Genomic DNA, 52,259 nt, shown 5'->3' with positions numbered 1-52,259 from the left:
GCTTCCCATGTCTGCACCTCCAGCATGACCGCCTCCGGCTCCGGCCATCTCCTGGGCAGGACAACAGGTCTTGCCTCGCCTAATTACGCAGGAACTGCCAAGGTAGTGCTAGACAGTGTCGCCGAAGGGCAGGTGCGGGCGTGCTGATCGCCTCCGGGTCGGATGACGAACAGGACCATGCTCGCCAGACCCATGCGGCGTCGGCTTTTGCCGCTGCTGCCAGCTCAGGAGCCCAGCGCCCGACCGGCGGGGACAACCCGCCCGCCCTGCGCCCGCCGCGTCAACCTTGGCCCGGATCGCGGCTCCACCGCCCATTGGGGGGCACGACGCCGCGCGCCAGGCGGTACTTCGCCAGGGGTGCCGCAATATCCGCGATGCGGCGCCACCTTCCCGCGCCGAGGGCGTTAACCTTGTCCAGGAAACGCAGAGCATGGATGCCTTCTGCGATGACGAGAGCGGACTGTTTCCAAGCGCCCGCCACAGGGCGCCCGGCCGGAACCGGCCGGCTTTCCAGCAGCGACGCCACACCGCCCTGATCGTGGTGCTGCGGCCCTGAGCCGCTTCGCGCCGGAGGTCAGCCGGGCCCCCGCGCGGAGATCAGATCCGCCGTCACGGGACAGGAGGGCGCCATGACGCCGACCAGCACGACTTCGAGCCGAATTGACTGGATGGATGCCCTGCGCGGCATCGCCATCACCATGGTTGTCCTCGAGCATGCGATCCGCTTCACCCGGCGGATCGGGTTCGAGGTCCCCGTCTGGGTCGATATTATCTCGGATGCCCTGAGCCCGGTGCGCATGCCCGCCATGGCGTTCCTGTCAGGCCTGCTGCTGCAGCACGCCCTCGCCAAGGGCGCGGCTGTGTATCTCGGCGGCAAGACACGGAACATCCTGTGGCCGTTCCTGGTCTGGTCGGTGATCTACACGGTGATGCTGGTGGCCGTCGGCGGCACCTCGGGCCTGCAGCACGGCTGGGACCTGTTCCTCGAGATCGCGACGAAACCGCCGGGACACATGTGGTTCCTGCGGGATCTCTTCCTGTTCTTCGTGCTGATGCTCGTCCTCAGGCGTGCGCCGCGCCTGCCCGTCGTCGCGGTGGCGCTCGGCCTGTCCGGCTTCTTCATGGCCATCTCGACGGTGGACAACAACAATCAGCACATTCCGCGCTTCCTGTTCCTCTTCGCGTTCTTCGTGCTCGGCGACTGGGCCGCCCGGCGCAGGGAGCAATGGCCGAGCGTGCTCGACCGGCCGGTGCCCGTGGCGCTCGCCGTCGCGGTCATGACCGCCTCGCTTCCGGCCGCCGTGGCCTTCGGCAACATGCGGTACGAGCTGGTGAGCCTGCCTTTCGTGCTGGCCGGGATCGTCTGCCTGATGCTGCTGGCGCGGGTAGCCTGCCGCACGCCGCTTTCGGGGACGCTGCGGTTCTTTGGCCGGGATTCGCTCGTGGTCTACGTGGTCCACTGGCTGCTGCTGGCGATTGTCGTGACCCTCTTCGACAAGCTGGCCCCGGAGACTCCGGGCGGCGTTGTCCTGGCCACAAGCCTCGCCGTCGCCATGGCGCTTTCGGCACTGGCGATCGCGGTGCACCGGCCGTTGGGGCTGAGATGGATGTTCGCCTTCCCGGTGTCGCAGCGGCGCCTGCAGGCGCCGAAGGCCCTGGCGGCGGGAAATCCGCGCTGAGCCGCGGCGCGGCGGGAAATCCGCGCTGGGCCGCGGCGCGGCGGGTTCAGAAGCGGCCGATGACGCCCGCGCCGATCCCTGCGCCATAGGGGCCGGAGATCAGAAGCCGCGCCGCGCCGGCATAGGCCGCCGAGGCGGTCGCGAAACGGGACGTGTCCGGCCGTGCGGTCGGGTCTCCAGCAGAGACGGAGCCGGGGTCCGCGGCGACGCCCGTCACGTCCCCCGACTGCGCGCCGGGGATTGTGCCGGGGCCCACGTTTCCGTCCTGTTCGGCGATCACGGCCTTCTGCCGGTTCAACTCGCGCTCGGCGTCCTGGCGGATCCTGTCGGCGCTGGCGGCGACCTTGACATCCGCGGACGAAGGCTCGGCCGGCGCCAGGGCTGCGCGCTTGACGACCTCCATCTTGCGGATCGTCGCCTCGGGGTCCGCCTCGGGGCTGGTATCGATCTGCACCTCGCCGCCGACCGCATAGCGCCGCCCGTCGGGCCCGGCCTGATAGCTGTACGAGGGGGATCCGGCATGCTGCCCCCCCACCGAAGCATGGGCCTGCTCGTGGGCACGGACCTCCTGGTCCCGCGCCTTCAGCTCCCGGACTGCCTTCTGCTCATCCTCCGAAAGCTCGGTCTTCCCGGCCGCGCCGTCGCTGGAAGCGGAAACGCTCAGCTTCATCACCACGGCGGGTCCGAAGCCGCGCGCGCCTCCGGCGGCCGCGTCGTCCGCCGCCCGCCCGCCCGCAGCAGGCACGCGGGGCGCCAGCGCGACCGGCCGGGTGTCGCTGGGGAGCTGGACGGCTGATCCTGCGCCAAACATGGTGAAGGGGCAGCGGAGCGGTTGATCTCGGCGGAATAATGCCGCAGCGGAGCGGAAGGATCACCCCTTTCTTTCGTAGGAACGTCCGGACCCGGACATCTGCCGGCCCTGGACAGGACGGCCGCGCCGCGCCATCACTGGCCCATGCCCGCGCTTCCCATCCTGGAGATCGAGGCGGCGGTGGTCGGCGGCGGCCCCGCCGGCCTCTTCGCAGCCGAGACGCTCGCTGAACGCGGGGCGTCCGTCGTGGTGTTTGAGGCCATGCCGTCCCCTGCGCGCAAGTTCCTGATGGCTGGGCGCGGCGGCCTGAACCTGACCCATTCCGAGCCCGCAGCCGACTTCCTCGCACGCTACGGGGCGCGCCAGGGCACGCTGGCGGAGATTCTCGCGGCCTTCGATGCCTCTGCGCTGCGCGCCTGGGCCGACGGGCTTGGGGCAGACACCTTTGTGGGCACCAGCGGCCGGGTCTTCCCCCGCGCCATGAAGGCCTCGCCCCTGCTGCGCGCCTGGCTTCGCCGGCTGGACGGCCTGGGCGTGCGGATCCGGGCGCGGAACCGCTGGACGGGTTTCGCCCCGGACGGCACGCTGAGCTTCGATACGCCCGACGGCCCTCTCGTCGTCCGGGCGCGCGCAACACTGCTGGCGCTCGGCGGGGCGAGCTGGCCGCGCCTCGGCTCCGACGGGGCCTGGGTGCCGGTCCTGCACGGGCGCGGCGTCCCCATAACCCCGCTCAGGCCGGCCAATATGGGGTTCGAGGCCGTCTGGTCGCCGGGGTTCCTCGCGCGCATGGAGGGGCGGCCACTCAAGAACCTCGCGCTGTCCTTCGGCGGGCGGCGGGTGCGCGGCGAGCTGGTCGTCACGCGGGCGGGGATCGAGGGGGGCGCCGTCTACGCCCTGTCGGGGCCGTTGCGCGAGGCGATCCTGACCGAGGGGTCGGCGACTCTTCTGATCGACCTGCGCCCGCAGGAGGACGAGGCGGCCTTGCGCCGCAGGCTCGCCCGCCCGCGGGGTGGCGGCAGCCTTTCGACCTGGTTTCGCAAGGCGCTGGGCGACGGCCCCTTCCATCCGCTGCTGCGCGAGCTGGTGCCCGAAGCGCTGGACGATGCCGGCCGGCTCGCGGCGGCGCTCAAGGCGCTGCCGCTGCGGCTGACCGGCCTCCGCCCCATCGAGCGCGCGATCTCCTCGGCAGGCGGCGTGCCGTTCGAGGAGCTCGACCGCGCGCTCATGATCCGGCGCCTTCCCGGAATCTTCGTCGCCGGCGAGATGCTGGACTGGGAGGCGCCCACCGGCGGCTACCTGCTGCAGGCCTGCTTCGCCACCGGCACCTGGGCCGCCCGGGGCATGCTGGCGCGCCTCGGGCGCTGACCGGCTGCGCCCTCAGCCCGCCGGGCGCGGCTGCTGCCCCGCTGCGGGCATGGCCGCGCGCAGCCGCTCCAGCAGCGACGCGGTCGGGAAGGCGTCGGCCGGCACGCCGGTCTCCTGCTGCCAACGCCGGAACGCGTTGCGCGTGTTGGCGCCGATGATGCCGTCGATCTCGCCGACGGCGTAGCCGCGCTGGGCAAGGAGCTGCTGCAGCTCCATGCGCTCGTCCCGGCTCAGCGGGCGCTCGTGCCGCGGCCACGCGGCCCTGATCGGGCCGGCCCCGTCGAAACGATCGGAGAGATGGCCGACCGCCAGCGCGTAGCTCGTCGCGTTGTTGTACTGCAGGATCGCACGGTAGTTGCGCGTCACGACGAAGGCGGGCCCCTGGGCGCCGGCCGGCACCAGGACGGAGACCGGCTCCGTGCCGGCAATGGCGACGCCCCGCGGCACCAAGACACCGGTCGCGCGCCACTCGTCGAGCGGGCGGACCATCGAAAGGTCGGCCAGCGTGTAGTCGAAGCCCTGCGGAAGCGTCACCTCCACACCCCAGGGCAGGCCCCTGCGCCAGCCTGCCTCCGCCAGATGGTTGGCGGTCGATGCGAAGACGTCCGGCAGGCTGCTCCAGAGGTCGCGGCGGCCGTCGCCGTCCATGTCGACCGCGAAGCGCTGGAAGGTCGTCGGGATGAACTGGGTCTGCCCCATGGCGCCGGCCCAGGAGCCCACCATCCGCTCGGGCGTGATGTCGCCGCGGTCGAGGATGGCCAGCGCGGCCAGCAGTTCCCTGCGGCCGAACTGCGTGCGCCGCCCGCTGTAGCCCAGCGTCGCGAGCGCCGGCACGATGGGAATGTCGCCCATCACGGCGCCGAAATTGCTTTCGATGGCCCAGATCGCCGCAACCACCTCCGCGGGAACGCCCCAACGCGCCTCGACGGGCGAGAAAAGCGCGGCATGGGTGCGAAGCAGTTCGCGTCCGCGGGTGATCCGGGCCTGGCTGACGGCGCTGTCGAGATAGCTCCAGATCGGCCGGGTGAACTCCGGCTGGTTGGCGTCGGCGGCCAGCACGGAGGGCACGGGACCGATCCCCGTGAGGGCGCGGTCGAGCGTGCGGGGGGAGATGCCGGCGGCGCTCGCTTCCTCGCGGAAGCGGACGAGCCAAGCCTCGAATTCCTGCTGCGAAATCGCGGGTTCGGCGGGGACCGCCGGTAGGGTTCCGGGCTGGGATGCCGCCGTGGCCTGCGGCGTTGCCCCTGCGGCCGCCGAAGGAGCCACCTGTCCGGAAGCAGCCTGTCCGCCGGCCGCGCAGCCGCCGAGCCAGACAAGGCCCGCCACGCAGAGGGCGCGCCGCATCGCAAGGTTCCTCATGGATGGGCCCTTCCCTGGTCCCGTGGTCAACGGCTTTCGGGGGTAAGGCGGTCGCGCCGCTCCGCCTGCGGCACTCCGGACGTGCCGCGGGCCGGGGCGGAGAGCACCGTCGAAAGCTGCGCCTCGTTCAGAACCGCCACGCCCGGCCCCGATCCGATCAGCTCGCGGATCCTGGGGTCGGGCTGACCAGCCAGCCGCAGCAGCGCATCCTGCCCGTCGGCCACCGGCGCGGCCGCCGCGGGTTCGGCCACGGCCTGACGACGCCCGGCCTCGGCGGTCATGCCGGGGCGGATGCCGTAGACCGGCGGAACGCTGAGCGGGCGACGGAACGCGTCGTCCGACGCCTGGGCGGTCGGCCGCTCCAGCGGCAGGACCGAGGCGTCGCCACCGCCGCATCCGGCAAGGGTCAGGAAACCCGCGCAGGCAAGAAGCGCTCGGGCGGCGGGCCTGCGGGCAAGCACGGAGATCAAGGCGTGTCCCTGGAGTCCAGTGGAGGCGAACGGCGCGACGATAGGCTGTCGTCCGCCGGGCTTCAAGCGGAAGCGCGCCGGCCGGCCGGAACCGTGCCGCCCGCACCCTGTTGGACCGGGTCGACATTGCCGCGCCGGACCCGAGGCCGCAGACCCGAGGACCGCCGAAGGGCCGGCGCTCAGGATCCGACGCCAGGGAGAACCCATGTTCAGCCGCGCCGACATCGACCAGCTTCTCGCCCACGAGCAGGCGCCCGCGATCTCCTTCTACCTGCCCACGCATGGCGCGGGTCTGGAGGTCCGGCAGGATCCCGTCCGCCTGAGGAACCTGCGGACGCGCGCCATCGAACGCCTGACGGCGTCCGGCATGCGCGCCCCGGATGCCGACGCGCTGATCGCGCCTGTCACGCGCCTGATCGAGGACGAGGTCTTCTGGCGCCAGCAGGACAAGGGTCTCGCCGTCTTCCTCAGCCCCGGCTTTTTCCAGGCCTTCACCCTGTGCCACACCATGCCGGAGCGCGTCGTGGTCGGGGATGGCTTCGACCTGATGCCGCTGATCCCCCTGCTGAGCTCGCACCGGCAGTTCCTCGTCCTCGCGATGTCCGCGGAGGAGACGCGGCTGTATCAGGCCGGGACGCACGGCATGGTGCGCGTCCACGGCGTGGACATTCCCATGGGGGTCGATGTCCTGGACGCCGAGACGGAGGCGCAGGAGGGACGAAAGGTGGCCTCCTCCGGAGGTCCACGGGGCCGGGCGCGCGGCGAGCGCGGCATACCGGCCGACCGCAACTACGGCGACACGCCAGAGGAGCTGCGGCAGGCGCGCTTCGTAGAGTACCTGCACAAGGTCGCGAACGCCGTCGACTCCTGGATCGGCAACCGCAACCCGCCCATGGTGCTGGCGGCGCAGTCCGAGCTCCGCGGCAACTTCCTGGCGGTCGGACGCTTCGGGTCGGATACGGCGGAGCTGGTCGAGGTCGACGTCAATCCCTTCGGCCTCTCGGAGGATGACCTGCACGCCAGGGCCCTGGCCGCGATCGGACCCGTCCTGAAGGCCGAGACGCTGCGCGAGATCGACCGCTTCTACAGCCTCTACAACGACGGCAGCGCGCGTTCGACGGACCGTCCGGAAGGCTTCGTGCGGGCCGCCCGCTTCCAGGCGGTGGACGTGCTTCTTGTTCCCGACGACCAGGGCCCGGTCTGGGGCCGCTACGACGAGGCGGAGGATACCGTCCACGTGAACGAGGAAAAGCAGGAGGGGGATGAGGATCTGATCGCCCGGGCGGCAATGGACACGCTCCGCGGCGGCGGCCGCGTGCTGTGCGTGTCGCGCGACGAGCTTCGGGCCGGCAGCCGCAGCATGCCCGCGGGCGCCATCCTGCGCTTCGAGATGACGCCCTCGCCGCGTGGCGAGGCCTGAGCAGACAGAGCTGCGGAAACCAGTCCGGTGCAGGCCGCGTTCAGCCGCGGCTGCGGTCGGCGGCGTAGCGCCGGACGCGATCCCGCGGCAGGTCGAGCACGTAGCCGACGCTCCGGACCGTCCGCAGCAGGACGGGATTCCGGACGTCGGGCTCGATCTTCTGGCGCAGGTGGTTCACGAAGACGTCCACCGACCGGTCGAGCGGAGAGGCTGCAGGCCTGCCCATACGGTCGAGCAGGCTCTGCCGCTCGATGGAGCGTCCCGGCTGCTCCAGGAACGCGTTCAGCAGCCGCGCCTCGGAATAGGTGAGCTGGCGCTCCAGCCCGCTGCCGTCGGTGGCGGTCAGCAGGCGGCGCTCGACGTCGTAGCGCCAGTGGGCGAACTCGACGATGTCCTGACCGTCCTCGGCAGCCTCGCTGTCGAGCCGCCAGCGGCGACGCCTGAGCTGCGCGGCTATGGCGCCCAGCAGCTCGGGAATCTCGAACGGCTTGGTGATGTAGTCGTCGGCGCCGAGCTCCATGGACCGGCGGTGCGTCGGCCGATCGGGCACGGCGGTCAACATGATCACCGGGATCAGGCGCGTGTCGGGATTCTCGCGCAGGGCCTCAACCAGCTCGACGCCCCCCATCACCGGCATGCGGATGTCAGTCACGATCACGTCGGGAAGTTGCTCGGCAACCGCGGCCAGCGCCTCACGCCCGTCCTTCGCACCGTCGCATTCGAACCCTTCGAAACGCAGCGAGCGCACCAGCGTCGCGCGCAGCGGCGCCTCGTCCTCGACGACGAGGATGCGGACCAGGCGCGCGGGGGCTTCCAGGGACGTCGGCTCGGACATGGCAAACCTGCTGAATCGACCTATGCTTGCCGCCGGTTCCGTTAAGACTTTGCAAATCGCGGCCATGCATCGTCGAACCCGACATTCTTGATCACCGCTTCGAGGACCACGGCCGTGCGCCGAGCCTACCCGACCGCCGCCCCGCCGCGCCGCACGACCCTGGCCCTGGCCCTGGCCCTGGGGCTCGGGGCCTGCGCCGCGGACGGCGCGGCGCCCTCCGCAGGATCGGCCACGACCGAGGCGCGTCCGGCCGCCTCGCGCTCGGCCGGCCCGGAATCGGTGATGCGTATGGCCGCTGCGGCCGAGACCGCAGGCGATCTCCCGGGTGCCGCGGCGCTCTACCAGCGCGCCCACGCCCTCGAGCCCGCCGCCCTGCCCCCGCTGCTGGCCCTGGGCCGAACGCTGGCGGCCATGGAGGACGGGCGCGGCGCCGCCGACGCCTATTCCCGGGCGCTGCGTCTCGCGCCCGACAACGCCGAGGCGCGGCGCGGGCACGGCTTCGCGCTGATCGCGCTGGACCAACCGGGCATGGCAGCCGACGAGTTCCGGACCGTCGCCGCCGCCGACCCGACGGATGCCCGCGCGCTCGGCGGGCTCGGCATCGCGCTCGACCTCCAGGGCCGGCACAAGGAGGCGCAGGAGCAGTACCGCGCCGCCCTCAGGCTCAAGCCCGGCGACGCGTCGCTGACCAACAACCTAGGCCTGTCCCTGGCGCTCGCCGGCGAGTACGAGGAGGCGACGGTGCTGCTGAACCAGCTCGTCCGCTCCCCGCTCGCGACGGCGCGGGCACGCCAGAACCTAGCCCTGGTGCATGGCCTGGCGGGACGCACGGAGGCCGCCGCCGAGATCGGGCGCCGCGACCTGCAGCCGGCGGAGGTCCAGCGCAACCTCGCCTTCTACGAGCAGCTCCGCCGCATGACCGGCCCCGACCGCGCGGCGGCGGTCCTGCGGCAGGCTCGCCCGGCCTCCTGAGCCGCGGCCGCCGGCCGGCTCAGAAGTTCGTGTTCGTGAACTGGTCGATGGCGCGGATGATCGCGGGGCCGATCAGCACCACGAACAGCGCCGGCATCACGAAGCAGATCAGCGGGACGGTCAGCGTCGCGGGCAGGCGCGCCGCCTTCGCCTCGGCCTTCAGCATGCGCTCGTTGCGGTACTCGTTGGCGAGCACGCGCAGGCTCTGCCCCAGGGGCGTGCCGTACTTCTCGGCCTGCTGAAGGGTCGCAACGACGCTGCGCAGCGCCGGAAGGCCGGTCCTGCGCACGAGGTTCTCCAGCGCCATGCGCCGGTCCGGGAGAAAGCCGAGCTCCGCCGCCGTCGTGCCGAGCTCCTGGCCGAGCTCGGGATAGCTGGCGCCGATCTCGCGCGCGACGCGCTGGATCGCGGCATCGAGACTGCTGCCGGCCTCGGCGCAGATCACCATGAGGTCGAGAGCGTCGGGCACGCCCTTCTGCAGCGCGTCGCGCCGCTTGATCGCCCCGTTCGCGAGATAGATGTCCGGCCCGTAGAAGCCGGCCATGACACCGAGCAGCGCCACCAGCAGGTCCGGCACGAAGCCCTTGCCGGATAGGCCGAGCGCCGGGGCGCAGAGCATCATCAGGCCGCCACCCGCGAGCGGCGCCGCGACCTTCGCGAGGATATAGGCATTCGCCGCCTCGGCCCCGCGCAGGCCCGCCTGGTCCAGCCGCTCCCGCAGCCGGGCGTCCAGCGCGCCCTTCAGCGCCGACCAGCCGGACAGCCCCCGCCAGAAGCGGCGGGCCAGGGCCGCCCGTTCCCCCCGCCCGGCCGGGGCGCCCCCGCGCGCTTCGACGACGCGGCGCATGCGCGCCCTTGGCGTCCGGCCAAGGAGCAGGCTGCCGAGGACCATGGTGACGAGCGCCGCGGAGACCGCGGCCAGCGCGGACAGGATCTCGATGGCGTCGAAGCCGAGGAGTTCGATGCCGCTCATATCTCGAACCGGATCATTCTGGTCATCACGAAGACGCCGAAGGCCTGGAGCGACATTCCGGCGACCGCCAAGGCCTGCCCGCGCGGGTCCTCGAACAGCATGCGGGCATAGTCGTAGTTCAGGACGAGCAGCAGCAGGAACACCAGGAAGGGCAGCGCGCCCAGGATCAGGGCGCTTGCCGTCGCCTCGGAGGCCAGCGCCTTGATCTTCAGCCGCATCTGCTTGCGGCGGCGCAGGATGTCCGAGAGGTTGCCGAGCGTCTCGGCGAGGTTGCCGCCGGTCTCGCGCTGGACCGCGAGGCTGACCACGAAGAACTTGAAGTCGGGGATCGCGATCCGCTCGGCGGTCTCCCAGAGCGCGGCCTCGAGCGTCTGGCCGAACTTCACGGCATGGGCCATGCGCCGGAACTCCAGCCCAACGGGATCTGCCATCTCCGATCCGACGACGGCGAGCTGCTCGCCGACCGGCAGGCCCGACCGCAGCCCGCGCACGATCAGGTCGATGGCGTCGGGGAAGAGCGTCAGGAAGCGCTTGGCGTAGCGCGCGATCATGAAATCGCAGACGAGCTTGGGAAGCCACAGCGCGCCGATTGCGGCGGCGACGGCCACCGGCACGCCGCGCAGCCCTGCCGCCATGGCAACGCCTGCCGCGGCGGCGCCCGCGAGCGCGCAGCCAAGCAGATAGAGGCCCAGGGGGATGCGCCGGCCGGTCCGCGCCAGCCGCGCGCGCAGCGCCTGAGGCTGCGGCAGCAGGCGCTGTGCCAGCCGGTCCGCCCAGCCCCAGCGCCCGCCCCCCTGGGCGATGCGGATGCTGGCCTCCGGCCGCGCTGCGGCGGCGGTCCCGGCCGCCCGCCCGAGCCTGCGGCGGAAACGCCGGTCGCCCTGCTCGCGCGCGGCGAAGGCGAGGCACAGGGCCGCGACGAAGGCGCCGGCGAAGACCGTCAGCGTCGGCACCAGGAGCGAGAGGGCCTGCGGGCTCATTCCTTCATCGCCTCCGCCAGGGCGCGGCCAAGGCCGTAATACTCGGCGCGCTCCATCAGCACGGGGCGCAGCCCCGAGCTCCGGAAGCTGCCGAGCAGCTTCCCGTCCGCCCCCTCGCCCGCGTACTCGTACCAGAACAGGTCCTGCGTGGTGATCACTTCGCCCTCGCGCCCGACGACCTCGGTGATCCGCGTGATGCGGCGCACGCCGTCGCGCATGCGGCTGACCTGGACGATCATGTGGACGGCGGCCGCGATCTGGGCGCGCACCGCCTCCGAGGGCAGCTTCACGCCGGTCATGGCCACCATGTTCTCGAGCCGGGTCAGCGCCTCGCGCGGGTTGTTGGCGTGGATCGTGCCCATGGACCCGTCATGGCCGGTGTTCATGGCCTGGAGCATGTCCATGGCCTCGCCGCCGCGGATCTCGCCGAGGATGATGCGGTCCGGGCGCATGCGCAGCGCGTTCTTCACGAGCTCGCGCTGGGTGATCTCGCCTTCCCCTTCGAGGTTGGGCGGCCTGGTCTCCAGGCGCACCACATGCGGCTGCTGGAGCTGCAGCTCGGCCGCGTCCTCGATGGTGACCACCCGCTCGCCGGTGTCGATCATGCGCGAGAGCGCGTTCAGCAGCGTCGTCTTGCCCGATCCGGTTCCGCCGGAGACCAGGATGTTCATGCGCGCGCGGGACGCGATCCGGAGCACGTCGGCCATGGCGGGCGACAGGTTGGCCTGCCGCTCCATCACCTCCAGCGTGATCTTCTTCTTGGAGAACTTCCGGATCGAGATCGAGGGCCCGTCGATGGCGAGCGGCGGGATGATGATGTTCACGCGGCTGCCGTCGGGCAGGCGCGCATCGCACAGGGGGACGGATTCATCGACCCTGCGCCCGACGCGCGAGACGATGCGCGTGCAGACGTTCATCAGGTGGGCGTCGTCCCGGAAGGCGACGCCGGTCAGCTCCAGCTTGCCTTTCCGCTCGACATAGACCTGGCGCGGTCCGTTCACCATGATGTCGGTGATGGTCTCGTCGGCCAGGAGCGGCTCCAGCGGACCAAGCCCGAGCATCTCGTCCAGCAGCAGCGTGACGAGCGCACCCTGCTCGGCATGGTTGAGCTGCAGCTTCTCCTCGGCGACGATTTCGGACACGACGTCCGCGACCTGGCGCGCGAGCTCCTCGCGCGGGAGCTCGACCGCGACGGCCAGGTTCATGCGCTTGATCAGCAGCGGCTGGACGCGCTCCTTGGCCGATGCCACCGGCGAGGGTGGCTCGGGCTGGTCGGCGGCCTCGGGCGCGTGCTCGATGGCGTGGTTGACGAGGCGGGTGACCAGGTCACGCTGGCCCATCGCCCCCAGCTCCCGCCAAGCCTCGCCCAGCAGATCGGCGGCGATCTCGCCGCAGGCCGAGGCGAGGCGCGCGCGCGGCGTGCCGCGGGCGCCCGCCGAGAGCCGCGCCTCGACGACCGGCGCCGCCTGCCGGAAGGCAGCCTCGGCATCCGTCGCGGCCGCCCCCTGCGGCGCGGCCGCGATCGCGAGCGGACTGGTGCGGCGCCCGAACATGCCTCACCGCCCCCGCGCGAGAACGCGCCGCCAGAGCGGGACCGGCGGCGCCGTCCCGGGGAAGAGCAGCGCACCGAGCCGCCGGACCGCCGCCGCGGTACCGGAGCGCGGCCCCGCGGCGAAGGCCGGCCTGCCGTTTCGCCCAGCGGCGGTGAAGAGCTTGGGATCGAACGGCATCTCGACCGAAACCGGGACGCCGACAGCCTTCTCGACATCGGCGCGGGCGACCTCGGTGCGCGCGGGGTCGCCGACCGGCGACGCGACGACCAGGATTTGCGGCGCCGAAGCCAAGCCGCGGAAATGCCGTGCGAGGCGCACGCAGTCGCGCAGGCCCCGGAGCGTGTAGTCCGTCACGAGCACGACCTGGTCCCGCGCGTCCAGGGGCGGCAGATCGGCGACGGTCCAGCGCGGCAGGTCGAGGATCAGCGTCTCGAAGCCGGCGCGCAGCCGCTCCATCACCAGGGCCGTGCCTTCCTGGCGCGCGGGAAGCCGGCGCTCCGGCCCCTCCTCGGCGCACAGGATGCTGAGCCCGTCGGGGAGCTTAACCGCGGCGCGCTGGAGGAACAGCTCGTCGACCCGCTCCGGGTTCGCCAGCGCCTCCAGCAGACCGCGCCCGGGCTCCACGTCAAAGGCGAGGGCCGCGGCGCCGAACTGGAGATCGAGATCCACAAGGACCGTGGGCCGCCCTTCGCCCGCCCGCAAGGCGGCGAGGCTGGCGGCCAGGCTGCTGGCGCCGACGCCGCCGCGCACCCCGACGACCACGACCGCCCGTCCCGCCGCGTCGGCAGCCGGCACGGGCGCCGCCGCGGGCGCCGGGCGCTCGGAAGCGCGCCGAAGCGCCTCGGCGAGCGCGGGCTCGGCCAGCGGCTTGGTGAGGTAGTCGTCGATGCCCGCCGCCAGGAGGCTGCGGAACAGGGCGACGTCGTTGGCCGAGCCGACCGCGATCACGCGCGTTCCCGGCTCGCAGAGGTCGGCGAGCCGCTCCAGCGCGGCCAGCGGCTCCGCGACGCCGTCGAGATCGAGCAGCAGGACCGCAGGCGTCCTGCCGGAGGAAAGCGCCGTGGCGGCGGCATCGAGGCCCCCCTCAGCCGCCGCCACGGGCCATCCGCGCGCGGCCATGGCCCGTCCGGCCACGGCCGCGCTGGCGGATTCCGAAAGAAAGGCGGCGCAGGGCAGACGCTCCCCGCGCCCGAGATCGAGCGACGTGGCGCGAAGGTCCATGATGCCATCCATCGCCGCCTCCCCTACTTGCTCTTGTCGCCGGCCTGGGCGGCGACGGCGCGCGCTGCGCTCGGCAGCGGCTTGGTCTTGTCCGCGCGGTAGTCGGCGACGGCCTTGGCGGCCAGCGTGCCGTCGGCCGGCGCCAGCGCCCCCCCGACGACGAGGTCGCGCGGATCGACGACCTGGAGCGCGAGGTTGCGCGCCGTGGCGCAGCCGAAATCCTCGTGCGGCAGGTTGGCGCCGGAGTCCACGCGGCTCGACGGGAAGAGCCCGCATCGCGGCAGCTCCACCGAGGCACGCTCCACCACCACGGCCACCTGGGCGGGCGAAACCGCGAGGCCGAAGTCCCGGCGCGCCGGCTCGGCAGCGAGTCCGAGCGCGCGGAGCTGCCGCTCCAGCGCCGCTTTGCGCCGTCCGGCAAGTCCATCGTCGCTTCCCTGCACGAGGTGGACATGGTCTCCCGGCGCCAGGGCGATCCCGTCGAGGAAGGCGTCCAGTCGCGCGACCTCGGCCGGCGTCGGCCGGTCGGAGCCGGCCGGGAAGGACACGGAATGCGCGACCGCCACCAGCCGTGCGTCGGGGTGGCCAGCGAGATATTCGGGCGCCGGGGGCCGGCGCTCGCCGGCGCAGCCCGGCAGCACTGCGCAGGACAGCACCAGGACCATGCCGAGCAGCGGGGTCTTGAGCGGCGTCATGGGTCCCTCCCTACCGGAGCTCGAAGCCGACGGGGCCGGCAAGACCGCGCAGACCGGCACGGCGCGGGTTCTGGTCCCGCCACTGCGCGCCGAAGAGCAGCCGCTCGACGTCGTGCGGCGGCAGGACACCGTCGGTGGGCGCGGCGAGGCGCCCGGAGACCGGCGCGACGGCATAGGGCGTCACGATGATCACCAGCTCGGTCTCGTTGCGCTGGAATTGGCTGGACCGGAACAGTGCGCCGAGGACCGGCAGGTCTCCGAGGCCCGGGAACTTGGCGACGTTCTGGTCTGAGTCAGAGCGCAGGAGCCCCGCGATCGCGAAGCTCTGCCCGCTTGCGACCTCCACCGTCGTCTCGGCCCGCCGCGAGGTCAGCGCCGGGATCGAGAAGCCGCTGACCTCGACCGCGCCGCGCTGGCTGAGCTCGCTGACCTCGGGCCGGACATGCAGGTTGATGCGGCCGTCCGAGAGGACCGTCGGCGTGAAGGCCAGAGAAACGCCGAACTCCTTGAACTCGATCGCGACACGGTCGCGGTCGACGGGAAAGGCGATCGGGAACTCGCCGCCGGCAAGGAAGCTCGCGGTCTGGCCAGACATGGCGGTCAGGTTCGGCTCGGCCAGCAGCTTGACGAGCTGGTCCTGCTCCAGCGCGTCGATGATGCCGTTCAGGTCGAAGCCCCCACGGAACGCCGCGCCGACGGAGCCGAGCGCCGTCCCGGAGAACGGGTTCGCCGTCGCGAAGGCGAGCCCCAGGTTGTCGCCGAGGCTGCCGCTGCCGGCGAGCCGGAAGCCAAGCTCCTTGGTGACGTTCCGGCTCATCTCGGCGACCCGGACGCGCAGGTTCACTTGGGTGGGCGCCGTGATGCGGACGCGGTTCAGGACCTGGGTGTCGTTTCCGGCGACGCTGCTGACGAGCTTGCGCAGGTCCTCGGCCTCGGTGGGCGACGTGACGGCTCCCTCGACCAGGATCGCCCCGCCCTCGGAGGAGACGCGGATGTCGCGTTCGGGCAGGAGACGGCGCACCGACGCGTCCAGCCGGGCGAGGTCGTGGCTGACGTCGACCGCGGCCTCCAGGAGGATCCCGTCGGCCTCGTCGGCGGCGATCAGCGTCGTCTGGCCGACGCTCTTGCCGAAGACGTAGATCAGGCCGGGGCTCTTGACCTGGACGTCCGCGATGGCGGGCTCTGCCACGAAGACGGTCGCTGCCGGCCGAGAAAGCCGGATCACCTGGCCCTTGCCGACTTGAAGCGATACAGGGGCCGCCTCGGCCACTGGCGCGGCGCCGGCGAGCGCCAACAGCACCATGAGGCCGGCGGCGAGGATGCGGGACGGGCGCATCGGAACTCCTTGCCCCATGCGGGGGCTTTCAGAACTGGACCTCGGACGCCTGCGCGCCGCGGAGGATCGTGACGGCCGGCCGGCGGGGAGGCTCGGCCTCGCCGGCGGGCGCAGCGGGCGGCCCCGCGACCAGGAGTGGCCCGTACAGGTCGCGCTCGATGATCGGGACCGGCCCGTTCGGCGGAGCGACCGGCGCGCCTTCGGTGCCGGTTTCCGCGCCGAGGCCCCGCAGGCTCAGGGACAGGTTCCCGACGGCAAGGGCCAGGGACACCGTCTCGGCCATCCTGGCCGTGACCTCGAGCGTCGCCGTGCGTCCGACGGTCGGGTCGCCGCCCTGGGCGGCAAGGCGCTGGTCGATGGCCAGGACGCGCACGCTTTCGAGGACGGTCGCCGCGAACTGCGGCCCCTGCCCGTCGCTACTGGTCATGCGGCCGGTCAGGACCAGGTCCACGCGATCCCCGGGGAAGACGAAGCCGGCATTGCCCGAGGTCGCCGTGATCGGGACGGTGACCGCCCGCATCTCGGGGCCCAGGACCGCCGCCAGGAAGCCGCGGTCGCCGGGCTTCACGAAGCGCGCCTCCGAGACGGGCTCGCCGGCATAGACGGGGGTGCGGGCGACGGCGCCGACGAAATCCGCCTCCGAGCGCTTGCCCTGGACCGCGTAGGCGGCGGTGACCGCATCCGTCGGCCAAGCCTGCCAGCGGAGCTGCTCGGCCCGGACGAACTGGCCGGGCTTCAGGTCCTGCCTTGCAACGAGGACCATAACGGTCTGCGCCTCGACGCGCGCCGGCTGGCGGACGGCGGCGATGGCGGCGCGCTGCTGCTCGGCAAGCCAGTCGCGGGCCAGCATGGCGGTTCCGGCCGCGACGCCCGCCGCAGCCAGCACGAGGACGAGGTTCCGCATGGCGGCCTCACCCGGGCAGGCGCGGCGCCAGGGCCGCGAAGGCGCCGGCGGCGATGGCTACGCCGTAGGGGAGATCGCGCGCGATCAGGCCGTCATGCAGCCGGCTGACGCCGACGGACAGCGCGACCCGGGCGAGCGGGAAACGGTACGGTCCGGCGAAGAGCACCGAGAGGGCGCCGCCCGCCAGTGCGGTCACGACCAGGAAGGCCGCCGTGTCGGCCGCACCGATCCAGAGCACCGCCGCGGCGGCGAGCTTCACGTCGCCGGCTCCCATCTTGCCCCAGGCGAAAAGCCCGAAACCCGCGGCCAGAACGGCCAGCGCGGCGACGGGCGCGCCCCAGGACGGAGCGCCGGCACCGAGAGCGAGATGGAAGGGGTAGAGAGCCACGATGCCCGCGACCAGGCGGTTCGGGATCGTGTAGGAGGTGAGATCGGAAAGCGCCGCGCCGGCCAGAAGGCCGAGGCACAGCAGCATCGGCGCGTGTCCGATGAGATCGGTCGTCATGGGTGCGTCCCTCCAAACGGGGGGCTGGTTCGCGAGGACCACCCTCAGGGGCGTGACGGGCCGGCCGTGGCCGGCCCGTCTTCGGCAGGCGGGGGCGAGCGCCCTGGGTTATTAGCCGCCGGTGCCGCCGGTGCCGCCGGTGCCACCCGTCCCACCGGTCCCGGCGCCAGACGACGCCCCTGTCAGCTTGGTTGAGACCGTGCCGAAGATGCCGCTGAGGCTGGTGCCCATGGTCTGCATCGCAAGAATTGCAGCAACCGAGATGAGGGCCGCGATCAGGCCGTATTCGATGGCGGTTGCGCCGGACTCGTCGGCGACGAAGGACTTCATCTTGGCGATCATGCTCTTCTCCATTTGTACCGGTCGGCGCTATTTCTTCTGCGCCTGCACCTTCAACCTAGAACTACCTCCTCAGAGAGTCTGTAAAGACGTTGTTGTGACAAAAATAGGCTTTGGCGAAAATTGATTCTAATCGGCGCGCCGCGGGCCGCTTCCGGGCAGTGGCCGCCGGCAGTGGCACATCCTCCGGCGGCGGCGGCGCTACTGGATGAAGTCGACCGTCCCGAAACGCGGCCTGTAGACCGCAGAATGCGACACCGTCGTGGTCCCGAGCACGCCCATCAGCGGCTCGAACCGGGCCACGACACGCGCGCTCACGAGCATGTCCTCGTCGGGAGCGGGCCTGGGCACCTGGTAGGTCGGCGCCTGGGCGGGTGACCAGCTCGCCTTCCAGGCGAGTTCCGGCGCGCCGTCCTGCTGGTCGACGAGTCCCGACACCTCGGCCGAGACGGTGGACAGGATGTCGAAGGGGGCCATCTCGACCGGAAGCGTCCGGAAGACCGCGTCCATCTCGGACCGGGAGACCGCCTCGTCGCGCGAGCCGAGATCCGCCAGATAATTGGCGGCATGGTAGACGCGCTGGTGGAAAAGCACGTAGCGCGCCAGGTCCACCGCGCCGGCGATCAGCCCGGCGAGCACGACGGCCGAGATCGCGAACTCGGCGGTCGCCGAGCCCGTGCCTTCCCGGGCGAAGCGCGCCAGGAGCCCGTTGCGGTGCTCAGAACGGCTCGTTCTCGACCGCGACCTGAACTCTCGTGATTTCATGATTTGCGATCCGCTGCATGACCGGCGTCAGGAAGCCCCATTCGTAGGTGACCTCGTAGACCACTAGGTTCCGGCCCTTCCCCGGGCCGGGCACGCTCAGGTCGGCGTCCCACACGCCGTTCCGGTTCTCGTCGTTGAAGGCTTCGCCGGCGTCGAAGGCGCCATTGCCGTTCCCGTCGGTGAAATCCTCGCTGCGGGCGTAGTCCTGCACGCGCGAGTAGGAGCGCATGGCGACCTCGATCTTCTCGCGCGGGATCAGGCCGAAGGTGCCGGCGACCACGGTGTCGGTGATCACGGTGGTGCGGTCGCCCTGGTTCTCGGCGCCGGTGCTGCCGAACCGCGAGGCATCCATTACGGCGTATTCGATCGCGGCGTTCAGGAAGAGCGAGACGCCGAACTCGATCGCTGCCGCGATCAGCGTCACCAGGGGCGGCAGGACCGAGGCGAACTCGACGGCCGTAACGCCATCCCTGCGCTTCAGGAATGCGCGGATCATCGGACGATCCTCAGATTGCTCATGATCTGCCCGACACGCCGGAAGGCCTGGGCGAGGCCGAGGCGGTCCGGCGCATGGAAATAGAAGGACGGCGTGGTCGCGCAGGCCCGGTAGAGCTCCTGCGTGTCATGATCCGGCACGTCGCCGAAGGTGATCGTGTAGATCTGGATCCCCTGCTGCTTCGCTGCGCCGCAGGTGCGCAGCATCCGGCGGTCGATCTCACGCCGGGCGGCATCGAGATTGCTGTAGCCGAAATCCTCGAGCCGCCCGTAGGCCGTGTAATCGGAGCCGCGCGGCCCCACCCCCTTGTTGGGGCCATGGTCGGTCCAGTCGAAGAACTGGTTCGTCCCGTCGGTCAGCAGGACGATCACCTTGTCCATCTGCGGCGTATGGTAGGCCAGCGGCATGGTCGCGGGCGTGCTGCCACCCCAGAGCCCCTGCCATCGCGGCGAGATCGTGCGCCAGCCCCAGGACAGGCCGAGATTGCCCGTCGTCCCGCCGCGATGCCAGGGCTGCATCTCGTCGATGGCCGCGATCAGCCGTGCCTTCTCGTTGGTGAGCGGCGTGATCGCCGGACCGCAGCCGAGATTGGGCCCGCGCCCGTTGTTCTGCGCGCTGTTGCGCTCGTCGATGCTGGGCCAGGCATTGTCGACGGCCGAGGCGTAATAGTAGCTCGTGAAGAGGCCGGACGAGGGCGGCGCGTCCGTCTCGTCGAGGCCGTTCTTGCGCGCCTCGACGCAGCCCTTCCAGCGCGAGGTCCCCCAGGCCGAGGCGGTGAACGCCCGGTCGCCGGGCTTCAGCCAGCCCGTCCGGGCCGGCCCGATGTTCACCGAGGCGACATAGGGGACGACGCTGACCCAGAGATGGTCCAGGGTGGCATTGCTGCCGTAGAGCACGTCGACGAGTTCGCGGGCGGAGGCCTTCATGGCGTCCATCTTCCCGTCGGAGCGCATGGAGCCCGTGTTGTCCATCACCAGCGCGATCTCGGCCCCGCGGGTCGAGCGCTGCACGGTGCTCTCGGCGCCGATGGTCAGATTGTCGTAGCCGAAGACCGACATGATCCGGGTCGGCATCTCGACGGTCGCGGCGACCGTCACCGTCTCCTCCATCAGGTCGGGGACGGCGTTGAACGCCGCGACCCGGGTGCCCAGGAAGCCCTCGGGATAGTTCTCGGCGAAGAGCCGGGATGCCTCGGTCTCCGCGGACCCGGTGGTCATGACCTGCGCGGCCGCCAGCCCCGCGGCGTCCACAGACTTCAGCAGGCGCGCCTTGACGGCATAGGCGCTGCCGAGATCGACCGCGAGGCCGAGGGCGGCCAGCACGGGGACGATCGCGAGCGCGGTGACGCTGGCGGCGCTTCCATCCTCGGCCCGCAGCAGCGCCTTGAGCGTGCGCAAGGCGCCGGCGCGGTCGCTGCTGGGGCTGGATGCGGTCCGGGTCGGTCGGTTCATGGTTCCTCTCCGCGCCACGGGGATGCGGGTCGAGGAAACGCTATGCCCGGAGGGACCGGTGATCAGTTCCCGCTTTGTAAAGGAATGTCTATAATTTTATGCGAATGAGCCGGACTCAGCGGCGGCGCCGCAGCCCGGCGATCTCCTGGCGCGAGACGAGGCCGAGCCCGAAGGCGAGCCCGCCATAGGACAACGCGCCGGTTGCCAGCAGGACCGAGAGCGAGACCAGACCCTGGAGGTCGCCGCGGGCCCCGAAGGGCGCGAGGAGGCGGTCGGCCACGACCAGGGCGACGGCCGTCCCCGCCGCCGCCGCCAGCATGCGAGGCAGGCGCCGGCGCAACCGCGCGTCGAGCACGAGATGCCCGCGGCGGTGCAGGACGAAGGCCAGCAGGCCGCAATTGACCCAGGCCCCGACCGAGGTGCCGAGGGCGAGCCCCACCGGGCCGAGCGGGCCCATCAGGGCGATCTTCAGCAGCAGGTTCACCGCGACGGCCGCCACCGCGACCTTCACGGGGGTCGCCGTGTCCTGGCGGGCGTAGAAGCCGGACACCAGCGACTTCAGCAGCACGAAGGCGGGAAGGCCCAGCGCATAGGCCCGCAGCACCGCGGCCGTCGCCTCGGCATCGGCCGCGGTGAAGGCGCCGCGGCGGAAGAGGCCGTCGATCAGGGGGAAGGAGACCGCCAGGAATCCCGCCAGCGCGGGTAGCGTCAGGACCAGCGTGTACTCGATCGCACGGTTCTGGCTGTCGGCTGCCCCCGCGGCGTCCCCGGACTTGAGCTGGCGGGAGAGCTGCGGCAGCAGCACGGTCCCGACGGCGACGCCGATCACGCCGAGGGGGAGCTGGTTCAGCCGGTCCGCATAGTAGAGGTAGGAGACCGCGCCCGTGGGCAGCCAGGATGCGATCAGCGTGTCGAAGAACAGGCTGATCTGGGTGACGCCCGCGCCAAGCGCCGCCGGCCCGAGCACCGCCAAGAAGCGGCGCACCTCGGGCGTCACCCGTGGCATCCGAAGCCGCGGGGCCATGCCGGCCCGCCCGGCATCCCAGGCGAGATACAGGAACTGCACGACGCCCGCGGCCAGCACGCCCCAGGCCAGGGCGTGGCCCGCATCGGGCACGAAGGGACGCAGCCCGACGAGGCCCAGGATCAGGCACAGGTTCAGCAGGATCGGCGCCGCGGCGGCGGCGGCGAAGCGGCCCAGCGCGTTCATCATGGCGCCGAGCTGCGACATCAGGGTGATGAACAGCAGGTACGGAAAGGTGATGGAGGTCAGCACGACCGCAAGCTGGAACTTCTCCGGCTCGTCCACGAAGCCCGGCGCGAAGACCCGCATGAACCAAGGCATGATCGCCAGCATCACCGTCAGCAGGACGAGCTGGATCACCACCATCAGCGCCATCAGCCGCTCGGCGAAGAGACGCGCGGCCTCGCGCCCGTCCTGGACCAGGATCCCCGAGAACAGCGGCACGAAGGCCGCGTTGAAGGCGCCCTCGGCGAAGAGCGCGCGGAAATGGTTCGGCAGCCGGAAGGCCACGAAGAAAGCGTCGGCGACGGGGCCGGCGCCCAGCAGGGCCGCCGTCAGCACGTCCCTGGCGAAACCGAGCACGCGGCTGAGCATGGTCAGCCCGCCGACGGAGGCGATCTGGCGAAGCAACGGAACCCTCGGAAAGAAGGATCCCGCCGGGGGCCGGCGGGTGCGGGCGCTATCCAGAGCCGAGACGCCCGCGCCGGGCAAGAGGCAATTGGCGGCCGGCTCCCCCGCGATGGCGCTTGAAGCCCGTCGCCGCTTCGGACCAATCTGCGGGCCGCCGCAGCACGATCCGTCCAGGCAACCCGTTCAGGCACCCCGCCCGGGCAACCCGTCAGAAGGAGCCGCCATGACCTCCGTTTCCGCCCTTCCCTGGCCCGGCCCCCTCGCCGCCGCCGCCTGGCTGCAGGGTCATCTCGGCACGCCCGGCCTCGTCATCCTGGACGTCCGCCCCATCGAGCGGTACCGGCTCGGCCACGTACCGGGTGCGCTGCACTCGGACTATGCCGGCTGGCGCGCGACCTCCGAGGGCGCGCCAGGCATGCTGCCGGACCCCGGCGCCCTCGCCTCCATGATCGGCGCGCTGGGCATCGGCAACGACGCGCTGGTCGTCCTGGTGCCCGAGGGCCAGAATGCCGGCGACTTTGGGAACGCGGCGCGGATCTATTGGACCTTCAAGGTCCTCGGCCATGACCGCGTCTCGATCCTGGAGGGTGGCCATGCCGGCTGGACCTCCGGCCCCGCCGCCCGGCCGGTCCAGGCGGGCGACGCGCCGGCGCCGGCGCCGGCGCGCTTCTCCGTGACCCTGCGCCCCGAGCTGCGCGCGACGGCCGCCGAGGTCGAGGCCGCGGTCGCCCGCGGCGACACGCGCCTCGTGGACGCGCGGGGCGATGCGCAGTTCCTCGGCGAGGCGAAGAGCCCGGCCGCCCGCGCCGCCGGGACGCTGCCGGGCGCCGTGCAGCTCGACGCCGAGCGCCTGTTCGCCGAGAACGCCTTCCGCGTCGAGCCCGGCGACGTGACCGAGCAGCCCGGCGGGATCATCACCTTCTGCAATACCGGCCATTCCGCCGCCGTCACCTGGTTCGCGCTCAGCGAGGTGTCCGGGCGCAAGGACGTCCGCCTCTACGACGGCTCCATGTCCCACTGGACCCAGGACCCGGCGCGCCCCGCCGTTCCGGGAAGGAAGGGTTAACCAGGTTTCCGGCAGGATCACCGGATCCCGGCGGAGGACGATCGATGAAGGCATGGACGGTGGGCGCCACGGCGCTGGCGGCGCTCCTGACGGCGGGCATGGCAGCGGGCACGCTTGCAGGCACGGGGACACTGCCCCAGAGCTGGCAGACGGTCCGCACACCATCCGCCGGGCCGGTGCGCGTGATCGGCACGCCCGCGAACGGATGCATCGCGGGGGCGCAGTCCCTTCCGCCCGAGGGCGAGGGATACCAGGCCATCCGCCTCTCGCGCTCGCGCCATTACGGGCATCCGACGACCGTCGACTACATCCGCAGCCTTGCAGCCCGCGCGAAGGCGCGGAACCTGGGAACCCTGCAGATCGGGGATATCGGGCAGGCTCGGGGCGGACCCATGCCCTGGGGGCATGCCAGCCATCAGAACGGGCTCGACGTCGATGTCTGGTTCGAGCTGGACGTGCCTCCCCTGCCCCGCGAGGCGCGCGAGGGGCTGGAGCTCGCCTCCATGGTCGACGGCGCGACCAAGCGCGTCGACCCGACCCGGTGGACCGAGGCTCAGGCCGAGCTGGTCCGGCTTGCTGCCAGGGACCCGCGCGTGAACAGGATCTTCGTGAGCCCGGCCATCAAGCTCGCCCTGTGCGAGCGGCACGACCTTGACCGCGAATGGCTGCGGCTGGTCCGGCCGTGGTTCGGCCACGAGGCCCATTTCCACGTGCGCCTCAACTGCCCCGCCGGGCAACCGGAATGCAGGGACCAGGAGCCGCCACCGGCCGGCGACGGATGCGGCAGCGAGCTGATGTCCTGGTTCGAGCCGCCGCCCCCCGCCGCGGCGACGCCGAAGCCCCCCAGGCGGCCCGAACCTCCGGCCGCCTGCGCGGCCGTTCTCGAAGCCCCTTGATTTCGCGCCCGCGGTGGCTACTTATTCGCGCACGAAAGGTCGGGAAGGCTCAGCCCTGCAAGGGCGCCATTAACCGTACTTTCATCAGACGGAAGTTGACTGCGCGCGGGACGGCAGGCATAAGGCTGCGCCCACGCCCAATCTTTTTTGTCGCCAGCGGCATTCACACTCGGAGCCTTGCATGCCCCGCACCACTCCGCTTTCCGACGTTCGGAACATCGGCATCATCGCCCACGTCGACGCGGGTAAGACCACCACGACGGAGCGGATCCTGTACTACACGGGCCGCAAGCACACGATCGTGGACGTCCACGACACGAAGGACCTGAAGTCGTCGACCACGACCGACTACATGGAGCAGGAGCAGAAGCGCGGGATCACGATCCAGTCCGCCGCTGTCTCCGCCACGTGGAACGGCAAGAAGATCAACGTGATCGACACCCCGGGTCACGTCGACTTCACGATCGAGGTGAACCGGTCGCTGCGCGTGCTCGACGGTGCGGTCGTGGTGTTCGACGGCGTGGCCGGCGTGGAGCCGCAGTCCGAGACGAACTGGCGCCTTGCGGACAACTACAAAGTTCCGCGCCTCTGCTACGTCAACAAGATGGACCGCAGCGGCGCGAACTTCCTGCGCTGCTTCAACATGATCAAGACGCGCCTGAACTCGCGTCCGGTCGCCATCCAGCTCCCGATCGGCTCGGAAGACAACTTCCGCGGCATGGTCGACCTCGTCGAGATGAAGGCCTATGTCTGGTTCTCGGACGAGAAGGACTCCAAGTGGGAGATCTGGGACGCCAACGGCGACGAGATCATCTCCAAGCTGAAGATCGACGTCCATGAGGACATCGAGATCCTGAAGGCCATCCCGACCTATCGCCAGGAGCTGGTCGAGACCTGCCTGGAGATGGACGAGGCGGCCATGGAGGCCTACCTCGACACCGGCGCCGAGCCCGATGCCGACACGCTGCGCGAGTGCCTGCGCCGCGGCACCGTGAAGGCCGTGTTCAATCCGGTCCTGTGCGGCTCCTCGTACAAGAACAAGGGCGTGCAGCAGCTCCTGGACGCCGTCGTCTGGTACCTGCCGGCCCCGACCGAGGTCGAGGACATCGCCGTCGTCGACCAGGACGGCAACCCCGTCGGCACCCGCAAGAGCTCGGACGACGAGCCCTTCGCGGCGCTCGCCTTCAAGGTCATCAACGACGTCTACGGCACGCTGACCTTCTGCCGCGTCTATTCCGGCGTGGTGACGAAGGGCGCGTCGCTGCTGAACTCCACGCGCGGCAAGCGCGAGAAGGTCGGCCGCATCGTCGAGATGTTCGCCAAGGAAGCCAACCCGCTGGAAGAGGCCCGCGCGGGCGACATCGTCGCCTTCGTGAACCTGTCGGAGACCGACACCGGCGACACGCTGTGCGATCCGACCAAGCCCGTGATCCTCGAGCGCATGCGCTTCCCCGAGCCCGTGATCAGCGTCTCCGTCGAGCCCAAGAACAAGAGCGACCAGGAGAAGTTCTCGATCGCGCTCGGCAAGATGGTCCGCGCGGACCCGTCGCTGCGCCTCGAGACCGATCGCGAGACCGGCCAGACCATCCTGCGCGGCATGGGCGAGCTTCACCTCGAGGTGACGCTGGACCGCATGCGCACGGAGTTCGGCGTCGAGGGCAACATGGGCCGCCCGCAGGTGGCCTATCGCGAGACCTTCACGAACCAGATCGAGTACACCTACACGCACAAGAAGCAGACGGGTGGCTCGGGACAGTACGCCGAGGTCAAGATCATCTTCGAGCCGCGCGAGCGCGGCGAGGGCTTCGAGTTCAAGGACGAGATCGTCGGCGGCTCCGTGCCGCGCGAGTACATCCCGTCCGTGGGCAAGGGCCTCGAGATGCAGAAGGAGGAGGGTGTCCTCGCCGGCTATCCGACGGTGGACTTCCGCGCCCGCCTGATCGACGGCAAGTACCACGAGGTGGACTCGAACGCGCTGACCTTCGAGATCGCCGCCCGTGCCTGCTTCCGCGAGGCCATCCGCAAGGCCGGCCCGGTCCTGCTCGAGCCCGTGATGAAGGTCGAGGTGGTCGCCCCCGAGGATTATCTCGGCGACATCATCGGCGACCTGAACCGCCGCCGCGGCACGATCCTGGGCCAGCTCGAGCGTGGCACCAACATCGCCATCGAGGCCCATGTGCCGCTGTCGGAGATGTTCGGCTACATCGGCCACCTGCGTGGCATGACCTCGGGCCGCGGCTCCTACAGCATGGAGTTCTCGCACTACGATCCGGTTCCCCGGAACGTGGCGGACGAGATCGTGGCTGCCGCCGGCAAGGCCGCCTGACACGCCTGAGCGTCGAGACCAAGGCCGCCCCGGGAGACCGGGGCGGCCTTTTGTCTTTCAGGACGCCGTAACATGGGCGGGTTTCCACGAAAGAGTGGATTGCCGCCCTGCCCGTCCGGCGGAAGGATCCTGACCCAGGCGCCCACGTATCGGCGCCCGGAATTTGGGAGAGCGGCTTGCGCACTTGGCTCGTGACCGGAGGCTGCGGCTTCATCGGCTCGCATCTCGTCGATTTCCTCCTCGCCCGCGGCGACGCGGTGCGCGTGCTCGACGACCTGTCGACGGGACGGCGCGAGAACCTGGATCCCCGCGCCGAGCTGCTGGTCGGCGACGTGGCCGACGCGCAGCTCGTCGCGCGCGCCATGGAAGGGGTCGACGGCTGCTTCCACCTGGCCGCGGTCGCATCGGTGCAGCGCGGCAACGAGGATTGGCTGGGCACCCACCGGACCAATCTGACCGGCACCATCGCCGTGCTCGACACCGCCAGGGCGCGCGGCGACGGGCGCGCCCGGCCGGTCGTCTACGCCTCCTCCGCGGCGGTCCTGGGCGACAATCCCGCCGTTCCGCTGTCCGAGACCGCCGAGACCCGGCCGCTCTCGGCCTACGGCGCCGACAAGCTCGGCTGCGAGCAGCACGCCCGGGTGGCCTGGACAGTGCACGGCGTGCCCTCGGTCGGCTTCCGCTTCTTCAACGTCTATGGTCCCGGCCAGGACCCGAAATCGCCCTATTCCGGCGTGATCGCCATCTTCGCGGACCGCGCCGCCACGGGCCAGCCGCTGCGCATCGACGGCGACGGCGGGCAGACCCGCGACTTCGTCTATGTCGGCGACGTGGTGCGGCACCTCGCAGCGGGGATGGATTCCTGCAGCAGCGGGGCCGCGGTCTACAATGTCTGCACGGGGCGCCCGACCACGATCCTGGAGCTCGCCCAGGTGATCCGGCGCCTTGCCGGATCCGGCGCGCCGCTGGTGCATGCGGAGGCCCGTGCCGGGGACATCCGCATCTCCTACGGGGATCCCGCGCGCGCGACGGCGGCTTTCGGCATCCGCGCCGAGACCCGCATCGAGGAGGGGCTGCGCCTGACGCTCGCCAGCCTGCCGCAGCCAGCGGGCGCCTGACGGCGCCCGCGCAGCCGGACCGGGCGCGCCCCGCTCAGGCGGCTGAGCGCCTGGAGAGACCGGCCAGCACCTTGTCGAGCGTGATCGGCAGCTCGCGCACGCGTACGCCCGTCGCGTGGAACACCGCATTCGCGATCGCCGCCGGCACGCCCACGATGCCGATCTCGCCGACCCCCTTGGCGCCCAGGGGGTTCACGACCTCGTCGTGCTCGTCGACGAAGATCACGTCGATGGATCCGATGTCGGCGTTCACCGGCACGTGGTACTCGGCGAGGTCATGGTTCATGTAGCGGCCGAGGCCGTGATCCATGAAGGTCTCCTCCTCCAGCGCCATGCCGATGCCCATCACCACGCCGCCCATGACCTGGCTTCCGGCGGTCTTGGGATTGATGATCCGGCCGGCCGCGACAGCGCTGACGATCCGGCTGACCTGCACCGTTCCGAGATCCTCGTCCACGCGCACCTCGGCGAAGACCGCCGAATGGGTCGCCAGCGTGTGCTGAGCGCGCTTGACGTAGTAGGGGACGGAGCGCGCTTCCTCCTCGATCGCGAGGACGCCGCCGGAGCGCATGACCTCGGCGATCGGCACGCGCCGCGCGGGGTCGGCGGCCAGCGCCACATGGCCGTCCGTCAGCACCATGTCCGCGGGCTTCGCTTTGCCCAGGGGCGCGCCCTCCATTTTCGCGGCAAGCTTGTAAAGGCGGCCCCGCACGCGCTCGCAGGCCGCGAGGACCGCAGAGCCGACCGAGGAAACCGTCCAGGACCCGCCCTCGATGGGCGCCATGGGCAGCGCGGAATCCCCGAGCTTGAAGGTCACGTTGCCGATAGGCAGGCCGAGCGTGCCGGCCGCGATCTGCGACATCACGGTGTAGGTGCCGGTTCCGATGTCGGCGGTCGCGCTGGCGACCACCAGATGACCGTCGATGCCGAGCGTCGCCCTGGCGTCGGCCTGGCCCTGCATGGCGTCCCACACGCCCGAGGCGACGCCCCAGCCGATGAGTTGCCGCCCTTCGCGCATGGAGCGCGGTTGCGGGTTGCGCCGCGACCAGCCGAAGCGCTCCGCCCCCTGCGCGAAGCACGCCCGCAGCTCCTTGCTGGAGAAGGGCTTGTCCTGGTTCGGGTCGCGGTCGGTGTAGTTGCGGAGGCGCAGCTCGACCGGGTCCATCCGCAGGGCATGGGCAAGCTCGTCCATGGCCATCTCGATGGCCGGAACGCCGGTGGCCGCGCCCGGCGCGCGCATGTCCAGTGGCGTGAAGACGTCCAGCCGGGCGAGCTTGTAGTCCAGCCGGACGTTGTCGCACCTGTACTGCTGGCCCGACCAGTTCACCACGATCTCGACGTAATTCTCGAACTGCGAGCTCTCCTGCACGGCCTCGTGGATCATGGCCTGCAGCGTGCCGTCGGGCGCGGCGCCCAGTGCCACCCGCTGGATCGTCGGCGGCCGGTGGCCGAAGGTGAACATCTGCGGCCGCGACAGCTCGACACGGACCGACCGCTTGAGCTGCAGCGCCGCCATCACCGCCATGAAGAGCTGGTGCTGCGGGCGCAGGCCCGAGCCGAAGGCGCCGCCGACGAAGGGCGAGATCACGCGCACGGCGGATTTCGACAGGCCGAATACGCTGCAGACCCAGCTATGGCTGTTCGGCGCGCCCTGCGTCTTGTCGTGCACGGTGAGCGTGCCGTCGTCGTTGTAGACGACCGTCGAGCCGTGCATCTCCATGGGGTTGTGGTGCTCGGTCGGTTGGACATACTCGACGTCGACCTTCACGGCGGCCTCGGCCAGGGCCCGGTCCGGGTCGCCGCGCGGCTTCGGCGGCGGCTCGAAGCCCCCCTTCTCCTTGCCGGGGGTGAAGGCCTCGTGCCGGCGGGCGGCCAGATCGGTCTCGTGCGGTTCGGCCTCGTACTCGACCTGCACGAGCCGCGCACCCTCGCGCGCCGCCTCGAAGGTCTCGGCGACCACCAGGGCCACCGGCTGCATCGCATGCACGATCCGGTCGTCGTAGAGAGGCCGGAAAGGCGATCCCGAGGGCGCGTCCTCGTCCTTCCACTTGCGGTCGAACCAGGCGACGTGCGGCCGGTTCTCGTGGGTGAAGACATGCAGGACACCGGGGCGGCGCAGCGCCGCCGCGGTGTCGATCCGGGTGATGCGCCCCTTGGTGATGGTGCTGGACACGATATAGCCGTGGACCAGGCCGGGCACGTTGAACTCGGCCGCGTATCTGGCCTGGCCCGTCACCTTGAGCGGGCCGTCGACCCGGCTGAGCGGCTTTCCGATCCCGGGGCCGGGCTCGCGCAGGACGTCGGGAATGGCGGGCTTGGCGATCATGGGGTCTCCGATGCGGCGGCGTCCTGCAGCGCGCGCAGGATGGCGCGCCGGGCGAGGTCGATCTTGAAGTCGTTGTGGCCGAAGCCGCGCGCATCGCGCAGCACGGCCTCGGCCGCGACGGCGAAGCTGCCGGCATCCGCGGGCCGCCCGACCAGCGCCTCCTCGGCGGCCTGGTCGCGCCAGGGCTTGTGGGCGACGCCTCCCAGCGCCAGGCGCGCCGCCGTGACCTTGCCGTCCTCGATCTCCAGGGCCGCCGCAACCGAGACGAGGGCAAAGGCGTAGGACTGGCGGTCCCGCACCTTGAGATAGGTCGAATGCGCGGCGAAGCCCCGGGCAGGAAGGTCGATCGCGGTGACGATCTCGTCGGGGGCGAGGTTGGTGTCGATCTGCGGCGCGTCGCCCGGCAGGCGATGGAACGCCTCGAAGGGGATCGTGCGCTCGCCGCGCGGCCCGGTCACCCGGATCTCGGCCGCGAGCGCCGCCAGCGCTACGCACATGTCCGAGGGATGCGTCGCGATGCAGTGCTCGCTTGCGCCCAGGATCGCGTGGATACGGTTCACCCCCCCAATGGCACCGCAGCCGGACCCGGGCTCGCGTTTGTTGCAGGGCGTTCCGGTGTCGTAGAAGTAGTAGCAGCGCGTGCGCTGGAGGAGGTTGCCGCCATTGGTGGCCATGTTGCGGAGCTGCGCAGATGCCCCCGCGAGGATCGCCCGGGACAGCATGGGATAGCGGCTGCGGACCCGCTCGTCATGGGCCGTGTCGGCATTAGTGACCAGCGCGCCCAAGCGCAGCCCGCCCTCGGCCGTCTCCTCGATCCGGTTCAGCGGCAGGCGCGTGATGTCGACCAGGCGCGTCGGGCGCATCACGTCGGCCTTCATGAGGTCGAGCAGGTTCGTCCCGCCGGCGACGACCTTCGTCTCGCCATGACCGACCACGCCCTTGAGCGCGTCGGCAACGCTCTCGGCCCGGCTGTAGCTGAAGGCCCTCATGCCGGGTCCTCCTTCGCCTGGGCCGGGGCCGTCCCGCCCAGCACGCCCTCGATGGCCGCGATGATGTTGGGATAGGCGCCGCAGCGGCAGATGTTGCCGCTCATGAGGTCGCGGATCTCCTCTCGGGTCCTGGCCTGGCCCTCCGAGATCAGGCCGACCGCCGAACAGATCTGCCCGGGCGTACAGTAGCCGCACTGGTACGCATCGTGATCGACGAAGGCCTGCTGCATGGGATGCAGGACATCGCCCGTGGCAAGACCCTCGATCGTCGTGACCTCGCACCCGTCCTTCATGACGGCGAGGGTCAGGCAGGAGTTGATCCGCCGCCCGTCCACCAGCACCGTGCAGGCCCCGCACTGGCCGTGATCGCAGCCCTTCTTGGTGCCCGGGAGGTCGAGGGTATTGCGCAGCAGGTCCAGCAGCGTGGTCCAGGCCGCGACCTCCATCCGCTTCTCGACACCGTTCACGACGAGCGAGATGGGAATGCGGTCGGGCACGGCGGGCGCTGTGTCCCGCAGCTCTGCAAGGCGCTGGTCCATGGGGAAGGCTCCGGTTGGGTTCACCGGACAACACGATCCCCGGAAATCCGTTCCGGATCCGGAATTGGCGCTCATTTGCGCCCCAATCACGACAGCGTGAGCGTGGCAGCACATGCGCGACGCTGGCCCCGCCCGCCTGTTCGCGGTCGATCCCTTCCGCGACAGGAGCCCGAACAGATGTCATCCACGCTGCCGCCGTTCTCGCGCCGGAGCCTGATCAAGACGGGCTCGGTCGGCCTGCTGACCGCCGCCGCCGGCCCGGCCTTCGGGGCGCCCGGCCCCTCCCCGCTGGATGTAGGTCGGGTCGAGGGGGGCCGCGTCACCTTCGACAACTGGCGCGGCGCCGCCGACCGGCCCTCCTCCCCGCCCCCTGCCCCGCTTCCGCCCGGACAGCGCGTCGGCTTCGCCATCGTCGGGCTCGGTAGGCTCTCGCTGGAGCAGGTCCTGCCGGCCTTCGCCGAATGCAGGCAGGCGCGTCCCGTGGCCCTGGTCTCGGGCTCGCCCGAGAAGGCCCGGCTGGTCGCCGCCCAGCACGGCATCAAGCCGTCATCGGTCTACGACTACGGCTCCTGGGACCGCATCGCCGAGGATCCCGAGATCCAGGCCGTCTACGTGGTGCTCCCGAACGGCCTGCACCGGGACGCGGTGCTGCGGGCGGCCGGCGCCGGCAAGCACGTGCTCTGCGAGAAGCCCATGGCCAACAGCTCGGCCGAGGCGCGCGAGATGATCGCGGCCTGCGAGGCCGCGCGCGTCAAGCTGATGATCGCCTACCGTTGCCAGTACGAGCCCTATAACCGTGAGACGATCCGGCGCGTGCGCTCGGGCGAGCTCGGCAGCGCTCGCTTCATCGAGGCGACGAACACCCAGGTCATGGGTCCGGCCGACCAGTGGCGGTTCAAGCGCGCCCTTGCCGGCGGCGGTGCCCTGCCGGATATCGGGCTCTACGGGCTGAACACGGCGCGCGCGATCACCGGCGAGGAGCCGGTCGAGGTCTTCGCGCGCATCTTCAGCCCGGACGGCGACGCCCGCTACCGGGAGGTCGAGGAGAGCGTTTCCTTCATGCTTCGCTTCCCGTCCGGCGTGATCGCCACCTGCTCCTCCAGCTACGGCGCGCATGAGAGCAAGGACCTCCGCGTGCGGCTCGAGCGCGGCTGGATCGACCTGGAGAACGCCTTCGCCTACGAGGGCCAGCAGATGCGGCTCGGCCGGCGGGACGGCAAGGCCGAGAACATCGGCATGCTCCGGCTGGAGCAGCAGAACCAGTTCGCTCTGGAGATCGACCACATGGCCGCCTGCGTGCGCGAGAACCGGATCCCGCGCACCCCCGGCCAGGAGGGGCTGCAGGACCACCTGCTGATGGAGGCGCTGTACGAATCCGCCCGCGGCGGGACGCCGGTGACGCTCGACCGCGTGGCCGAGCGCGACGCGACCCGCGGCCCCGAGCCCGAGCAGGGCTGAGACCGCGGGCGCCCGGGCTCAGATGATCGCCTCGCCCCGGCGGATCGCCGCGTAGCGGCGGTCCACGGCGGCCCAGTCCACCACGTTCCACCAGGCGTTCAAGTAGTCCGCCCGGCGGTTCTGGTACTTCAGGTAATAGGCGTGCTCCCAGACGTCGTTGCCCATCAGCACCGGCCGCCCTTCCATCAGCGGCGTGTCCTGGTTCGGCGCGGCCGCGACCGCGAGCTTGCCCGTGCCCGGCTCGACGGTCACGAAGGCCCATCCGCTGCCGAACTGACCCAGCCCTGCCGCGTTGAAGCGCTGCTTGAAGGCGTCGAAGCCGCCGAAGTCGCGTTCGATGGCCGCGGCGGTCTCGCCGACGGGGGCGCCGCCCTTCCCGGGCCCCATGATCGACCAGAACATCGTGTGGTTCACATGGCCGCCGAGATTGTTGCGGAGCCCCGTGCGGATCGCGTCCGGCACCTCGGGCAGGCGCCGCAGCAGCTCGAGCGCCGAAAGGCGCTGGAGCTCGCCATGGGATTCCAGCAGGCGGTTCACATTGTCCACATACGCCTTGTGGTGGCGGCCGTGGTGCAGGCCCATGGTCTGCGCATCGACATGCGGCTCCAGGGCGGATTCGGGATAGGGCAGCGCCGGCAGCGAGAAGGGCCCGGCGCCCGCCTGGGCGAGGACGAGGTGTGGCCTGACCGCGACGATCAGTGCCGCTGCGGCCCCGGTGACCAGCAGCCGTCGACGGTCGATTTCGGCGTGACCCATTGCGTTCTCCCATGATCGGTGCAGGGGCATGATCCCCGGCCTCGGCCGGGCGTCAACAACCCTGCCGGGTAGCCCGTCCCTTTGGGAGGTGGAACGGCCATCGCGGAGCTGGTGTTGATCCCGGCCACCAGGAGAGTTTTCCCCATGGCGATTCAGCGACGCATGCCGATCGGCGCCGAGCCGTTTCCGGACGGCGTGCATCTTCGCGTCTGGGCGCCGGACCGGCAGGACGTGCGAGCCTGCGTCGTCGAGGGCGGGCGCCGTGGCGAGCCGGTGCGGCTCGAACGCGACGGCGAGGGCTATCACGCAGGCGTCCTGCCGGATGCCGGGGCGGGCACGCTCTACGGCCTGTTGCTGGACGGGGACGAGAAGCTCTACCCCGACCCCGCCTCCCGCTTCCAGCCGCAGGGCGTCCATGGCCCATCCGCCGTCGTCGACCCGGATGCATACCGCTGGAACGATGACGCATGGCAGGGCCCTCCTGCCGCGGGCAACGTGCTCTACGAGATGCATGTCGGCGCCTTCACGAAGGAGGGCACCTGGACCGCCGCCATGGCGGAGCTTCCCGCACTCGCCGAGCTCGGCGTCACGGTGATCGAGATGATGCCGGCGGCCGAGTTCGCCGGCGCCTTCGGCTGGGGCTACGACGGCGTCGCCCTGTTCGCGCCGACCCGTCTCTACGGCGAGCCCGACGACCTCCGTCGCTTCGTGGACCGGGCGCACCAGCTCGGGATCGCCGTGATCCACGACGTCGTCTACAACCATCTTGGCCCCGACGGGAACTACCTGAAGGAATTCGCGAAGGCCTACTTCACCGACCGCTATGAGAACGAATGGGGCGAGCCCATCAACTTCGACGGACCCGGCAGCAGCGCCGTGCGGGAGTACTTCGTGGCCAACGCCCGCTACTGGGCGGAGGAATTCCATATCGACGGGCTACGTCTGGATGCCACGCAGCAGATCTTCGACGCCTCGCCCGTGCACGTGATCACCGAGATCGCCGAAGCCATGCGCGAGGCCGCGGGACCCCGCCGGACCCTCATCATCGGCGAGAACGAACCCCAGCAGGTTCAGGTCGTCCGCTCGGCCCGCGACGGCGGCATCGGCCTCGACGCGGTGTGGAACGACGACTTCCACCACAGCGCCATGGTCGCCCTGACCGGACGCAGCGAAGCCTACTACTCCGACCATCTCGGCCGCGCGCAGGAGTTCGTCTCGGCCGCCAAGTACGGATTCCTGTTCCAGGGTCAGCGCTATGCCTGGCAGAAGGACCTGAAGCGCGGGCGTGGCACGCCGACCTTCGGCCTGCCGCCCCAGCGCTTCGTCTGGTTTCTGCAGAACCACGACCAGATCGCCAACTCGGCCACCGGCGCCCGCGTCCACGAGCTCTGCCATCCAGGCTCGCTACGGGCCCTGACGGCATTGATGCTGCTGAGCCCCGGCACCCCCATGCTCTTCATGGGCCAGGAATTCCTGGCATCGAGCCCGTTCCTGTATTTCGCGGACAACGAGCCGGAGCTTGCCCGCAAGGTCGCTCAGGGCCGCGCCGAGTTCCTGAGCCAGTTCTCCTCGGTCGCGACGCCCTTGATCCGAAAGCGCCTCAAGGACCCCACCGACCCGCGGACCTTCGAGGACAGCAAGCTCGACCATGCCGAGCGCGAGGAGAACGCCCATGCATGGCTCCTGCACAGGGACCTGCTGGCCGTGCGCCGTGCGGATGCAGCCTTCGCCCGGAACGAGCCGGGCCGGGTGGACGGGGCCGTGCTGGGCGCCGACGCCTTCGTGCTGCGCTTCTTCGGCCCCGAGCCCCCCGAAGACCGCCTGCTTCTGGTGAACCTCGGCCGCGACCTCCGGCTGGAGCCCATGCCCGAGCCGCTGCTGGCCCCACCAGTGGATCTGGAATGGCGCCTGCGCTGGCGCAGCGAGGATCCCCGCTACGGCGGCATCGGCATCCCGCCCTTCGAGCCTGCGGAGCCCTGGATCCTGTCGGCAAGATCGGCCCTGGTGCTGGCGCCCGCGGCCGGCAAGCCGCGCGACCCCGCACGCAGCAACCCCGGGATGGCCCGGACCAACTAGCCCAGGAGAGTACCCATGACCCAGGAACGCCCCGATACCCGCCGCCCGTCCAGCCAGACGCCCTTCGACGAGAGCGTGAACGTCAACACCGCGACCTACGAGCAGCTCCGCGCGCTGCCGGGAATCGGCGATGGGATCGCGCGGTCGATCATGGACTGGCGCGAGCGCCACGGGACGATCACCCATATGGAGATGCTGCGCGACGAGGGGCTGATCCCCGCGGACCGCTACGACGAGCTGTCGGCGCTGCTCAGGGTCTGACGTCCAGCCGGCCAAGGTTGCTGCAGGTTTGCAGCAGCCATGTCGCTTGAAGGGCTCGTTCCGGGGCCGATATAATGCGTTCTCGCATTGTTCGAAAAGGACGGGCCCTTCCATGGCGATTTCGGCGGCGCAGCGGCGCCTGCGCGCGGACAAGATCGGCTCGTCCGATGCGCGGCGCATCATGGACGGCCGCTGGAAGGAGCTCTGGCGCGAGAAGACCGGGCGGGCCGAGCCGCCATGCCTGGACTTCGTGCCGGCGGTGCAGATCGGGGTCGCGACCGAGCCCCTGCACGCGCGCTTCTTCACCCGGGCGACGGGGATCGGCTGCTACCCCGCCGATGCCGAGACCTACGTGCATCCCCGCTACGATTTCCTGGTTGCACATCTGGACTTCCTGACTTGGCGCGATCCCGTCGGCCCCTTCACCGACGCGCCCGACACGGTGCTGGAGGCCAAGTTCTGCGGCGGCCCCCAGCTCGACGAGGAACTTGCCGAGACGTATTTCTGGCAGCTCCAGCACCAGATGATGGTGTCGGGCCTGGGGCGGTCGGTTCTCTCGATCCTGCGCCCGTCGGGCTATTCCTGGATCGAGGTGCCCTTCGACGAGGCGCAGGCGAACGCCCTGCTCGAGACCGAGCTGGCGTTCTGGTGGCACGTCGAACAGGACGAGGAACCCGGCGACCCGCTGCCCGTCGAGGCGCCGCCGGTCGAGGCCGCGCGCATCTTGGACATGACCTTCCACAACGAGTTCGCCGACCATGCGGTGACGCTGATGGCGAACCGCAAGGGCGTGCAGGCCTACAAGGAGGCCGAGGCCGAGCTGAAGGCGCTGATGCCGCCCGAGGCCCGCATCGCCTACGTGCCGCCGGCCGCGGGCGAAGCCGGTCTCTACCTGCTGCGCGCAAGGGATGGTCGCGTCTCGCTCCGATTCGGGGGCCTTCCGCGCCGCTATGCCGGCCGGAGCCAGGTCTGGGGCCCGGACCTGCCCGCGGCCGAGGCGGCGGAATAGCGCAGGAATCCTTGCGAAGACGCAGTTAACACCCACCGTCCAAACCGTATTTTGGCTGGAAAGCTTGCGAAGTCGCAGAACGCGCTTATCCTCCCGCCCCAATCCGGACTGGAGAGGGCGGGATGGAGCGTATCAGGCGGGCCCTTCACGACTGGATGCGCGACGTCCTGGATCAGCGCGGCTGGAGCGCGGCGGAATGGGCGCGCCGCGCTGACGTCACCCCCACCAACCTGACCCGTTTCCTGAGGGATCCCGCCAGGGCGTCGCTGCCCAGCGCAGAGACGATCGGGAATCTCGCCTGGGCCGCGGGGACCGAGCCGCGCTTCCTTGGCCGTGCGCGGGAACGCGAGGTCCCGCCGGTCCAGCGCGTGCCCGTGCTGACCATCGCCCAGCTGCGTCGCCTGCGCGGGCTCGACCGCGTCGACGCCGAGCGCTTCCTGGACGATCTCGCCCGGGGTAACGGGCCCACCGTGCTGCTGGACGGGACCGCGCGCCATGGCGCCTTCGCGCTGCGCATCACCTCGCTCCACATGAACGCCGGCGGGCTGATGCCGGAGGATCACGTGGTGCTGGAGCCGCCGACCGTGCTCGCGCCCTCCTGGGGGGACCTGGTCGTCACGGTGTCGGGCTATCACGTCTGCGGCTACCGGTACCACCCGCCCCTGCTCGTGCCGGCCAGCACCGACAGCAGCTGCGGGCCGGCCTTCGTCGAGGAGGAGACGATCGTCGGCGTCGCTGTCCAGCTGGTGCGGAGCTTCCGCCCCTATTCGGCCGCGGCCGCCGCGGCCGCGGTCTGATCGCCCGTCAGGCGCTCGCGCAGGAGCGAGGTCCGGCCGTCCACGCGCAAAGTCGCGGCGGCCTGCGCAATGGCCCCGCGCTCGCCCACCAGCACGACGAGCCGCCGGCCGCGGGTGACGGCCGTGTACAGCAGGTTCCGGTGCAGCATGGGGCCGTGCTGGGCGGTCAGCGGCACGACGACCGCCGGGTATTCCGAGCCCTGAGCCTTGTGGACCGTAGTGGCATAGGCGAGAACCAGCCGGTCCAGGTCGGCCGCGGGGTAGACGACCTCGCGCCCGTCGAAGTCGACGGTCAGGGCGCCGCCGGCCTCGTCCACGGCCGTCACCAGGCCGAGATCCCCGTTGTAGACCTCGCGCGCGTGGTCGTTCTCGACCTGCATGACCTTGTCGCCGAGGCGGAAGAAGGTGCCGTAGCGGCGGAGCTGGGGAACCATCTCCTGCCCGTTCAGCCGGCGCTGCAGCTCCAGGTTCAGCAGCCGCGCGCCGAGCAGACCGCGGTTCATGGGGCACAGGACCTGGACGTCCCGCACGGGATCCAGGCCGAAGCGGCGCGGGATCCGCTCGGTCACGATCTGGAGAAGCTTGCGCAGTCCGTCCTCCGGCCCGTCGGCCTCGACCAGGTAGAAGTCGGAAGCGCCGGCTGGTGCCGCGGGCGGCGCCTCGGGCGGCAGTCCCTGACGGATCCGATGGGCATTGACGGTGATGAGGCTCTGCGCCGCCTGGCGGAACACCTCGATCAGCCGCTCCACAGGCAGGGTCCCCGAGGCGATCAGGTCCTCGAGCACCTGCCCGGGCCCCACCGGCGGAAGCTGGTCCACATCCCCGATCAGCAGCAGCGCGGCGCGGCGCGGCACGGCCGCGAGCAGCGCGTTCATCAGGCGCACGTCGATCATCGAGGCCTCGTCGACGACCAGCAGGTCGCATTCGAGCTGGTGCGCCTCGTTGCGCCGGAAATGGCCGAGCGTCGGCTCCACCTCCAGGAGGCGGTGGATCGTCGATGCTTCGATGCCGGTGCTTTCGGTCAGGCGCCGCGCGGCACGCCCGGTCGGCGCGGCCAGCAGGACCCGCGCGCCCTGGGCCCGCAGAATGCGCAGCAGCGCGTCGACCAGCGTCGTCTTGCCGACGCCCGGCCCGCCCGTGAGCACCAGCAGCTTGGCCGCGAGGGCACGGTCCAGCGCGCGCCGCTGGTCCGGGCCGAGGGCGAGCCCGGTTTCCGCCTCGACCCGCGCCATGGCGGCGGCGCGGTCGGCGATGCGCCAGGGCGGCGGCCCCAGGGCGAGGCGGCGCAGCCTCTCGGCGATGCGCTGCTCGGCCCGGTGCAGGACGGCGGGGAACACGCAGTCGACGTCCTCGACCGGCTCCAGCACCGCGGTGCGGGCCTCCAGCTCCAGCTCGAGCGCCTGCTCGACCGTGGCGCGGGGGACCTCCAGCAGGGCCTCGGCCAGCGCCACCAGCTCGTCGCGCGGCACGCCGCACTGGCCGGCCTCCTCGGTCGCCTGGGCCAGCGCGAAGAGAAGCCCCGCTCGCACGCGCACCAGCGCGGTGCGCCGCACGCCCAGTCGCAGGGCCACCGCATCCGCGCCGGTGAAGCCGAAGCCCCGGATGTCCCGCGCCAGACGGTAGGGATCTTCCACGATCAGGCGGATCGCGTCGGGGCCGTAGGCGCGGAAGATGCGGACCGCCCGCGCGGTTCCGATGCCATGGCCGTGCAGGAAGACCATGATGTCGCGGACGGTCTTCTGCTCGGTCCAGGCGGCGAGGATCGCATCGGCCCGTTGCGGACCGATGCCGGGTACGGCGCGAAGCCGCTCGGGCTCCTCCTCGATCACGCGGAAGACCTGGTCGCCGAAAGCCTTGACCAGGCGCTTCGCATGGACCGGGCCGACGCCGCGCACCATGCCGGACGCCAGGTAACGCTCGATCCCCTCGAGGCTCCCCGGTAGCGCCGCCTTCAGCGTCTCGGCCTTGAACTGCAGGCCGTGCCGGGGATCCTGGACCCAGGAGCCCGCCGCCTCGACCCATTCGCCGGCCTCGACGGCCGAGGCATGGCCGACCACGGTCAGAACGCGGCGGATCCCCTCGGGCTTCACGCGGAGCACGCAGAAACCCGTCTCGGCATTGTGGTAAGTGACGCGCTCCACCAGCCCCGAGACCAGGTCCCGATCGTCGGCATGGGCCGCGCCCGCCGGGCCGAAGCGCGGCGGGATCAGGGGAAGGCTGGTCTGGATCGGGCGGTCCATGGCTGGGATCTCTCCGGCTGTCCGCCCCGTCAGCCCCGGGCGGCGCGGCGGCGGGGCGCCGGCTTCGGCGGGGCCGAGGCGTTGGCCGCTGCGGGAATGCTGGTGGCCGGCCGAGGCGCGGCCCCGTCCGCCAAAGGGGTTGCCGGGGGGCTCGCGGCGCCCACGCGCGCGGCGAGGCGGCCGTAGGCCTCGTCCTCACGCGCCTTCCAGGCCGTGCGCGACAGCGCCTCGACATGCCGAGCCTTGCGGGCCGACAGCAGCGTCCGTGCCGCGGCAGCCTCCTCGGCCGTCTCGAAGACCATCCAGAGGCGCAGGCTGGCGCCGGCGCGCGCCAGCACCTGCTCGACACGATCAGCGACGCCGGGGTTGCCCGTTCCTGTCCTCGCGGCCATCAGATGCGGGCTCCAAAATTAGATGCGCCATGCCCGCCAAACCCTTGCACGGACTTGAAGAAGCAGCCTTCGATCACCATTTGTTCCCCTGAACAATCCACCAGAAGACGACTAAGGAGCGGCCGGGCGGATGCCCGCGCCGAAGGCACGCGATGGCCTACCTGCCTATGATCGAACTGACCCCGCAGGTGCGGATGATGCTCGCCCGAGGCGCGCTGCGGCTTGCCCCCGGCCAATGGGTCAGGGACCCCGAGCGCGGCAAGGGACGGTATCTCCGCACGGATCCGCGCACGGGCGTCACCTATGCGAGTTGGGTGCGGCCCGGCGACAGCTGGGAGCAGGCCTCCGGCCGCTTCCACCGGGCCTGCCGGAACGCCTATGTCGGCAAGTACCGCCGGCTTTACGAGGCTGCGAAGCTGTTCCGCAAGGCCGAGCGCGCCGAGGCCGCCGGCCTGACCCCGGCGGACGCGGGGGAGATCGCCGCGGCCCAGCCGACCGGCTGAGAGCAACCGCGCCACGGCCTGCCTCTCCCTCATTCCGCCGCGATCCTGTAGGGATCGATGGGCTCGGGACCGGGCGGCTCGGCAAGGCCGAGCATGGCCGCGATCTCGGTTTCGGTGGGCTGCCGACGGTAGCCCAGGGCATAGCGCTCGAGGGCCGCGAGGCACTCGGGCACGGTGCCCATGCCGACGGCGCGGCAGTCCTCGTAGCCCATCGCCCCCGTACGGACCCAGTGCGTCACGTAGCAGGGCTCGCCGGGCTCCATCCCGATCGTGAAGGAGAACCGCCCCTCGCCGCCGATGGCGGCATGGACGCGACGCAGATGCGAGCGCAGTTCTTCGATGGTCATGGCGGGTCTCCGAAATTCCTCTTCCTTCTGTCAGGCCGCGAAGCGGCCCGCCGCCCGGGCCGAGCGGCGCACCGACGGCGCCGGCCCGGGACCCGCCTGGAGCGCCTCCTCGGCGGCGCGCGCCCAGGCGGCGTCCTCGGCCAGGGCGTTGCGGATCTCCTCGACCGAGCTGCCGAGCACCGGCGCACGCGCGGTGTCGAGACGCCCGAGCTGCGTCATCAGACCGACGGCCTCGGCGACCACCCAGGCCAGGAACTGACGCTCGCGCAGCTCGGCCGATCTCCACCACCGCGGCATGGTGCCGTGGCTGGCCTGGACCTCGCGCTCCCAGGCGGCCCGGGTGAACAGGCCGCTGGGTGACCGGATGGGATAGGCTTCGCCGTCACTCATGATGCGAACTCGCAGCTCCTTGGACGTGCGCAGGGGAACGGGCTCAGGCGGCCTCTCGGTCGCCCCGCAGCAGCTCCGCCTTCTTCTGGGAGAACATGGACGTGATGCGCTGCTGAGCGGCCTTGTCGACGACGCCGATCTCGCGCGTGCGCGCGCCGATCCCGGACCGCCACAGGGCGTCCAGAGCCTCGAGGTCCTCGACGGCGTCGAGCTTCTCACGCACGTCGCGCTCGAACGCCTCGATCGCGGCCGGCTGGTTCTCCGGCAGGGAACGGGCGTTGAAATAGGCCTCGGACTCCTCGCGGTACTTGGAATCGTCGAACTGGCCCATGTAGACGTCGGCGCCGAGCCCGAGCTGCTGCAGGCATTTGCCCACCGCGTCCGTGATCGACATCTTGAAGCACTCGTCGTCCGGCCGCTCGGTGCCGTCGCGCGAGCGGCGCACGATCTCGGTGCCGCCCCACTGGGGACCCGTGTAGCAGACCTCGCCGCTCTCGGGGTCGCGGTACCAGACGCGCACGCAGATGAAGATCATGCGCTCGACGACGGTCCACTCGAGCTGCTCGTAGCCCCAGCCCTTGCCAATGGGGCCGAACACCTCGGTCATGACCTGCAGCCGCCAGGCGGGATCGATCTGCGTGCCGCGGAATCCGCCCGAGCGCGTGAAGGACTTCGTGGCCTTCGGGTCGGTGCGGCGCAGGCGGTTCCAAAGGCCGAGGTTCTCCGCCGCCTGCTGCAGGGCAGGCTGGGCAGGCGCCGCGTCGGCCGCGCGCTCGCCTTCGGCGGAAAGGGCTTTGACGGACTTGACCACGCTTCCTCCTCGAAGCGGCCCGCATGGCCGCAGCTCTCGATTCTTCCGTTTGCGGAATGTTCCCGCAGTTATACCTGCAAAAACGCAGTCCAACAAGAACGAAAAGGGAACAGGTTCCGCTTGCCGGCCAGGAGCCTCATGGATCATGGTTAATTTCGGGACTGTTCCCATATGGTTGTGCCGGCGCCGCCCCGCCACCGCGCAGAAGGGGAATGCCGGTCCCTGAAGGAAAGGGCTCGACACGATGGAACGCGCAGCCTCGCCACCGCCCCAAGCCGTATCCGAGGACCGGGTCCTCGCGCTGCTGGAGGAGCAGCGGCGGCGCCATGCGCGGCTCCAGGAACGCCAGAGGCTGATGCGTCTGGAGCTCGCCCGCCGCGCCGAGGAGCTGGAGTCAGTGAAGGCCGAGGCGCGCGCAGCCTTCGGAACGGACGATCCTGCCGCGTTGCAGGCCCTGCTGGACGAGCGCCGCCGCCGGAACGCCGAGGCCGTCGCCGCGTTCCGAGACCAGCTCGACGGGATCGAGCGTGCCCTGACGGAGGTCGAGGAGCACACGCGTGCGCGGCCCGACGAGCGGCGCGACCGGGCATGAGCGGACTGCCGGTACGCAGCACCGATCGCGAGGCCGGGAGCCCCGCCGCATGGGACCTGGCCCGCGCACTGGCCGGGGTTGAATCCCGGGCCTCGGCCCTGGTCGCCCGCCGGGCCGAGCTGGGCGCCCGCGACCGGGCCCTTCGGTCCGAGGTCGGCGTGGCCAAGGGGCGCCTTGCCCTGCGTGGACCCGTCGAGCAGGTGCTGGAGCGGCTGCAGGAGCGCGCGCATGAGCGGTCCGTAGGTCTCTATGAAAGACTGCTGACGGGATTGCTGGACGACGTGCTTCCGGGCGACCGCCGCATCGCGCTGACGCTGGGCACCGAGCGCGGCCTCCCCTCCCTCGACCTGGAGGTCGACCGTGGCGGACGGCGCGAGGGCATCCTTGAAGGATCGGGCGGGAGCCTGACCAATGTCGTGTCGACCGGGCTGCGCTTCGCGGCGCTGGTCCGCTCGGGACGCCGCAGGTTCGTCGCCCTGGACGAGCCGGACTGCTGGCTGGCACCCGACCGCGTCCCGGCCCTGGGCCGCGTGATCGCGACCATCGCGCGGGAGGTCGGCGTGCAGACCCTGCTGGTCAGCCACCATGATCCCGCCCTCTTCGCGGCGGAGGCCTTGGTGGTGTCGCTCGCCGGGAATGGGACGGACGCACCGCACGTCCTGGCCGGCCCGCTGCCGACCTGGCCCGAGGACGGGCCGGGCCTGCGCAGCATCCGCCTCGTGGAATTCATGTGCCACCGCGACACGCGGATCCCGCTCGGCCCCGGCGTGACCGCCCTGGTCGGTGCCAACAACATCGGCAAGAGCGCGGTGATCTCGGGCCTGCGCGCCTGCGCCTACGGCGCGGCGACCGATACGGTGATCCGGCACGGCGCCACCGCCGCCCGCGTCGAGCTGGAGATCGAGGGGCGCCGCACCATCGTCTGGGAGCGCCGGCGGCGCGGCGCTCCCAAGGTGACATGGCGCCGGATCGGGCCGGGCGGCGCGGTCGAGATAGAGACGCCGGGCGCCCGTGACGTTCCCGGCTGGGTCGTGGCGGATCTCGGGATCGCGCCGCTGGACGAGATCGACGTGCAGCTCGGCCACCAGAAGCGCCCGGTCTTCCTCCTGGACCAGCCGCCCCGCCAGCGTGCGCGGATCCTATCGGTGGGGCGCGAATCCGGCCATCTGCACGCCATGCAGGAGCGCTACAGGTCCGCCCTGCGCGCCGACACCGAGCTGGTGCGCCGCGGCGAGGAGGAGCTGCAGGCCCTTGCCGACCGGCTCGACGGCTTCGTTCCGCTCGAGCGTGCCGAGGCTGGACTGCGTGCGGCGCGCGGCGCGCTGGCCGGGCTTGCCCGCGGCGAGGCGGAGGCCGAGGAGCTGGGGCGGCTCATCGGCGGCATCGGCCAAGCCCAACGCCATGTCGCTGCGGCTTCGGCGGAGGTGGAGGCGCTCGATCCGGTGCCGCAGGCGCCGCCAGTCCAGGCGGCCACGGCGCCTGCCGCTGCAGCCCTGGAGCGGCTGCGGACCACGGCCTCGGCCGTCGCGCGGCTCGAGGCCGCCCTGCGACCGCTCGATGCGCTGGGTCCCGTGCCGCAGGTCGAGCCGACCGCCCGCCTTGCCGCGCTCCGGAGGGTTCTCTCCGATCCGCCGCCACCTCCCCTTCCCGCCCTGCCCGACGCACCCCTGCCCGCGCCGACCGCGGCGCTGGCTGACGCCCTGGCAGCCATGCGGTCGCTGGAGGCGGCGCTCGCCGCCGGAGCGCCTGCGGTCGCGGCGCTGGACGCCGAGATCGCCGGGACCGAGACGGCGGTGAACGCGCTGCTCGACCGCCTGGGTAATCGCTGCCCGCTGTGCGGCGGGGCCGTCGCCGATGCCGGTCACCTGCTGGGAGCGTCCCATGGCTGAGCCCGCCGGCATCCTCTTCATCGGCGACCCGCACCTGTCCTCGCGCAGGCCGGGCCGCCGGCGGGACCACGACTTCGCCGCCACCTGCCTGGACCGGCTCGACCAGTGCATCGCACTCGCCGGCGCCGAGGATCTGCTTCCCGTCATCCTGGGCGACCTCTTCGACCGCCCGCGGGAAGACGACCACGGCCTGATCGTGCGCGCGATCCGCATTCTGCGGACGGCGCGCCACATGCCTTTCTGCCTCGTCGGAAACCACGACCGGGTCGATGCACGGCTGGGCGATGACACCGCGCTGGCCCTGGTCCGCGAGGCCGGGGCGGTCCGCACCATCGAAACCCCGGGCCCCGTCTTCACGCGCCCCATCGGCGGGCGACGGGTCGGCCTCGGCGCGACGCCGCACGGCGATGCGATTCCGCGGGACGTGACCGGACTGTTTCCGGACGCGGAGACGGTCGCCTGGCTCACGCATCACGACCTCGCGATCGGGCGGACCTATCCCGGGGCGGAGCCCGTCTTTCCCATCATCGGCTGCGACGTCGTCGTGAACGGCCACATGCACGGTCTGGAGCCGCCGCGCCGCACGGGCGGCACCCTCTGGTTCAATCCCGGGAACATCCTGCGCCAGAGCGTCGACATGATCGACCACGTGCCGGCCGCCTGGGCCTGGGACCCGAAGGAGCCGCACAGCTTCGGGCAGCGCCCGCTGCGCTACGACCGTGACGTCTTCGACCTGACGGGCCGCCATGCGGCACCGATCGCTCCCGGCGCCGAGGCAAGGCCAAGCGTCTTCGCCGAGCTTCTCGGCTCGGAGAGCCGGTCCGAGATGGAGCGGACGTCCGACGGCTCCGTGCTGCTGGAGGAGATCGAGCGCCTGTTTGCCGAGGACGACGTCCCGCCGGAGGTGCGCGCGGTCGTGCTGGCGCTGCACCGGGACACGGTCGGCGACGCCGCCTGAGGCCAGCGCCCTGGGACGGGTGCCCTGGGACGGGTGCCCTGGGACGGGTGGCCCTGGACAGGCGCGCAACGGCTGGCCGGCTTCCCGCTGCCGCGTTATACGGGTGGCAACCCGATTCCCGATGGGAAAGCCCATGAGCAGCGCGACCGCCCTCCCGTCCCCGAGCATCCAGTCTCAGGCCGCCGACCTTGCCGAAGGCCGCACCACCAGCGTCGCCCTCACCGAGGCGGCGCTGGCGGCCATCGAGGCTGCCGGTGGCGACGGCGGCGGCGCCTTCCTTCTGGTCGACCGCGCCGGGGCGCTGGCCCAGGCGCGCGCCAGCGACATGCTGCGGGCGGGCGGCGTGGTTCCCTCGCCGCTCGCGGGCATCCCTCTTTCGGTGAAGGACCTGTTCGACGTCGCCGGCCAAGTGACGGCCGCCGGCTCGCGGGTGCTGGCGGATGCGGCGCCGGCCAGTCAGGACGCCGTCGCGGTGGCGCGGCTGCGCGCCGCCGGGGCTGTGCTGATCGGCCGCACCAACATGACCGAATTCGCATTCTCCGGCCTCGGACTGAACCCGCATTACGGCACGCCCGAGAACCCTGCCGCGCCGGGACGGATTCCGGGAGGTTCCTCCTCCGGTGCCGGCGCATCGGTGGCGCGGGGAATCACCGCTGCCTCCGTCGGCAGCGACACCGGCGGGTCGGTGCGCATCCCCGCGGCCTTCTGCGGGATCGTCGGCTTCAAGCCCACCCAGTCGCGAATCCCGCGCGACGGCGCCGTGCCGCTGTCCTGGAGCCTCGACTGCGTGGGTCCGCTGGGCCGGACGGTCGCCTGCTGCGCGCTGACGGCGGCGGCCATGGCGGGCCTTGCCGTTGCCGTGCCGCGCGCGGTCGATGTCGCGGGGCTGCGCCTTGCGGTTCCCGGCTGCCATCTCCTGGACGGCATGGACGCGACGGTCGCCGCCGCGTTCGAGCGGGCGCTGGGGCGGCTCTCGGCGGCCGGGGCGCGGGTCGTCGAGACCCCGATGCCGCCGATCGACGCGATTCCGGCCCTGAACTCCCGCGGCACGCTGACGGCGTCCGAATCCTATGCATGGCACCGCGACCTGCTGGCCCGCCGGAGCGAAGGCTACGATCCGCGGGTCGGCCGTCGCATCATGCTGGGGGCGGAGATGACCGCCTCCGACTACATCGACCTGACGCGCGGGCGCCAGGCGCTGATGGCGGAGATGGATGCCCTGACCCGCGACTGGGACGCCGTGCTGCTGCCGACCGTCGCGGTGGTTCCGCCGCGCCTGGAGGAGCTGGCCGAGGATGCCGACTATTTCCGGATCAACGCCCTGGTGCTGCGCAACACCTCGGCCTGGAACTTCCTGGAGCGGCCGGCGGTCTCGCTGCCCTGCGCCAGCGATGGCGCTCCGGTTGGGCTGATGGTGGTCGGAAAGCGCGGCCACGACGGACGGCTTCTGTCCCTGGCGGCCGCGCTGGAACCGGTCGTCGCCTGACCTCCGCGGTCAGCCGAAGCGTGCGGACGCGCGGGAGCCCGGCCGCCGGCCGGCGTTCAGCCGCGCCAGTTCCTCGGGCGCCAGCGCGGCCGGATCGATCCGGCGGACCTCCGACGGCGGCGTGGGCTGCCACGCCCAGTTGATCTGCGGCTCGGCGCGGCCGGCCGACTTCTCCTCGTCCTGGCTCATGCGTTTTCTCCCCTCGGTCCGGCGCGACGCGCCTGCCATTGGCTGAGGAACGGCGGATTCCCTGGCCGTGTTCCAGCCTCCTCCGACCGTGGTAGGGCGGGATGCCGCTCCGGGTGCCGCCAGACCGGCACAAGCATAGGTCGAGGGGCGTCATGCGCCGGGCGCAGCAATTTTCTCCAAGCCCACGCTCCGGCGCGCTTGCTATCATCCCTGCATGACCGGATCCGGCTTCACGCTCTTCGAAACGCCGATCGGGCGCTGCGCGATCGCGTGGGGAAAGGGTGGCGTCACGGCGCTGAGATTGCCCGACACCGACGACACGGCGACGCTTGCCCGCCTTCTGGCGCGCGCGCCGGGCGCCGCCGAGGCGAGGCCGGGTCCGGCGATCGCGCAGGCGATCGCCGATGTCTCGGCGCTGCTGTCCGGCGAGCCGCGCGATCTTTCCAAGGTCGGGCTCGACATGGATGCGCTTTCGCCCTTCGACTGCCGCGTCTACGCGGCCACACGGACGATCCCGCCGGGATCGACGCTGAGCTATGGCCGGTTGGCCGCACGGATCGGGGCATCCGGGGCTGCCCGCGAGGTCGGCCGTGCGCTGGGCAGGAACCCCTTTCCGCTTCTCGTGCCCTGTCACCGCGTCGTGGCGGCGGACGGCCGGCTAGGCGGCTTCTCGGCACCCGGGGGCGCGCGGACCAAGCGGCGCCTGCTGGCGATCGAGGCCGCGCTGGCCGACGACCTTTTCTCCTTCGCCGGCGGCGCGGCCGGAAGGGATTAGCGGGGCCATGGTCGCCACCACGCTGCACAGCGGCCGGACCGTCAGGATCGTCGACTATCGCTGCGGCCGCGGCCCCGAGGCCGATCCCTTCCCCGAGGAGCATGACGCCTTCTCCCTGGCCTATGTGCGGCGCGGCAGCTTCGGCTACCGGACCGGCGGCGTCGCCTACGAGCTCGTCGCGGGATCGGTGCTGATCGGACATCCCGGCGCCGAGTATGTCTGCACGCACGAGCATGCCTGCGGCGACGAATGCCTGTCCTTCCACGCCGCACCCGAGCTGGTGGACAGCTTAGGCAGGGCTGGGACGGCCTGGCGGTCCGGCGCGCTGCCCCCACTGCCCGAGCTGATGGTGCTGGGCGAACTGGCACAGGCGGCCGCCTGCGGGCACAGCGACGTCGGCCTTGACGAGGTCGGTCTGGCCTTCGCCGGGCGCTTCGTTTCCCTGGCCTCGGGCCGGGCCCTTCCGGCCGCCCCGCCGACGACCCGGGACCGGCGCCGGGCGGTCGAGGCGGCCCTCTGGATCGACGACAACGCGCAGGAGGCGATCGATCTCGAGGAGGTCGCGAGCGGGGCCGGGCTCAGCGCCTTCCACTTCCTGCGGCTCTTCGCGCGATCGCTGGGCGTGACGCCGCACCAGTACCTCGTGCGTTGCCGGCTGCGCCGCGCGGCCCGCCTGCTCGCCGAGGCGGACCGTCCGGTTATCGACATCGCCTATTCGGTCGGCTTCGGAGACCTCTCCAACTTCATCCGTACCTTCCGCCGCGCGGCAGGCCTTTCGCCAAGAAACTTCCGCAAGCTCTCCGCCGGCGATCGCAAGATCCTCCAAGAACGCATCACTGGGGCGCCATAGCCTGACCTCCCCTACATTCGGAGGTCACATGTTCGATCACATTGGACTCAGGGTCAGGAACGTTGAGGCCAGTGCCCGCTTCTATGGCGAGGCATTGGCGCCGCTCGGCCACGCACTGGCATCCCAGGATGAATCCGGCGCCGGCTTCGGACCGCCCGGTGCGCCCGCACTATGGCTCCACGCCGCGGAGGGAACGGCGGGCTCGGGCGCCCACGTGGCGTTCAACGCCGAGAGCCGCGCGGCGGTCGACGCCTTCCATGCCCGCGGCCTCGCCGCCGGAGGGCGCGACAATGGCCGCCCCGGACCGCGGCCGGACTATGGCCCCTCCTACTACGCGGCCTTCCTGATCGATCCCGACGGCAACAACGTCGAGGCGGTCTGCCTGCGCTGACGGCCGGAGCCCGTCGCCCTGGCCGGCAGGTCGCGGCGGCGGGCGCTCACGGCGCCGCCGCCAGACGCGCATCGCAATCCGTCAGGATGTTGCCGACCGCAATCCGCTCCGCCTCGTTCATCGCAAGCTGCCAGCGCGCCTTGATGACCACCCATTCGGCGACGTAGCCGCAGAGGGCGGCTGGGTCCGGCGGCAGCCATTCCGCGGGATCCTTCGCCCCCTTTGCGCGGTTCGCCGCGGCGGAGGTCGCGACCAGCGTGCGCGGGTCCGACAGGTCGTTCGCGAAGGCGGCGCGCCTTTCGCGCGGCCAGCCATGGCCTCCGCTGTCATGCGCCTCCTGCAGGGCCACGACGTGGTCGATATCGACCGTGCGCGGATCCGTCAGAATCTCGCCGGTATAGGGATCGACCCAGCGCCCCGCCAGAACCGAGCAGCGGTCCGCGGAGAGGCGGGCCGGCTCGGTGCTTTCGGCGACCAGCACCTCTTCCCGCACATTCAGGCAGTTGCCGTCGGTATCCAGCCAATGAGGCCAGTCCTCCCGGCGATAGCCCGAGCGGACCTCCGGCTCGACCCGGATGCGGCCGAGCGCCGCCAGCGCCTCCGCCACGCCGGCGCGTGCCGTCGGTGGCGGTGCCTTGCCGGGGGTTCCGGCGGATCGGGACGTTTCCGAAGGCGGGGTGGACTGCGGAGTGAACGGTGGCCCGAGACCGACGTCTTCGAGATAGCCGACCGCGAGCAGGAGGAGAAGCGCAAGAACCGAAAGGCCGCCACCGATGCGGAAGCGGCGTGCTCCCGATGCGGGGGTTCTGCGTGAAGGGGATCTGCCGCTGCGCCTGGCCATGCCCCTTCAACAGGGGCATGGTCATGGAATCCCGCGGCCTTGTCGCCGGTGCGGGCGGTCCCCGGGGGATCCGCCCGCCGACGCAGGTAGGACGCGCCGGCCCCCGAGGGGCCGTCGGAACGGGTGAGCCTCAGCCCTGGCCGTTCACGGAATCCTTCAGCGTCTTGCCGGCCGAGAACTTGGCCTGCTTGGACGCGGCGATCTTGATCTTCTCGCCGGTGCGCGGGTTGCGGCCCTCGGAGGCGGCGCGCTCGGCGACCGAGAAGGTGCCGAAGCCGGTGATGCGCACTTCCTCGCCCTTCTTCAGGGTGTCGGTGATCGCCGCGAAGAAGGCATCGACCGCCTTGCCAGCCTGCGCCTTGGTGAGGCCGGTGGCCTGGGCGACATGGGCGACGAGCTCGGACTGGTTCATGGTGTCTCCTGGATGTTCCAAGGTTTTCGGCGGTTCCCCCCGGACCCGCCTATTCGGCTTATGCCGGTTGTAAGCCGCGTGCAAGCGGCAAGCCGCCCACAACCGGCCCGTTTCGGGGCCGCCGACGGAATCTGCGGCCAGGCCGCCACACATGCAGTGCAAAAAGGACCCGAATCCCTCGGAATCACAGGTATTTTAGAAGGTTTTGCGGCCTTTGAAACCGGCGGCGCATGCCTGAAAGCCGCGCCGCAGGCCGGCCCCGGCGCTTCGGTCGACCGAGTCGGGCCTCAGGCCGCGGTCTCGCGCCGTCCACGGACCAGCTCCAGAATGCGGCTGGCGGCCTGTGGAATGTTGGTTCCGGGGCCGAAGATGCCCGCGACGCCGGCCCTGCTCAGGTACTCGTAGTCCTGCGGCGGGATGACGCCGCCACAGACCACGAGGATGTCGTCGGCCCCCTGCGTCTTCAGCGCCGCGATCAGCTGCGGCACCAGCGTCTTGTGGCCCGCGGCCTGGCTCGACACGCCGATCACGTGGACGTCGTTCTCGACGGCCTGGCGGGCCGCCTCCTCGGGCGTCTGGAACAGCGGGCCCACATCCACGTCGAAGCCGATGTCGGCGAAGGCGGTCGCGATCACCTTGGCACCACGGTCGTGCCCGTCCTGGCCCATCTTCACGACGAGGATGCGTGGCCGGCGCCCCTCGGACTCGGCGAAGGCCTCGACCTCGCGCCGGATCCGCTGGAACCCCTCGTCGCCCTCATAGGCTGCGCCATAGACGCCGGACACCGAGCGGATCACCGCGCGATGGCGCGTGAACTCGGCCTCCAGCGCCTCCGAAATCTCGCCCACCGTGGCGCGAACCCTCGTGGCCCGGATCGACAGCTCCAGGAGATTGCCCTGGCCGCCTGCCGCCGCCTGCCTCAGCGCCGCGAGCGCCGCCTCGACCTCCTTCCCGTCGCGCTTCGCGCGGACCTCCTGCAGGCGGCGGATCTGCTGCTCGCGCACGCGCGTGTTGTCGATGTCGAGGACGTCGACCTTCTCCGGATTCTCGACCCGGTACTTGTTGACGCCGACCACGACCTCCTCGGCACGATCGATGCGCGCCTGCTTGCGGGCGGCGGCCTCCTCGATCCGCAGCTTCGGCAGGCCGCTCTCCACGGCCCTGGTCATGCCGCCCATGCCTTCGACCTCGTCGATCAGCGACTGGGCATGGGCCGCGAGGGAATGAGTCAGGCTCTCGACGTACCAGGACCCGCCCAGCGGATCGATCACGCGCGGGATGCCGGTCTCCTCGGCCAGGATGAGCTGGGTGTTGCGGGCGATCCGCGCCGAGAAGGGCGTCGGCAGGCCGAGCGCCTCGTCGAAGGCATTGGTGTGCAGCGACTGCGTGCCCCCCAGCACGGCGGCCATGGCCTCGACCGTGGTGCGGATCACGTTGTTGTAGGGGTCCTGCTCGGTCAGCGACACGCCGGAGGTCTGGCAGTGGGTCCGGAGCGCCAGCGAGCGCGGGTCCCTGGGCTGGAACTCCTTCTGCATCAGCCGCGCCCACAGAAGCCGTGCCGCACGCAGCTTCGCGATCTCCATGAAGAAGTTCATGCCGATCGCGAAGAAGAAGCTCAGCCGCGGCGCGAACTCGTCGACCTTCAGCCCCTTGGACAGGGCGGCCCGGACGTATTCCAGCCCGTCCGCCAGCGTGAAGGCGAGCTCCTGAACCGCCGTCGCCCCGGCCTCCTGCATGTGGTAGCCGGAGATCGAGATCGAGTTGAATCGCGGCATGTTCCGGGCCGTGTGCTC

General features: G+C 71.3%; 52 protein-coding genes (1 of these 52 running past the window's edge). 22 read left to right on the top strand and 30 right to left on the bottom strand.

Translation table 11 applies throughout. The features are described 5' to 3' along the window. Nucleotides 1–430 precede the first annotated feature (430 nt). Both JUB13_RS31825 and JUB13_RS13790 read left to right on the top strand, forming a co-directional pair. A complete protein-coding gene (locus JUB13_RS31825; RefSeq protein WP_268914363.1) occupies nt 431–556 on the top strand; it encodes a hypothetical protein in 126 nt (41 codons plus the stop codon). 73 nt (nt 557–629) lie between these two features. Next, nucleotides 630–1,679 (top strand): acyltransferase family protein, encoded by a 1,050-nt coding sequence (locus tag JUB13_RS13790; protein ID WP_207479804.1) that lies wholly within the window; start codon nt 630–632, stop codon nt 1,677–1,679. 46 nt (nt 1,680–1,725) lie between these two features. Here JUB13_RS13790 and JUB13_RS13785 read toward each other — a convergent pair whose 3' ends face one another. Beyond that, entirely contained in the window at nt 1,726–2,424 is a 699-nt protein-coding gene (locus tag JUB13_RS13785) for a putative metalloprotease CJM1_0395 family protein (protein ID WP_207479802.1), read from the bottom strand. Between the two features lie 210 nt (nt 2,425–2,634). Here JUB13_RS13785 and JUB13_RS13780 point away from each other — a divergent pair, with 210 nt between their 5' ends. Continuing rightward, entirely contained in the window at nt 2,635–3,855 is a 1,221-nt protein-coding gene (locus tag JUB13_RS13780; RefSeq protein ID WP_207479800.1) for a BaiN/RdsA family NAD(P)/FAD-dependent oxidoreductase, read from the top strand. A gap of 12 nt (nt 3,856–3,867) precedes the next feature. On the opposite strand, the gene JUB13_RS13775 is transcribed toward JUB13_RS13780, so the two are convergent. After that, a complete protein-coding gene (locus JUB13_RS13775; protein WP_207479798.1) occupies nt 3,868–5,214 on the bottom strand; it encodes a lytic murein transglycosylase in 1,347 nt (448 codons plus the stop codon). 26 nt (nt 5,215–5,240) lie between these two features. After that, entirely contained in the window at nt 5,241–5,684 is a 444-nt protein-coding gene (locus JUB13_RS13770; protein WP_207479796.1) for a hypothetical protein, read from the bottom strand. Between the two features lie 205 nt (nt 5,685–5,889). On the opposite strand from JUB13_RS13770, the gene JUB13_RS13765 reads away from it, so the two are divergent. Further along, nucleotides 5,890–7,104: a baeRF3 domain-containing protein gene (locus JUB13_RS13765; RefSeq protein WP_207479794.1), complete on the top strand. Its 1,215-nt coding sequence runs from the start codon at nt 5,890–5,892 to the stop codon at nt 7,102–7,104. 40 nt (nt 7,105–7,144) lie between these two features. Here JUB13_RS13765 and JUB13_RS13760 read toward each other — a convergent pair whose 3' ends face one another. Beyond that, on the bottom strand, nt 7,145–7,939 hold the full coding sequence (locus tag JUB13_RS13760) for a response regulator transcription factor (protein ID WP_207479792.1): 795 nt from the start codon (nt 7,937–7,939) through the stop codon (nt 7,145–7,147). Nucleotides 7,940–8,053: 114 nt separating this feature from the next. Between JUB13_RS13760 and JUB13_RS32035 the strand changes: the two genes are divergently transcribed. Further along, complete coding sequence (locus JUB13_RS32035; protein WP_207479791.1) at nt 8,054–8,911, top strand: tetratricopeptide repeat protein; 858 nt, start codon at nt 8,054–8,056, stop codon at nt 8,909–8,911. Between the two features lie 19 nt (nt 8,912–8,930). Here the strand turns inward: JUB13_RS32035 and JUB13_RS13750 are convergent, their stop codons facing one another. The 13 genes from JUB13_RS13750 to murJ all read right to left on the bottom strand — a co-directional run bounded on the left by JUB13_RS13750 (nt 8,931) and on the right by murJ (nt 21,783). Further along, complete coding sequence (locus JUB13_RS13750) at nt 8,931–9,884, bottom strand: type II secretion system F family protein (RefSeq protein ID WP_207479789.1); 954 nt, start codon at nt 9,882–9,884, stop codon at nt 8,931–8,933. Then, nucleotides 9,881–10,864, bottom strand: coding sequence for a type II secretion system F family protein (locus JUB13_RS13745; protein ID WP_207479787.1), 984 nt, complete (start codon nt 10,862–10,864; stop codon nt 9,881–9,883). Before JUB13_RS13745 ends, JUB13_RS13750 begins: the two co-directional genes overlap by 4 nt. After that, nucleotides 10,861–12,417: a CpaF family protein gene (locus JUB13_RS13740; protein WP_236024928.1), complete on the bottom strand. Its 1,557-nt coding sequence runs from the start codon at nt 12,415–12,417 to the stop codon at nt 10,861–10,863. The genes JUB13_RS13745 and JUB13_RS13740 overlap by 4 nt, the downstream gene beginning before the upstream one ends. 3 nt (nt 12,418–12,420) lie before the next feature. Further along, complete coding sequence (locus JUB13_RS13735) at nt 12,421–13,650, bottom strand: nucleotide-binding protein (RefSeq protein WP_207479785.1); 1,230 nt, start codon at nt 13,648–13,650, stop codon at nt 12,421–12,423. Nucleotides 13,651–13,661: 11 nt separating this feature from the next. Then, a complete protein-coding gene (locus JUB13_RS13730; protein ID WP_207479783.1) occupies nt 13,662–14,333 on the bottom strand; it encodes a CpaD family pilus assembly lipoprotein in 672 nt (223 codons plus the stop codon). 10 nt (nt 14,334–14,343) lie between these two features. Further along, the gene (locus tag JUB13_RS13725; RefSeq protein ID WP_207479781.1) at nt 14,344–15,669 is read right to left on the bottom strand and encodes a type II and III secretion system protein family protein; all 1,326 of its coding nucleotides are present in this window, start codon (nt 15,667–15,669) and stop codon (nt 14,344–14,346) included. A gap of 28 nt (nt 15,670–15,697) precedes the next feature. Then, nucleotides 15,698–16,573: a Flp pilus assembly protein CpaB gene (gene cpaB, locus JUB13_RS13720; protein WP_207479779.1), complete on the bottom strand. Its 876-nt coding sequence runs from the start codon at nt 16,571–16,573 to the stop codon at nt 15,698–15,700. Nucleotides 16,574–16,580: 7 nt separating this feature from the next. After that, nucleotides 16,581–17,078, bottom strand: coding sequence for an A24 family peptidase (locus tag JUB13_RS13715; protein WP_207479777.1), 498 nt, complete (start codon nt 17,076–17,078; stop codon nt 16,581–16,583). 111 nt (nt 17,079–17,189) lie between these two features. Then, a complete protein-coding gene (locus JUB13_RS13710) occupies nt 17,190–17,420 on the bottom strand; it encodes a Flp family type IVb pilin (protein ID WP_207479776.1) in 231 nt (76 codons plus the stop codon). Between the two features lie 198 nt (nt 17,421–17,618). Further along, nucleotides 17,619–18,182, bottom strand: a complete 564-nt coding sequence (locus JUB13_RS13705; RefSeq protein WP_207479774.1) for a TadE/TadG family type IV pilus assembly protein — start codon at nt 18,180–18,182, stop codon at nt 17,619–17,621. Continuing rightward, complete coding sequence (locus JUB13_RS13700) at nt 18,136–18,678, bottom strand: TadE/TadG family type IV pilus assembly protein (protein WP_207479772.1); 543 nt, start codon at nt 18,676–18,678, stop codon at nt 18,136–18,138. The genes JUB13_RS13705 and JUB13_RS13700 overlap by 47 nt, the downstream gene beginning before the upstream one ends. Next, a complete protein-coding gene (locus JUB13_RS13695; RefSeq protein WP_207479770.1) occupies nt 18,675–20,129 on the bottom strand; it encodes a TadE/TadG family type IV pilus assembly protein in 1,455 nt (484 codons plus the stop codon). The genes JUB13_RS13700 and JUB13_RS13695 overlap by 4 nt, the downstream gene beginning before the upstream one ends. Before the next feature lie 115 nt (nt 20,130–20,244). Further along, complete coding sequence (gene murJ / locus JUB13_RS13690) at nt 20,245–21,783, bottom strand: murein biosynthesis integral membrane protein MurJ (RefSeq protein WP_207479768.1); 1,539 nt, start codon at nt 21,781–21,783, stop codon at nt 20,245–20,247. Between the two features lie 223 nt (nt 21,784–22,006). Between murJ and JUB13_RS13685 the strand changes: the two genes are divergently transcribed. The 4 genes from JUB13_RS13685 (at nt 22,007) to JUB13_RS13670 (ending at nt 27,189) form a co-directional block, all read left to right on the top strand. Next, nucleotides 22,007–22,849, top strand: coding sequence for a sulfurtransferase (locus JUB13_RS13685; RefSeq protein ID WP_207479766.1), 843 nt, complete (start codon nt 22,007–22,009; stop codon nt 22,847–22,849). Between the two features lie 44 nt (nt 22,850–22,893). After that, nucleotides 22,894–23,745, top strand: a complete 852-nt coding sequence (gene mepA / locus JUB13_RS13680; protein ID WP_207479764.1) for a penicillin-insensitive murein endopeptidase — start codon at nt 22,894–22,896, stop codon at nt 23,743–23,745. A 181-nt stretch (nt 23,746–23,926) separates the two neighbouring features. Continuing rightward, nucleotides 23,927–26,071, top strand: coding sequence for an elongation factor G (gene fusA / locus JUB13_RS13675; protein ID WP_207479763.1), 2,145 nt, complete (start codon nt 23,927–23,929; stop codon nt 26,069–26,071). Between the two features lie 176 nt (nt 26,072–26,247). Continuing rightward, nucleotides 26,248–27,189 (top strand): NAD-dependent epimerase/dehydratase family protein, encoded by a 942-nt coding sequence (locus tag JUB13_RS13670; protein ID WP_207479761.1) that lies wholly within the window; start codon nt 26,248–26,250, stop codon nt 27,187–27,189. 34 nt (nt 27,190–27,223) lie between these two features. On the opposite strand, the gene JUB13_RS13665 is transcribed toward JUB13_RS13670, so the two are convergent. Genes JUB13_RS13665 through JUB13_RS13655 form a run of 3 tightly spaced genes read right to left on the bottom strand, consistent with a single transcriptional unit; the run spans nt 27,224 to nt 31,043 of the window. Further along, complete coding sequence (locus tag JUB13_RS13665; protein ID WP_207479759.1) at nt 27,224–29,515, bottom strand: xanthine dehydrogenase family protein molybdopterin-binding subunit; 2,292 nt, start codon at nt 29,513–29,515, stop codon at nt 27,224–27,226. After that, nucleotides 29,512–30,504 carry an FAD binding domain-containing protein gene (locus JUB13_RS13660; protein ID WP_207479757.1) on the bottom strand — a complete coding sequence of 331 codons (993 nt, stop codon included), beginning with the start codon at nt 30,502–30,504 and terminating at the stop codon, nt 29,512–29,514. The genes JUB13_RS13665 and JUB13_RS13660 overlap by 4 nt, the downstream gene beginning before the upstream one ends. After that, a complete protein-coding gene (locus JUB13_RS13655) occupies nt 30,501–31,043 on the bottom strand; it encodes a (2Fe-2S)-binding protein (protein ID WP_207479755.1) in 543 nt (180 codons plus the stop codon). Before JUB13_RS13655 ends, JUB13_RS13660 begins: the two co-directional genes overlap by 4 nt. Nucleotides 31,044–31,220: 177 nt before the next feature. Here JUB13_RS13655 and JUB13_RS13650 point away from each other — a divergent pair, with 177 nt between their 5' ends. Further along, nucleotides 31,221–32,501, top strand: coding sequence for a Gfo/Idh/MocA family protein (locus tag JUB13_RS13650; RefSeq protein WP_207479753.1), 1,281 nt, complete (start codon nt 31,221–31,223; stop codon nt 32,499–32,501). An 18-nt stretch (nt 32,502–32,519) separates the two neighbouring features. Here the strand turns inward: JUB13_RS13650 and JUB13_RS13645 are convergent, their stop codons facing one another. Continuing rightward, nucleotides 32,520–33,257 (bottom strand): superoxide dismutase, encoded by a 738-nt coding sequence (locus JUB13_RS13645; protein WP_207479751.1) that lies wholly within the window; start codon nt 33,255–33,257, stop codon nt 32,520–32,522. Nucleotides 33,258–33,401: 144 nt separating this feature from the next. On the opposite strand from JUB13_RS13645, the gene treZ reads away from it, so the two are divergent. From treZ to JUB13_RS13625, 4 genes are all read left to right on the top strand, one after another. Continuing rightward, the gene (treZ, locus tag JUB13_RS13640; RefSeq protein WP_236024927.1) at nt 33,402–35,333 is read left to right on the top strand and encodes a malto-oligosyltrehalose trehalohydrolase; all 1,932 of its coding nucleotides are present in this window, start codon (nt 33,402–33,404) and stop codon (nt 35,331–35,333) included. A gap of 15 nt (nt 35,334–35,348) precedes the next feature. Further along, on the top strand, nt 35,349–35,594 hold the full coding sequence (locus JUB13_RS13635; RefSeq protein WP_207479749.1) for a ComEA family DNA-binding protein: 246 nt from the start codon (nt 35,349–35,351) through the stop codon (nt 35,592–35,594). Between the two features lie 112 nt (nt 35,595–35,706). Next, on the top strand, nt 35,707–36,603 hold the full coding sequence (locus tag JUB13_RS13630; protein ID WP_207479747.1) for a YqaJ viral recombinase family protein: 897 nt from the start codon (nt 35,707–35,709) through the stop codon (nt 36,601–36,603). A gap of 122 nt (nt 36,604–36,725) precedes the next feature. Continuing rightward, a complete protein-coding gene (locus JUB13_RS13625) occupies nt 36,726–37,400 on the top strand; it encodes an XRE family transcriptional regulator (protein ID WP_207479745.1) in 675 nt (224 codons plus the stop codon). Here the strand turns inward: JUB13_RS13625 and recD2 are convergent. Together recD2 and JUB13_RS13615 are read right to left on the bottom strand one after the other, a co-directional pair. Next, nucleotides 37,367–39,640: an SF1B family DNA helicase RecD2 gene (recD2, locus tag JUB13_RS13620; protein WP_207479742.1), complete on the bottom strand. Its 2,274-nt coding sequence runs from the start codon at nt 39,638–39,640 to the stop codon at nt 37,367–37,369. The genes JUB13_RS13625 and recD2 overlap by 34 nt on opposite strands. Before the next feature lie 29 nt (nt 39,641–39,669). Further along, nucleotides 39,670–40,032, bottom strand: coding sequence for a hypothetical protein (locus JUB13_RS13615; protein WP_207479741.1), 363 nt, complete (start codon nt 40,030–40,032; stop codon nt 39,670–39,672). Between the two features lie 152 nt (nt 40,033–40,184). On the opposite strand from JUB13_RS13615, the gene JUB13_RS13610 reads away from it, so the two are divergent. Further along, nucleotides 40,185–40,535, top strand: coding sequence for a hypothetical protein (locus JUB13_RS13610; protein WP_207479739.1), 351 nt, complete (start codon nt 40,185–40,187; stop codon nt 40,533–40,535). A 29-nt stretch (nt 40,536–40,564) separates the two neighbouring features. Here the strand turns inward: JUB13_RS13610 and JUB13_RS13605 are convergent, their stop codons facing one another. From JUB13_RS13605 to JUB13_RS13595, 3 genes are read right to left on the bottom strand one after another with little or no spacing between them, the layout of a single operon-like run. Further along, on the bottom strand, nt 40,565–40,882 hold the full coding sequence (locus JUB13_RS13605) for a hypothetical protein (RefSeq protein WP_207479737.1): 318 nt from the start codon (nt 40,880–40,882) through the stop codon (nt 40,565–40,567). Nucleotides 40,883–40,912: 30 nt separating this feature from the next. Next, entirely contained in the window at nt 40,913–41,272 is a 360-nt protein-coding gene (locus tag JUB13_RS13600; RefSeq protein ID WP_207479735.1) for a hypothetical protein, read from the bottom strand. Between the two features lie 43 nt (nt 41,273–41,315). Beyond that, nucleotides 41,316–42,083, bottom strand: a complete 768-nt coding sequence (locus JUB13_RS13595) for a hypothetical protein (protein WP_236024926.1) — start codon at nt 42,081–42,083, stop codon at nt 41,316–41,318. 244 nt (nt 42,084–42,327) lie between these two features. Between JUB13_RS13595 and JUB13_RS13590 the strand changes: the two genes are divergently transcribed. From JUB13_RS13590 to JUB13_RS13575, 4 genes are all read left to right on the top strand, one after another. After that, nucleotides 42,328–42,675: a hypothetical protein gene (locus tag JUB13_RS13590; protein WP_207479733.1), complete on the top strand. Its 348-nt coding sequence runs from the start codon at nt 42,328–42,330 to the stop codon at nt 42,673–42,675. Beyond that, nucleotides 42,672–44,564 (top strand): AAA family ATPase, encoded by a 1,893-nt coding sequence (locus JUB13_RS13585; RefSeq protein WP_207479731.1) that lies wholly within the window; start codon nt 42,672–42,674, stop codon nt 44,562–44,564. The genes JUB13_RS13590 and JUB13_RS13585 overlap by 4 nt, the downstream gene beginning before the upstream one ends. Continuing rightward, on the top strand, nt 44,557–45,522 hold the full coding sequence (locus tag JUB13_RS13580; RefSeq protein ID WP_207479729.1) for a metallophosphoesterase: 966 nt from the start codon (nt 44,557–44,559) through the stop codon (nt 45,520–45,522). The genes JUB13_RS13585 and JUB13_RS13580 overlap by 8 nt, the downstream gene beginning before the upstream one ends. Nucleotides 45,523–45,655: 133 nt before the next feature. After that, nucleotides 45,656–47,008 carry an amidase gene (locus JUB13_RS13575; RefSeq protein ID WP_207479727.1) on the top strand — a complete coding sequence of 451 codons (1,353 nt, stop codon included), beginning with the start codon at nt 45,656–45,658 and terminating at the stop codon, nt 47,006–47,008. 9 nt (nt 47,009–47,017) lie between these two features. On the opposite strand, the gene JUB13_RS13570 is transcribed toward JUB13_RS13575, so the two are convergent. Next, nucleotides 47,018–47,197 (bottom strand): hypothetical protein, encoded by a 180-nt coding sequence (locus tag JUB13_RS13570; protein ID WP_207479725.1) that lies wholly within the window; start codon nt 47,195–47,197, stop codon nt 47,018–47,020. 214 nt (nt 47,198–47,411) lie between these two features. On the opposite strand from JUB13_RS13570, the gene JUB13_RS13565 reads away from it, so the two are divergent. The 3 genes from JUB13_RS13565 to JUB13_RS13555 are packed head-to-tail and all read left to right on the top strand — an operon-like array spanning nt 47,412 to nt 49,213. After that, nucleotides 47,412–47,972, top strand: coding sequence for a methylated-DNA--[protein]-cysteine S-methyltransferase (locus JUB13_RS13565; protein WP_207479723.1), 561 nt, complete (start codon nt 47,412–47,414; stop codon nt 47,970–47,972). Between the two features lie 7 nt (nt 47,973–47,979). Beyond that, nucleotides 47,980–48,822 (top strand): helix-turn-helix transcriptional regulator, encoded by an 843-nt coding sequence (locus JUB13_RS13560; RefSeq protein ID WP_207479721.1) that lies wholly within the window; start codon nt 47,980–47,982, stop codon nt 48,820–48,822. 28 nt (nt 48,823–48,850) lie between these two features. Then, entirely contained in the window at nt 48,851–49,213 is a 363-nt protein-coding gene (locus JUB13_RS13555; protein ID WP_207479719.1) for a VOC family protein, read from the top strand. A gap of 46 nt (nt 49,214–49,259) precedes the next feature. On the opposite strand, the gene JUB13_RS13550 is transcribed toward JUB13_RS13555, so the two are convergent. From JUB13_RS13550 to scpA, 3 genes are all read right to left on the bottom strand, one after another. Next, on the bottom strand, nt 49,260–49,820 hold the full coding sequence (locus JUB13_RS13550) for an HNH endonuclease family protein (protein WP_211115540.1): 561 nt from the start codon (nt 49,818–49,820) through the stop codon (nt 49,260–49,262). A gap of 364 nt (nt 49,821–50,184) precedes the next feature. After that, on the bottom strand, nt 50,185–50,466 hold the full coding sequence (locus tag JUB13_RS13545) for an HU family DNA-binding protein (RefSeq protein WP_207479717.1): 282 nt from the start codon (nt 50,464–50,466) through the stop codon (nt 50,185–50,187). A gap of 287 nt (nt 50,467–50,753) precedes the next feature. Further along, nucleotides 50,754–52,259: the 3' portion of a methylmalonyl-CoA mutase gene (gene scpA / locus JUB13_RS13540; RefSeq protein WP_207479715.1), read on the bottom strand. It continues 648 nt past the right edge of the window; only the last 1,506 of its 2,154 coding nucleotides appear in the window; the start codon falls outside the window, past its right edge; its stop codon occupies nt 50,754–50,756.

The sequence above is a fragment of the Arenibaculum pallidiluteum genome (assembly GCF_017355985.1).
GTDB lineage: Bacteria > Pseudomonadota > Alphaproteobacteria > Azospirillales > Azospirillaceae > Arenibaculum > Arenibaculum pallidiluteum.
This window is presented reverse-complemented; position numbering and strand designations above follow the sequence as displayed.

Bases quoted from the DNA above. Each gene is read 5' to 3' on its own strand.
- JUB13_RS31825 (WP_268914363.1), top strand. From the start codon at position 431: ATGGATGCCTTCTGCGATGACGAGAGCGGACTGTTTCCAAGCGCCCGC.
- JUB13_RS13790 (WP_207479804.1), top strand. From the start codon at position 630: ATGACGCCGACCAGCACGACTTCGAGCCGAATTGACTGGATGGATGCC.
- JUB13_RS13780 (WP_207479800.1), top strand. From the start codon at position 2,635: ATGCCCGCGCTTCCCATCCTGGAGATCGAGGCGGCGGTGGTCGGCGGC.
- JUB13_RS13775 (WP_207479798.1), bottom strand. From the start codon at position 5,214: ATGAGGAACCTTGCGATGCGGCGCGCCCTCTGCGTGGCGGGCCTTGTC.
- JUB13_RS13765 (WP_207479794.1), top strand. From the start codon at position 5,890: ATGTTCAGCCGCGCCGACATCGACCAGCTTCTCGCCCACGAGCAGGCG.
- JUB13_RS13760 (WP_207479792.1), bottom strand. From the start codon at position 7,939: ATGTCCGAGCCGACGTCCCTGGAAGCCCCCGCGCGCCTGGTCCGCATC.
- JUB13_RS13750 (WP_207479789.1), bottom strand. From the start codon at position 9,884: ATGAGCGGCATCGAACTCCTCGGCTTCGACGCCATCGAGATCCTGTCC.
- JUB13_RS13745 (WP_207479787.1), bottom strand. From the start codon at position 10,864: ATGAGCCCGCAGGCCCTCTCGCTCCTGGTGCCGACGCTGACGGTCTTC.
- JUB13_RS13740 (WP_236024928.1), bottom strand. From the start codon at position 12,417: ATGTTCGGGCGCCGCACCAGTCCGCTCGCGATCGCGGCCGCGCCGCAG.
- JUB13_RS13735 (WP_207479785.1), bottom strand. From the start codon at position 13,650: ATGGATGGCATCATGGACCTTCGCGCCACGTCGCTCGATCTCGGGCGC.
- JUB13_RS13730 (WP_207479783.1), bottom strand. From the start codon at position 14,333: ATGACGCCGCTCAAGACCCCGCTGCTCGGCATGGTCCTGGTGCTGTCC.
- JUB13_RS13725 (WP_207479781.1), bottom strand. From the start codon at position 15,669: ATGCGCCCGTCCCGCATCCTCGCCGCCGGCCTCATGGTGCTGTTGGCG.
- cpaB (WP_207479779.1), bottom strand. From the start codon at position 16,573: ATGCGGAACCTCGTCCTCGTGCTGGCTGCGGCGGGCGTCGCGGCCGGA.
- JUB13_RS13715 (WP_207479777.1), bottom strand. From the start codon at position 17,078: ATGACGACCGATCTCATCGGACACGCGCCGATGCTGCTGTGCCTCGGC.
- JUB13_RS13710 (WP_207479776.1), bottom strand. From the start codon at position 17,420: ATGATCGCCAAGATGAAGTCCTTCGTCGCCGACGAGTCCGGCGCAACC.
- JUB13_RS13705 (WP_207479774.1), bottom strand. From the start codon at position 18,182: ATGAAATCACGAGAGTTCAGGTCGCGGTCGAGAACGAGCCGTTCTGAG.
- JUB13_RS13700 (WP_207479772.1), bottom strand. From the start codon at position 18,678: ATGATCCGCGCATTCCTGAAGCGCAGGGATGGCGTTACGGCCGTCGAG.
- JUB13_RS13695 (WP_207479770.1), bottom strand. From the start codon at position 20,129: ATGAACCGACCGACCCGGACCGCATCCAGCCCCAGCAGCGACCGCGCC.
- JUB13_RS13685 (WP_207479766.1), top strand. From the start codon at position 22,007: ATGACCTCCGTTTCCGCCCTTCCCTGGCCCGGCCCCCTCGCCGCCGCC.
- mepA (WP_207479764.1), top strand. From the start codon at position 22,894: ATGAAGGCATGGACGGTGGGCGCCACGGCGCTGGCGGCGCTCCTGACG.
- fusA (WP_207479763.1), top strand. From the start codon at position 23,927: ATGCCCCGCACCACTCCGCTTTCCGACGTTCGGAACATCGGCATCATC.
- JUB13_RS13665 (WP_207479759.1), bottom strand. From the start codon at position 29,515: ATGATCGCCAAGCCCGCCATTCCCGACGTCCTGCGCGAGCCCGGCCCC.
- JUB13_RS13660 (WP_207479757.1), bottom strand. From the start codon at position 30,504: ATGAGGGCCTTCAGCTACAGCCGGGCCGAGAGCGTTGCCGACGCGCTC.
- JUB13_RS13655 (WP_207479755.1), bottom strand. From the start codon at position 31,043: ATGGACCAGCGCCTTGCAGAGCTGCGGGACACAGCGCCCGCCGTGCCC.
- JUB13_RS13650 (WP_207479753.1), top strand. From the start codon at position 31,221: ATGTCATCCACGCTGCCGCCGTTCTCGCGCCGGAGCCTGATCAAGACG.
- JUB13_RS13645 (WP_207479751.1), bottom strand. From the start codon at position 33,257: ATGGGTCACGCCGAAATCGACCGTCGACGGCTGCTGGTCACCGGGGCC.
- treZ (WP_236024927.1), top strand. From the start codon at position 33,402: ATGGCGATTCAGCGACGCATGCCGATCGGCGCCGAGCCGTTTCCGGAC.
- JUB13_RS13635 (WP_207479749.1), top strand. From the start codon at position 35,349: ATGACCCAGGAACGCCCCGATACCCGCCGCCCGTCCAGCCAGACGCCC.
- JUB13_RS13630 (WP_207479747.1), top strand. From the start codon at position 35,707: ATGGCGATTTCGGCGGCGCAGCGGCGCCTGCGCGCGGACAAGATCGGC.
- JUB13_RS13625 (WP_207479745.1), top strand. From the start codon at position 36,726: ATGGAGCGTATCAGGCGGGCCCTTCACGACTGGATGCGCGACGTCCTG.
- recD2 (WP_207479742.1), bottom strand. From the start codon at position 39,640: ATGGACCGCCCGATCCAGACCAGCCTTCCCCTGATCCCGCCGCGCTTC.
- JUB13_RS13615 (WP_207479741.1), bottom strand. From the start codon at position 40,032: ATGGCCGCGAGGACAGGAACGGGCAACCCCGGCGTCGCTGATCGTGTC.
- JUB13_RS13610 (WP_207479739.1), top strand. From the start codon at position 40,185: ATGGCCTACCTGCCTATGATCGAACTGACCCCGCAGGTGCGGATGATG.
- JUB13_RS13605 (WP_207479737.1), bottom strand. From the start codon at position 40,882: ATGACCATCGAAGAACTGCGCTCGCATCTGCGTCGCGTCCATGCCGCC.
- JUB13_RS13600 (WP_207479735.1), bottom strand. From the start codon at position 41,272: ATGAGTGACGGCGAAGCCTATCCCATCCGGTCACCCAGCGGCCTGTTC.
- JUB13_RS13590 (WP_207479733.1), top strand. From the start codon at position 42,328: ATGGAACGCGCAGCCTCGCCACCGCCCCAAGCCGTATCCGAGGACCGG.
- JUB13_RS13585 (WP_207479731.1), top strand. From the start codon at position 42,672: ATGAGCGGACTGCCGGTACGCAGCACCGATCGCGAGGCCGGGAGCCCC.
- JUB13_RS13580 (WP_207479729.1), top strand. From the start codon at position 44,557: ATGGCTGAGCCCGCCGGCATCCTCTTCATCGGCGACCCGCACCTGTCC.
- JUB13_RS13575 (WP_207479727.1), top strand. From the start codon at position 45,656: ATGAGCAGCGCGACCGCCCTCCCGTCCCCGAGCATCCAGTCTCAGGCC.
- JUB13_RS13570 (WP_207479725.1), bottom strand. From the start codon at position 47,197: ATGAGCCAGGACGAGGAGAAGTCGGCCGGCCGCGCCGAGCCGCAGATC.
- JUB13_RS13565 (WP_207479723.1), top strand. From the start codon at position 47,412: ATGACCGGATCCGGCTTCACGCTCTTCGAAACGCCGATCGGGCGCTGC.
- JUB13_RS13560 (WP_207479721.1), top strand. From the start codon at position 47,980: ATGGTCGCCACCACGCTGCACAGCGGCCGGACCGTCAGGATCGTCGAC.
- JUB13_RS13555 (WP_207479719.1), top strand. From the start codon at position 48,851: ATGTTCGATCACATTGGACTCAGGGTCAGGAACGTTGAGGCCAGTGCC.
- JUB13_RS13545 (WP_207479717.1), bottom strand. From the start codon at position 50,466: ATGAACCAGTCCGAGCTCGTCGCCCATGTCGCCCAGGCCACCGGCCTC.